This window comes from Candidatus Aminicenantes bacterium (assembly GCA_026393855.1).
In the GTDB taxonomy this organism is placed as follows: Bacteria; Acidobacteriota; Aminicenantia; order Aminicenantales; family UBA4085; genus UBA4085.
In genome coordinates, this window is the sequence record JAPKZJ010000091.1 from 1 (window position 1) to 57,105 (window position 57,105).

Annotated in this window: 54 protein-coding genes (1 of these 54 only partly in view); 24 read left to right on the forward strand and 30 right to left on the reverse strand. The window is 63.4% G+C overall.

Annotation, left to right across the window (positions count from 1 at the left end):
- Positions 1–179 precede the first annotated feature (179 nt).
- Positions 180–1,316: a gamma-glutamyl-gamma-aminobutyrate hydrolase family protein gene (locus NTZ26_11315; GenBank protein MCX6561084.1), complete on the forward strand. Its 1,137-nt coding sequence runs from the start codon at positions 180–182 to the stop codon at positions 1,314–1,316.
- A gap of 90 nt (positions 1,317–1,406) precedes the next feature.
- On the opposite strand, the gene NTZ26_11320 is transcribed toward NTZ26_11315, so the two are convergent.
- From NTZ26_11320 to NTZ26_11410, 19 genes are all read right to left on the reverse strand, one after another.
- A complete protein-coding gene (locus NTZ26_11320) occupies positions 1,407–3,179 on the reverse strand; it encodes a TonB family protein (protein ID MCX6561085.1) in 1,773 nt (590 codons plus the stop codon).
- 180 nt (positions 3,180–3,359) lie between these two features.
- Positions 3,360–4,244, reverse strand: coding sequence for a hypothetical protein (locus tag NTZ26_11325; GenBank protein ID MCX6561086.1), 885 nt, complete (start codon positions 4,242–4,244; stop codon positions 3,360–3,362).
- Positions 4,245–4,270: 26 nt separating this feature from the next.
- Positions 4,271–4,726 (reverse strand): PIN domain-containing protein, encoded by a 456-nt coding sequence (locus tag NTZ26_11330; protein ID MCX6561087.1) that lies wholly within the window; start codon positions 4,724–4,726, stop codon positions 4,271–4,273.
- Positions 4,710–4,994, reverse strand: coding sequence for an AbrB/MazE/SpoVT family DNA-binding domain-containing protein (locus tag NTZ26_11335; protein ID MCX6561088.1), 285 nt, complete (start codon positions 4,992–4,994; stop codon positions 4,710–4,712). The genes NTZ26_11330 and NTZ26_11335 overlap by 17 nt, the downstream gene beginning before the upstream one ends.
- Before the next feature lie 91 nt (positions 4,995–5,085).
- Complete coding sequence (locus NTZ26_11340; protein ID MCX6561089.1) at positions 5,086–5,808, reverse strand: DUF2461 domain-containing protein; 723 nt, start codon at positions 5,806–5,808, stop codon at positions 5,086–5,088.
- Positions 5,809–5,821: 13 nt separating this feature from the next.
- Positions 5,822–6,319 carry an adenylyltransferase/cytidyltransferase family protein gene (locus NTZ26_11345; protein MCX6561090.1) on the reverse strand — a complete coding sequence of 166 codons (498 nt, stop codon included), beginning with the start codon at positions 6,317–6,319 and terminating at the stop codon, positions 5,822–5,824.
- Between the two features lie 140 nt (positions 6,320–6,459).
- Positions 6,460–7,758: an ABC transporter ATP-binding protein gene (locus NTZ26_11350; GenBank protein ID MCX6561091.1), complete on the reverse strand. Its 1,299-nt coding sequence runs from the start codon at positions 7,756–7,758 to the stop codon at positions 6,460–6,462.
- Positions 7,758–8,573, reverse strand: a complete 816-nt coding sequence (locus NTZ26_11355; protein ID MCX6561092.1) for an ABC transporter permease — start codon at positions 8,571–8,573, stop codon at positions 7,758–7,760. The genes NTZ26_11350 and NTZ26_11355 overlap by 1 nt, the downstream gene beginning before the upstream one ends.
- The gene (locus NTZ26_11360) at positions 8,554–9,291 is read right to left on the reverse strand and encodes a methyltransferase (GenBank protein ID MCX6561093.1); all 738 of its coding nucleotides are present in this window, start codon (positions 9,289–9,291) and stop codon (positions 8,554–8,556) included. The genes NTZ26_11355 and NTZ26_11360 overlap by 20 nt, the downstream gene beginning before the upstream one ends.
- 44 nt (positions 9,292–9,335) lie before the next feature.
- On the reverse strand, positions 9,336–9,599 hold the full coding sequence (gene atpC / locus NTZ26_11365; protein MCX6561094.1) for an ATP synthase F1 subunit epsilon: 264 nt from the start codon (positions 9,597–9,599) through the stop codon (positions 9,336–9,338).
- Positions 9,596–11,029 (reverse strand): F0F1 ATP synthase subunit beta, encoded by a 1,434-nt coding sequence (gene atpD / locus NTZ26_11370; protein ID MCX6561095.1) that lies wholly within the window; start codon positions 11,027–11,029, stop codon positions 9,596–9,598. The genes atpC and atpD overlap by 4 nt, the downstream gene beginning before the upstream one ends.
- Positions 11,030–11,048: 19 nt before the next feature.
- Positions 11,049–11,915, reverse strand: a complete 867-nt coding sequence (gene atpG, locus NTZ26_11375) for an ATP synthase F1 subunit gamma (GenBank protein ID MCX6561096.1) — start codon at positions 11,913–11,915, stop codon at positions 11,049–11,051.
- Positions 11,915–13,432 carry a F0F1 ATP synthase subunit alpha gene (gene atpA, locus NTZ26_11380; GenBank protein ID MCX6561097.1) on the reverse strand — a complete coding sequence of 506 codons (1,518 nt, stop codon included), beginning with the start codon at positions 13,430–13,432 and terminating at the stop codon, positions 11,915–11,917. The genes atpG and atpA overlap by 1 nt, the downstream gene beginning before the upstream one ends.
- Before the next feature lie 6 nt (positions 13,433–13,438).
- The gene (gene atpH, locus NTZ26_11385) at positions 13,439–13,981 is read right to left on the reverse strand and encodes an ATP synthase F1 subunit delta (GenBank protein MCX6561098.1); all 543 of its coding nucleotides are present in this window, start codon (positions 13,979–13,981) and stop codon (positions 13,439–13,441) included.
- Positions 13,959–14,441 carry an ATP synthase F0 subunit B gene (locus NTZ26_11390; protein MCX6561099.1) on the reverse strand — a complete coding sequence of 161 codons (483 nt, stop codon included), beginning with the start codon at positions 14,439–14,441 and terminating at the stop codon, positions 13,959–13,961. Before NTZ26_11390 ends, atpH begins: the two co-directional genes overlap by 23 nt.
- Entirely contained in the window at positions 14,438–14,854 is a 417-nt protein-coding gene (locus NTZ26_11395) for an ATP synthase F0 subunit B (protein ID MCX6561100.1), read from the reverse strand. Before NTZ26_11395 ends, NTZ26_11390 begins: the two co-directional genes overlap by 4 nt.
- A gap of 188 nt (positions 14,855–15,042) precedes the next feature.
- Positions 15,043–16,284, reverse strand: coding sequence for a Mur ligase family protein (locus NTZ26_11400; GenBank protein MCX6561101.1), 1,242 nt, complete (start codon positions 16,282–16,284; stop codon positions 15,043–15,045).
- Positions 16,281–17,075, reverse strand: coding sequence for an acetyl-CoA carboxylase, carboxyltransferase subunit beta (accD, locus tag NTZ26_11405; GenBank protein MCX6561102.1), 795 nt, complete (start codon positions 17,073–17,075; stop codon positions 16,281–16,283). The genes NTZ26_11400 and accD overlap by 4 nt, the downstream gene beginning before the upstream one ends.
- 37 nt (positions 17,076–17,112) lie before the next feature.
- On the reverse strand, positions 17,113–17,580 hold the full coding sequence (locus tag NTZ26_11410; protein MCX6561103.1) for a response regulator: 468 nt from the start codon (positions 17,578–17,580) through the stop codon (positions 17,113–17,115).
- A gap of 69 nt (positions 17,581–17,649) precedes the next feature.
- Here NTZ26_11410 and NTZ26_11415 point away from each other — a divergent pair, with 69 nt between their 5' ends.
- From NTZ26_11415 to NTZ26_11425, 3 genes are read left to right on the forward strand one after another with little or no spacing between them, the layout of a single operon-like run.
- Positions 17,650–18,627 carry a glycosyltransferase family 2 protein gene (locus NTZ26_11415; protein MCX6561104.1) on the forward strand — a complete coding sequence of 326 codons (978 nt, stop codon included), beginning with the start codon at positions 17,650–17,652 and terminating at the stop codon, positions 18,625–18,627.
- 12 nt (positions 18,628–18,639) lie between these two features.
- Positions 18,640–19,809, forward strand: a complete 1,170-nt coding sequence (locus tag NTZ26_11420; protein ID MCX6561105.1) for a glycosyltransferase family 4 protein — start codon at positions 18,640–18,642, stop codon at positions 19,807–19,809.
- Between the two features lie 11 nt (positions 19,810–19,820).
- Positions 19,821–20,789 (forward strand): NAD-dependent epimerase/dehydratase family protein, encoded by a 969-nt coding sequence (locus NTZ26_11425; protein ID MCX6561106.1) that lies wholly within the window; start codon positions 19,821–19,823, stop codon positions 20,787–20,789.
- A 110-nt stretch (positions 20,790–20,899) separates the two neighbouring features.
- Here the strand turns inward: NTZ26_11425 and NTZ26_11430 are convergent, their stop codons facing one another.
- Together NTZ26_11430 and NTZ26_11435 are read right to left on the reverse strand one after the other, a co-directional pair.
- The gene (locus NTZ26_11430) at positions 20,900–21,751 is read right to left on the reverse strand and encodes a 7-cyano-7-deazaguanine synthase (protein MCX6561107.1); all 852 of its coding nucleotides are present in this window, start codon (positions 21,749–21,751) and stop codon (positions 20,900–20,902) included.
- A 99-nt stretch (positions 21,752–21,850) separates the two neighbouring features.
- Positions 21,851–22,015, reverse strand: coding sequence for a hypothetical protein (locus NTZ26_11435; protein MCX6561108.1), 165 nt, complete (start codon positions 22,013–22,015; stop codon positions 21,851–21,853).
- Positions 22,016–22,157: 142 nt separating this feature from the next.
- Between NTZ26_11435 and NTZ26_11440 the strand changes: the two genes are divergently transcribed.
- Both NTZ26_11440 and NTZ26_11445 read left to right on the forward strand, forming a co-directional pair.
- Positions 22,158–22,961, forward strand: a complete 804-nt coding sequence (locus NTZ26_11440; GenBank protein MCX6561109.1) for a hypothetical protein — start codon at positions 22,158–22,160, stop codon at positions 22,959–22,961.
- Between the two features lie 67 nt (positions 22,962–23,028).
- On the forward strand, positions 23,029–23,790 hold the full coding sequence (locus NTZ26_11445; protein ID MCX6561110.1) for a methyltransferase domain-containing protein: 762 nt from the start codon (positions 23,029–23,031) through the stop codon (positions 23,788–23,790).
- A 95-nt stretch (positions 23,791–23,885) separates the two neighbouring features.
- Here the strand turns inward: NTZ26_11445 and NTZ26_11450 are convergent, their stop codons facing one another.
- Positions 23,886–24,311: a hypothetical protein gene (locus tag NTZ26_11450; GenBank protein ID MCX6561111.1), complete on the reverse strand. Its 426-nt coding sequence runs from the start codon at positions 24,309–24,311 to the stop codon at positions 23,886–23,888.
- A gap of 373 nt (positions 24,312–24,684) precedes the next feature.
- On the opposite strand from NTZ26_11450, the gene NTZ26_11455 reads away from it, so the two are divergent.
- Positions 24,685–25,458 carry a hypothetical protein gene (locus NTZ26_11455; GenBank protein ID MCX6561112.1) on the forward strand — a complete coding sequence of 258 codons (774 nt, stop codon included), beginning with the start codon at positions 24,685–24,687 and terminating at the stop codon, positions 25,456–25,458.
- A gap of 85 nt (positions 25,459–25,543) precedes the next feature.
- Entirely contained in the window at positions 25,544–26,947 is a 1,404-nt protein-coding gene (locus NTZ26_11460) for a hypothetical protein (protein MCX6561113.1), read from the forward strand.
- 39 nt (positions 26,948–26,986) lie between these two features.
- On the opposite strand, the gene NTZ26_11465 is transcribed toward NTZ26_11460, so the two are convergent.
- Genes NTZ26_11465 through NTZ26_11480 form a run of 4 tightly spaced genes read right to left on the reverse strand, consistent with a single transcriptional unit; the run spans position 26,987 to position 31,656 of the window.
- The gene (locus NTZ26_11465; protein ID MCX6561114.1) at positions 26,987–27,739 is read right to left on the reverse strand and encodes a DapH/DapD/GlmU-related protein; all 753 of its coding nucleotides are present in this window, start codon (positions 27,737–27,739) and stop codon (positions 26,987–26,989) included.
- Positions 27,736–29,811: a glycosyltransferase family 39 protein gene (locus NTZ26_11470; GenBank protein MCX6561115.1), complete on the reverse strand. Its 2,076-nt coding sequence runs from the start codon at positions 29,809–29,811 to the stop codon at positions 27,736–27,738. The genes NTZ26_11465 and NTZ26_11470 overlap by 4 nt, the downstream gene beginning before the upstream one ends.
- A gap of 4 nt (positions 29,812–29,815) precedes the next feature.
- Positions 29,816–30,805, reverse strand: coding sequence for a glycosyltransferase family 2 protein (locus NTZ26_11475; protein ID MCX6561116.1), 990 nt, complete (start codon positions 30,803–30,805; stop codon positions 29,816–29,818).
- Entirely contained in the window at positions 30,802–31,656 is an 855-nt protein-coding gene (locus tag NTZ26_11480; GenBank protein ID MCX6561117.1) for a ChbG/HpnK family deacetylase, read from the reverse strand. Before NTZ26_11480 ends, NTZ26_11475 begins: the two co-directional genes overlap by 4 nt.
- A 51-nt stretch (positions 31,657–31,707) precedes the next feature.
- Between NTZ26_11480 and asnB the strand changes: the two genes are divergently transcribed.
- From asnB to NTZ26_11515, 7 genes are all read left to right on the forward strand, one after another.
- Positions 31,708–33,597 (forward strand): asparagine synthase (glutamine-hydrolyzing), encoded by a 1,890-nt coding sequence (gene asnB, locus NTZ26_11485; protein ID MCX6561118.1) that lies wholly within the window; start codon positions 31,708–31,710, stop codon positions 33,595–33,597.
- A gap of 7 nt (positions 33,598–33,604) precedes the next feature.
- Positions 33,605–34,282 carry a class I SAM-dependent methyltransferase gene (locus NTZ26_11490; protein ID MCX6561119.1) on the forward strand — a complete coding sequence of 226 codons (678 nt, stop codon included), beginning with the start codon at positions 33,605–33,607 and terminating at the stop codon, positions 34,280–34,282.
- 430 nt (positions 34,283–34,712) lie between these two features.
- Positions 34,713–35,822: a glycosyltransferase family 9 protein gene (locus NTZ26_11495; GenBank protein MCX6561120.1), complete on the forward strand. Its 1,110-nt coding sequence runs from the start codon at positions 34,713–34,715 to the stop codon at positions 35,820–35,822.
- Positions 35,819–36,580, forward strand: a complete 762-nt coding sequence (locus NTZ26_11500; GenBank protein MCX6561121.1) for a polyprenol monophosphomannose synthase — start codon at positions 35,819–35,821, stop codon at positions 36,578–36,580. The genes NTZ26_11495 and NTZ26_11500 overlap by 4 nt, the downstream gene beginning before the upstream one ends.
- Positions 36,577–37,407, forward strand: coding sequence for a 16S rRNA (adenine(1518)-N(6)/adenine(1519)-N(6))-dimethyltransferase RsmA (gene rsmA / locus NTZ26_11505; GenBank protein ID MCX6561122.1), 831 nt, complete (start codon positions 36,577–36,579; stop codon positions 37,405–37,407). The genes NTZ26_11500 and rsmA overlap by 4 nt, the downstream gene beginning before the upstream one ends.
- Before the next feature lie 7 nt (positions 37,408–37,414).
- Entirely contained in the window at positions 37,415–38,392 is a 978-nt protein-coding gene (locus NTZ26_11510; GenBank protein ID MCX6561123.1) for a radical SAM protein, read from the forward strand.
- Between the two features lie 52 nt (positions 38,393–38,444).
- Complete coding sequence (locus tag NTZ26_11515) at positions 38,445–38,792, forward strand: hypothetical protein (protein MCX6561124.1); 348 nt, start codon at positions 38,445–38,447, stop codon at positions 38,790–38,792.
- A 313-nt stretch (positions 38,793–39,105) separates the two neighbouring features.
- Here NTZ26_11515 and NTZ26_11520 read toward each other — a convergent pair whose 3' ends face one another.
- Together NTZ26_11520 and NTZ26_11525 are read right to left on the reverse strand one after the other, a co-directional pair.
- The gene (locus NTZ26_11520) at positions 39,106–41,316 is read right to left on the reverse strand and encodes a glycosyl hydrolase (protein ID MCX6561125.1); all 2,211 of its coding nucleotides are present in this window, start codon (positions 41,314–41,316) and stop codon (positions 39,106–39,108) included.
- A 13-nt stretch (positions 41,317–41,329) separates the two neighbouring features.
- On the reverse strand, positions 41,330–42,319 hold the full coding sequence (locus NTZ26_11525) for a hypothetical protein (protein MCX6561126.1): 990 nt from the start codon (positions 42,317–42,319) through the stop codon (positions 41,330–41,332).
- 119 nt (positions 42,320–42,438) lie between these two features.
- On the opposite strand from NTZ26_11525, the gene NTZ26_11530 reads away from it, so the two are divergent.
- Positions 42,439–43,050, forward strand: coding sequence for a hypothetical protein (locus NTZ26_11530; GenBank protein ID MCX6561127.1), 612 nt, complete (start codon positions 42,439–42,441; stop codon positions 43,048–43,050).
- A 6-nt stretch (positions 43,051–43,056) separates the two neighbouring features.
- On the opposite strand, the gene NTZ26_11535 is transcribed toward NTZ26_11530, so the two are convergent.
- Together NTZ26_11535 and NTZ26_11540 are read right to left on the reverse strand one after the other, a co-directional pair.
- On the reverse strand, positions 43,057–44,796 hold the full coding sequence (locus NTZ26_11535) for a PKD domain-containing protein (protein ID MCX6561128.1): 1,740 nt from the start codon (positions 44,794–44,796) through the stop codon (positions 43,057–43,059).
- Positions 44,797–44,819: 23 nt separating this feature from the next.
- Positions 44,820–46,232, reverse strand: a complete 1,413-nt coding sequence (locus tag NTZ26_11540) for a hypothetical protein (protein MCX6561129.1) — start codon at positions 46,230–46,232, stop codon at positions 44,820–44,822.
- Between the two features lie 303 nt (positions 46,233–46,535).
- On the opposite strand from NTZ26_11540, the gene NTZ26_11545 reads away from it, so the two are divergent.
- From NTZ26_11545 to NTZ26_11580, 8 genes are all read left to right on the forward strand, one after another.
- On the forward strand, positions 46,536–47,468 hold the full coding sequence (locus tag NTZ26_11545; protein ID MCX6561130.1) for an SGNH/GDSL hydrolase family protein: 933 nt from the start codon (positions 46,536–46,538) through the stop codon (positions 47,466–47,468).
- A gap of 44 nt (positions 47,469–47,512) precedes the next feature.
- Entirely contained in the window at positions 47,513–48,697 is a 1,185-nt protein-coding gene (locus NTZ26_11550) for an AMIN domain-containing protein (GenBank protein ID MCX6561131.1), read from the forward strand.
- 7 nt (positions 48,698–48,704) lie between these two features.
- The gene (locus NTZ26_11555; GenBank protein ID MCX6561132.1) at positions 48,705–49,313 is read left to right on the forward strand and encodes a hypothetical protein; all 609 of its coding nucleotides are present in this window, start codon (positions 48,705–48,707) and stop codon (positions 49,311–49,313) included.
- 116 nt (positions 49,314–49,429) lie between these two features.
- On the forward strand, positions 49,430–50,194 hold the full coding sequence (locus NTZ26_11560) for a class I SAM-dependent methyltransferase (protein ID MCX6561133.1): 765 nt from the start codon (positions 49,430–49,432) through the stop codon (positions 50,192–50,194).
- A 17-nt stretch (positions 50,195–50,211) separates the two neighbouring features.
- The gene (locus NTZ26_11565; GenBank protein ID MCX6561134.1) at positions 50,212–51,684 is read left to right on the forward strand and encodes a hypothetical protein; all 1,473 of its coding nucleotides are present in this window, start codon (positions 50,212–50,214) and stop codon (positions 51,682–51,684) included.
- A gap of 59 nt (positions 51,685–51,743) precedes the next feature.
- Positions 51,744–53,126, forward strand: coding sequence for a radical SAM protein (locus tag NTZ26_11570; protein ID MCX6561135.1), 1,383 nt, complete (start codon positions 51,744–51,746; stop codon positions 53,124–53,126).
- Positions 53,123–55,135, forward strand: coding sequence for a phospholipid carrier-dependent glycosyltransferase (locus NTZ26_11575; GenBank protein ID MCX6561136.1), 2,013 nt, complete (start codon positions 53,123–53,125; stop codon positions 55,133–55,135). The genes NTZ26_11570 and NTZ26_11575 overlap by 4 nt, the downstream gene beginning before the upstream one ends.
- Positions 55,136–55,167: 32 nt before the next feature.
- A protein-coding gene (locus NTZ26_11580; GenBank protein MCX6561137.1) for a glycosyltransferase family 39 protein crosses the window boundary here: on the forward strand, positions 55,168–57,105 show its 5' portion. The gene runs 117 nt beyond the window's last position; only the first 1,938 of its 2,055 coding nucleotides appear in the window; its start codon is at positions 55,168–55,170; its stop codon lies off the right edge, out of view.

Genomic DNA, 57,105 nt, shown 5'->3' on the forward strand with positions numbered 1-57,105 from the left:
GGGCTCGCGCCCGACCGAAGGCAACATCCGCCAAGCCGTCGACAAGGCGGCCGCGGACGCCGCGCCTTTGTCCGAGAACGGCTACAAGATCGACCTCCTTCGCGCCGCCGTCATCGACGCGGTGATGAAGGCGGCCAAACCGGTTTGATCGCGCAAATGGATCGCCGAGGGAGGACAGCATGAGCCATCAGAAACGAATTATCCTGGGCGGTGTGGTCATGATAGCCGTCATCGCGACGGCGGCGTTCGCCGCCCAAGCGCCGGCCCGCTTCTTCGACACGGCCCAGGCGCCGCAGGGCAAGGTCCGGCTGGCGGTCTTCTATCCTTCGGTCGGCTCGCTTAAAGCCCTGATCGCCGTCAAGGATCAAGGATTTATCCCCTACGCCGATTGGGAGATCGTCGGCGTCCACCACGAGAGGGAACGGACGAACTACGCCGAGGCGGAGAAGTTCGTCAAGGACAACAACCTGGATTGGATCCATTTCCACACCATCCAAGCCGACATCGGGCTGGATTCGCTTTACAAGAAGAACGCCGCCTCGGCCGAGCTGGAAAAGATCTTCGATCTCAGCAGCGGGATCGTCTTCAACGGCGGGCCGGATATCGTCCCTGCCGCCTACGGCGAGGAGATGAGCCTTCACACCGTCGTCACCGATCCCTACCGCCACTATATCGAGCTGACCGCGATCTTCCACCTGCTGGGCGGTTCGCAGGACCCCGCCTTCAAGGCCTATCTCGAGAAGCGGCCCGATTTCCCCATCCTCGGCATCTGCCTGGGCATGCAGAGCTTGAACGTCGGCACGGGCGGAACGCTCATCCAGGACATTTGGTCGGAGTCTTATTTCGCCCGGACGGTGCAGGACGCCATCCGCTTGGGATCGTTCGCCTGGCATACCAACCCTTACCCCAAGCTCGCCCCGCTCGAGAAGAGCCTCATTCCCTACATGCTGCACCCCATCCGGCTAGCCGAGACGGGTAAGCTCGTAGTCGCCCTGGGGATGAAGCCGGACGCCCTGCCCTATGTCATGAGTGCCCACCATCAGTCGGCCGAGAAGATCGGCAAGGGCTTCAAGGTCATCGCCACGTCGGTGGACGGCAAGGTGGTCGAGGCCATCGAGCACGAGAAGTACCCCAATGTCCTGGGCGTCCAGTTCCACCCGGAATTCCCGATGCTTTGGGACGCGACGCCGAAGTACAAGGTCGCGCCCGACGACAAGAATCTATTCGCCTGCCGAACGATCCTGGAGAAGAATCCGCCCAGCTTCGAGTTTCACAAGAAGCTCTGGGGCTGGTTCTTCGCCGCCTTAAAAAAATAGGGGGACAGTATACGTAATCCCCAATTATTTATTGGGGGGTTGGTTCTTCGCAGTTTCAAAGAAACAAGGGATCCGAAAAACACGCTGACGCTAAAACTTGATAATGGCATGCTCCGTGTCGACGGTGAAGAACCTATATTTGTCGTAACGAATCTGGGTATCGACGCGGACCCGCTTGCCGACGCCCCATTGGGGCACCAGGTACTCGATGAGGAGAGAGACGCGGCTCGGGAAAAGCACTCCGTTCTTCTCCTCTTCGTAATCCGCCGTCATCGTCCCCAGGGGACTGAGGCCGATCCGGGACGCTTCTTCGAACACGAATTCGTAGCCTTCGACCGGCAGGCCTTGCGTCTCGCAGCGGAGAATCTGGGAGGTTTCGGAGTCGATCCAAATCTTAGCGGCCGGGATGCGGCTCGCCGCGCCGGACCGGGCGGTCGCCTCGATAACGGCGACCGACCGGCCGCGTATTCTTTCCTGCCCTAGAAGGCGGAAGTCATATGACTCCTGGCGATCAGCGGCCAGCACATCCAGCGGCGCGAACAAAGGCTTCAAAGAGGCGTAGCGCTTTTCGTCGGGCAGGCCGGCTCCCTTGGCGGCTTTTTTGACGTTCGATTCCAAGAGAGCTCGCCGCTCCGTCGTCCGGCCTTCCTTTCGGATCATCTGGAAATCACTGCTGAAACGATAAGTCTTGGTTTTGAATGGATCTCTCGACAGGGAGGCCCTCCGATTGGCGATTGCAATGAATTCCCCGCCGCCGGTCGGCTTCGTAGTGGTCTTAATTTCTTCAGCCACAGTTTTTTCGGGCAGGTGAAGGGCACAATCAATGGAGCGGATGGATTCCTGACAAACAAAATCCAGCGCCGCCTCCGACAATCGCCGGCAGTAGGACGCCCCCAGGAGAAGGATCTTTTTCAATTCGGGAGAATAGGGCTCGAGCGCGCCGGCCTGCGGCCGGGCGGCCGTCACGGGCCACCGGGCCGGATCGAAATCGACCGTCCAATCGAATGATGCGGCCGAGGCCTTAAAGCCTTTGAGGACCGGCTCGAACGTCCATTGCCGGATGGCCTGTATGGCGGCGTCGTCAAGGAAAGGATGGACGGAAGTCTTCACGGCGACGTTGCGGACTTTGCCTTTTTCATCGATGCTGACTCGATAACGGCCCTGCCCGGCGATCCCTTGGCGGATGAGATCGTCAGGATAGATCGGGAGAGCCTGAAGGATCGGCTGAGGGCGCGACGCCGGCATGAGGAGCAAGACAATTGTCTTGCTATTAAAAGGAAGGAAAAGAAGTCCCGGTTCCTCGACGGCCAGCGCGACCTCTTTCTCCAAAAGCTTCTCCATACGACTTTTGAAGAAGTCCGGATGCACGGCCGCCCGCAGACTTCTCACGGCGGCCGATTCTTCTTTGCTCCCCGCAATCGGCCATGGCGAGATTTCCTTGGCGTAAAGGGCCAACTTAAAGCTCAAGGCTCCGTCGAAGCGCCAAGCGGGAGTAATCTCGAACCGAAGGGCGGCCGGCGGTTGAATGACGAAATCACTCAGCGCCAGAGCTTGACCGTCCCAGAAGAAGATCAGGGAAAACAGGCTCTCGGCCGATTCAATCTCGCGGATTCCGGGTATGGCCCGAATCGCGGCGGATCGTAAATCGCTTTCCGACCCGTTGACGGCGGATTTAAGGGGTGCCAGCCGGGGATCGGAAACCGCGGCCAAGAACTCAACCGGGCTCGTCCGCGATTTTCCAGACGGTTCCGTGATCAGAAAGGCGCGGACTTGAAGCAGGGATTCTTGCGCAGGTAACAGGGCGACGGCGGTGATGCTGAGGCACAATCCCAAAATGATCAATCGCCGAAAATCGTGTCGCATATCCCCTCCCCACATAGGCAAAACCCTATCAAAGGCCCTGCCCGGATTCAAGATAACACAGTTTTTCCAGCAAGAAACATGCCTTTGTGTCCCCCTAGGAATATCAATGAGAGCCCTTCGCCACCGTCCGGAAAAGCGGACGATTGTCTTAACCCCGAGACGGTTGACCAGCGGGCATTCTTATTTGACTTGAAGTGCCGCCCGCAGGGCCGCCTCGATCTTGACGGCATGGGCGGAGCCGGCGGTGACGAAAACGCGGCGGCCCGATTTCACAAGGTGAATAATGGCTTGGACAAGGTGCGCGTCGCGGGCGATCCCGGCCCGGCGGGCGATGGCCCCGAGGTAGCCGGGCAGGCCGTCCTCGTCGGATTCGTCGCGCCAGTCGAGCAGGCCGGCGAAATCCCGCCGCCAAACCGCGTCTATCGCCCCCATATCCGGCAGCGTCCCCTCCAGCCCGGGCCATCGGGTGCGCTTGCGGAGGTATTCTTCGACGAAGCGCTCGGGATCGGCCGGTTTGCCGAAGCGCAGGTTTCCAAAGTAGGGCCGGAGCACATAAAATAGCGCGACTTGCTCCGGAGGGAATTCCCCAAGGACAAAGGCCAGCTCGGCCTCGAGGGGCTGTTCCCAGGTGTAGATTTCGACCCGGTGGCGCCGGGCCAGACCGTAAACGGCGCCGCTCTCGCCGAATTGCTTGACCGGATCGACGAAGGCGGCGGGGAGAAACCCCATCCGGCCCTCCACGAGCGCAACCGCGGGTTGGAATCGCGCCCAGCTTTCGCTGATAAGCCCGATCTGTGGATTTCGCGGATCGCGGGTATGTTCCGCGCCGAACACAAGGACAGCGCCCGCGCCGCTCGAAATCTCATAGATATAGGGCCGGCAATGCGTTTCGATGACCTGGCTATATTCGGCATCGGTCATGACGGGCACGGACAAATCGATCGGCTCGAAGCCCGAATATTCCGGCGGATTCTTCCAGCCCGTCAGCCAGACGAGCGCGGCCAGGCCGAGGAGCGCCGCGATGATACCTAACCCGAGCCGGATAACGAATCTTCGCGTCTTCAAATCGCCCTCGCTGACAGAAGTCAGTCCTATCCTTGCCCGGCCAGAAAGCGCGGTAGATAAGAATCCAAGAAAGCGGCCGGCAACAGGATCGGGAACGGAAGTCGGGGATCTTTGAGGCCGAGAAGATCGCGTTTGTCTCCGGTGACGAGGACGTCGGCCTTCCCGTCAACGGCCGAGGCGATGACCGGCGCGTCCTTGGCCGCCACGGAGGGGATCCATTGTTCGACAGCCTGTTGGCTTGGAAGAGGGATGATTTCGAATCCCAGCCGCTCGATTAAAGCCCGAACGAGAGGCTGCGCCTGCGGAAGCCGCTTTCCCAGGTTGCGCTCGATTTCGAGAAGGTTGTATTCGCCGATCAGAGGATGTAGGGGCGGCAGCCGGGCGGCCAGCACATCGAGGATCCGGCTCGGCGCGCCCCGATCGGAGAAGAAGGCCGAGAGGACGACGTTGGAATCAAGAAAAACCCTAAGGCTTGCGGCCATAGGTCTCCTCGTAGATTTCCCCCCGGGCTTCGTCGAGGCCGTCGGCAAGCTCGTTCAGGGATAATCCCGAAGCGGTCAGAATGCGGCGCAATTCGCCGCGGGCCTCGTCCACACCCAGCCGGCGGGGTGTCACTAAGATGGAATCGCCCAGCGGGATGATCGTGACTTCCCGGCCTTGGGCCAAAGGTCCGGCTTCCCTGACGCCCTTGGGAATGGTCAATTGGCCGCGATCCTTGATTTCCCCTGAATAGGAACGATATTGTTTCATACGTCTTCCTCAATCTGATTTCAGATTATCAGATTTCCGATTTTTTTGCAATCCAAAGCACCGGCGCGCCCGAGCGGCGGGAAGAGGATTCCTAGATTTTTCGCGCGGCGAGGGCGACGAGCCAGCGGTGGAACGGGATAAGCGGCGTGAACGCCTCGACGCAGTAATCCACGAAGCGGGCCGAATAGAACTCGTCCGGAATCTTGGTTTCGCGTCCGATCCACAGGCCGTTGTGCTTCAAGAGCGCGGCGTTGGGGTGCGCGGCGTCGTAGCCGGCGGGAATGCGCTTGTAATGCTCGCCGCCGATCTCCCAGCCAGGCCTGGAGCGGGCCGCGTCCAAAATCTTCGTCAGATCACGGCCCGACTTGGGCGCCGTGACGGCCCGCCGGAACCGCTCCAGCAGAGTTTTGGGAATAATGTACATGCCCGCGCCCAGCATCAGATCCGGCGGCTCGAGATGGACGTAGAATCCAGCCGTCTCCAAGCGGGGCAGGTCGCTCTCCCAGAAGTAAAGCCCGAGGTTCGTCTTGTAGGGCGCCGGATCCAGGCTGAAACGAGTGTCCTTGTGGATGCGGAAGATCGATTTGTCGACCCGGGGGATCGCGGCCAGGCCGGGGACGAGGGGCTTCAGCCGGGCGCCCAGGGCCATGATGAACGACTTGGCCGGCGCCAACACGTGCTGATCGTAAATCTCGCGATGGCCCTCGAACCAGTCCCGGTTGTTATGGCGGGCCAAGTCGCGGAAGAACGCCGTCGTCTTGGGCGAGAATCCTTCGAACGGCCCGATCTCTTCGAGCGTCTTCGGTTTGGCCACGGCGCACGCTCCCTTAAGAGAAATTCTTCAGGATGGTCTCGATGATGTTGGTCGAGGAATGGCCCTTGAGATAAGGCACTCGCAGGACCTTGCCGCCGGCCGCTTCGACCTCGGCCCGGCCGACGATTTCGCCCTCGCCCCAATCGCCACCCTTGACCAGAACGTCGGGCAGGAGTGCGGCGATGATCTTGCGCGGGGTCGCTTCGCCGAACCAGGTGACATAATCGACATCCGCGAGCGCCGCCAGAACTTCCATCCGCTCGGCCAGCGGGAAGATCGGCCGGCCCGGGCCCTTGGCCAGGCGCCGGACCGAAGCGTCGCTGTTGAGGGCCACGACCAGGATGTCGCCCTTGGACTTGGCCCAGCGGAACAGGTGGATGTGGCCGCCGTGGATGAGGTCGAAGCAGCCGTTGGTGAAGACGACGGTTTGGCCCTGCCGCCGCAGGCGGGCCCGGATCGGCAAGAGGGCTTGGGGCGATTTGATTTTGCGGCGAGTCGTGCTCTGTGTCATTTGCTTATCCAACCCAAATCGAGATCGCCACGCCCTGCGCATAGCGCAGGGCTCGCGATGACATTCAAAGATCGCTACGCCACCCCTCGCGACGACAAGCGAAGCGCCCGTCGTGTCGAGGGCGTCGAAGCGACGGCCCATTATTTATCGGCCGGCTTGATCTTGATGTGCGACCCGAACTCCCATTTGTGCGGGAAGCGGATGATCCCCTCGTCCTTGTAGAGCGACGAGACCAGGAAGGTATACATGTTGCGGTGGTAGTCGTAGGGGTAGCCGTCGCGCTTGTGGAAGGCCACGTCGTGGTAGTAAGTGCCGTTGACCAGCCCCAGCCGGTCGATCCGGCAATCCACCTTGCCCGCGCCCTCGATGGACTGGGGATCGTGCTCCTCGAGGTCGGTGTTGGTGCCATAGCAGAGCGTGCCCAGGGAGTTGAAGACGCCGATGCCGAAGACAAAATCGTCCTGCGGCGCGCGGGCGGCCACGTCGAGCTCGACCAGCATGCCGTCCTCGGGCGAGAAGACGTGCTTCTCCGTGCCATCAAGGCTGCGCAGCACGACTTTGCGGATTTCGATCTCGCGCTTGCCCCAGCGCCGCTCGCGCCGGCCGTCGTCGGTCGCCGCGGGCGGCTCGGCCGATTCCCCGGCCACGGCTTCGATCGTTTCCGCCTGGCGGGTCTTGAAATCGTTCTCCTGCTTCTCGGCCACATCCTGGAGATAGGCGTCCACGACCTCTTGGGGATCGCCCAGCATCCGCAGGCGGCCGTCCTTCATCCAAGCCACCTGGTCGCAGATCTTGGCCACCATGGCCAGGTCGTGGCTGACGAACAGGATGGTCTTCTGGCGGCGACGGAAGTCGTCGATCCGATCCAGGCACTTGGGGATGAAGGCCGCGTCGCCCACGGCCAGGACCTCGTCGACCAGCAGGACGTCGGGGTTGACGTTGATGGCGATCGAGAACCCCAGCCGCATGAACATGCCCGAGGAATAGGTCTTGACCGGGGCATCGATGAAGTCCTCAAGGCCGGCGAAGCGGACGATCTCGTCGAACTTGGCCGTGATCTCCTTCTTGGTCAGGCCCAGCATGATGCCGTTGATGAAGACGTTCTCGCGGCCCGAGATCTCGGGGTGGAAGCCGGCCCCCAGCTCGATCAGGGCCGAGATCTTGCCCTCGACCTTGACCGTGCCCGAGGACGGCTTGGAGATCCCGGCGATGAGCTTGAGCAGGGTGCTCTTGCCCGAGCCGTTGCGGCCGATGAGCCCCAGGGTCGTGCCCTTCTCGATGGTCAGGTTGACATCCTCGACGGCGGCCACAACCTCGTCCGAGCGAAGCGAGCCGAACAGGTCGCCCTTGACGACGGCGCTCTTGAAGGTTTGGAAGCGGTGCCGGGCGGCGTATTTCTGGTAGCAGCGGGTCGCGTGCTCGAGGACGACGGCGGCCATCAGACCTCCTCCGGGAACGAGTCCCGCAGGCGGTCGAAGACGGAATAGCCGATCCAGAAGACCACGAGCGAGACAAGGAAAGTGATCCCGAGGCGCTTCCAGTGAAGCCTTTGGCCGTAAAAGAGGGCATAGTGGTAGCCCTCGATGATATGGGTCATGGGGTTGAGGCTGAGCAGGGTTCTCAGCGTCGGCGAGCTCTGGATGGTCGGGAGCTGCAGCGAATAAATGACGGGGGTGGAAAAAAACCACAGGGTCAGGAGATTGCTCAGGATGTCGCGGATGTCGCGGAAATGGACGGTCAGAGCCGAAATAAGCAGAGCAAAGCCCAGGCAAAAGATGTATTGGACGATTATGACGAGAGGCAGGAAGAGGAGGAAGAAGGAAAACTTGCCCCCGAACAGGATCATCAGCAGGAACAGGATGGGCAGGCCGAATAGGAAATTGACCAGGTTGGCCGTGACCGTGACCACGGGCAGGACCTCGGCCGGAAAGAGAATCTTCTTGATCAGGTTGCCGTTGGCCATCAACACGCTGGCCGATTCCATGGTCGACGAGAGGAACCAATACCAGGGCAGGAGTCCGCTGAAGAGATATAGGGAGTACAAGAGCGGCGTGTGGAACGCCGCGTCGCGCGCCGGCAGGATTAGCCCGAAAACGACCGAATAAACCAGCATCATGAGGAGCGGGTTGAAGAACGACCAGAAGAAGCCCAGCACCGTGCCCCGGTAGCGGGCCTTGAGCTCGCGCCCGACCAGGCTCTGGATGAGAACCCGGTACTTGAAGAGCTCCTTCAGGTTATGGACGAGCCGGACCACGGGTTCTTCCTTCGCAGACGGTCAGGGTTTCGGGCGTTTGCTCGCCGTCGGGTCCGTAGAGGACGAGCGGCTCCATGGTCAGAGGCACTTCGGCCGGCCCGAACCGGAATTCGCTTAAAAACAGATTGGCCGGATCCCCCGCGCGGGGATGGACGAAGCGCAGGCGGCGAGGGTGGAGGCCTCGGCCGCGGGCCGCATCCGCCAGGTCGTCGAAGCGGGAGGCGGGGAAGACAAAGCAGGCCCTTCCCAAGGGCTTCAAAAGGTCGGAAACGGCTCTCATAACTTCATATATATCGCACGTTATTTCTTGTTTTGCAACGGTTTTCTCGGCTTGGGGGCTGGGGAATCCGGTTCCCTTGCGGACATAAGGCGGGTTGGAAAAGACGAGGTCGAAAACCCGGCCGGGGCGGTATTCGCGAAGGTCCGCTTGAGCGACCTCTACCCGGCCGGCCAGGCCGTTCAGGGCGATATTGCGGACGGCCAGGTCGAAGAGCGAAGCCTGCAGCTCCAGGGCGACGATCCGCCGAAAGGGCTTCAGCGAGAGGAGAACGGCGATGACCCCGTTGCCCGTCCCCAGCTCGCAGATCTCGTCCTCGAGCCGGGTCTCGATGAAATCGGCTAAAAGGGGGGCGTCCAGGGCGAAACGATAGCCTTTGCGGGGCTGGAAGAGGCGGACTTTGCCCCGGTAGAACTCGTCCAGGGTTTCGTCGGGATTCATGCGATTATCATACCCGAATTCCGAATTCGGCAAGGGTCTGGGAATTAATCGGCCAGGCGGGTAAAAACGAGGACCCGGTCCGGATGGATCTCGGCGTAGCCGCCGTCGACCTCGTAGCTCTCGTCCCGGCCGTCGCGCCGGAACTCGACCGGCCCCCGGCCCAGGGCGGTCATCAGCGGCCGGTGGCCCGGCAGGATCCCGATCTGCCCGTCGATCGACGGCAGTGAGGCGCACTCCACCTCGGCGTCGACGAGGGAGCGCCGCGGCGTGACGACCCGCAGGCGGAATCGAGAGCGGACTTCGCTCACTGGGCCCTCAGCTCCTCGGCCCGCTTGACGACGTCCTCGATGCCGCCGGCCATGTAGAAAGCCTGCTCGGGCAGGCCGTCATGCTTGCCCTCGACGATCTCCCGGAAGCCGCGGACGGTTTCGTCGACCGTGACATAGCGGCCCGGCCGGCCGGTGAACTCCTCGGCCACATGGAAGGGTTGGGACAAGAAGCGCTGGATCTTGCGGGACCGGGCCACGATGAGCTTGTCCTCGTCCGAAAGCTCCTCGATGCCCAGGATGGCGATGATATCCTGCAGGTCCTTGTAGCGTTGCAGGATCTCTTTGACCCGCTTGGCGATGCGGTAGTGCTCTTCGCCGACGATGGCCGGGTCGAGGATGCGGCTGTAGGACGCCAGCGAGTCGACGGCCGGATAGATGCCCTGATCGGTCAGGGCCCGCGACAACTGGGTCGAGGCATCCAAGTGGGAGAACGTCGTGGCCGGGGCGGGATCGGTGAAGTCGTCGGCCGGGACGTATATGGCCTGGACCGAGGTGATCGAGCCTTTTTTGGTCGAGGTGATCCGCTCCTCCAGCTCGCCCAGCTCCGTGGCCAGGTTGGGCTGGTAGCCGACGGCCGAGGGCATCCGGCCAAGCAGGGCCGAGACTTCGGAGCCGGCTTGGGTGAAGCGGAAGATGTTGTCGATGAACAGCAGCAGGTCCTGGTTCATCTCGTCCCGGAAGAACTCGGCCACCGACAGGGCGCTCAGGCCGATCCGCAGGCGGGCGCCCGGCGGCTCGGTCATCTGGCCGTAGACCAGGGCCGTCTTGGTGATGACCTTGGAGTCGGTCATCTCCCGCCACAGGTCGTTGCCCTCGCGGGTCCGCTCGCCGACGCCGGCGAAGACGGAGTAGCCGCCATGCTTCATGGCCACGTTGTGGATGAGCTCCTGGATGATGACGGTCTTGCCGACGCCGGCGCCGCCGAACAGTCCGATCTTGCCGCCCTTGAGGAAGGGCTGGATGAGGTCGATGACCTTGATCCCGGTCTCGAACATCTCAAGCCGCGTATTCTGCTCTTCGAGAAGCGGCGGCTGCCGGTGGATGGGATAGCGCTTTTCGGTCAGGATCGGGCCCTTGTGGTCGACCGGCTCGCCGACCACGTTCATGACCCGGCCCAGCACCTCGATCCCCACGGGCACGGTGATCGGGCCGCCCGTGTCGAAGGCTTTCATGCCCCGCGACAGGCCGTCCGTGGGGTGCATGGAGACGCAGCGGACGGTGTCTTCGCCCAGATGCTGCTCGACCTCGACGATGATGTCGACGGGGAGGGGCGTATCGAAGCCTTCGCTGGTGATGCGGATGGCCGTGTAGATCTCGGGCAGCTCGAGGCCCCGGAAGGTCACGTCGACGACGGGCCCGATGACCTGGATGACCCGTCCGACGCGCTCGGTGTTCGTTGTCGTACTCATGATGCGCTCCCTCCAGGGGCTATTTCTTCAGGGCTTCCACGGCCGTCATGATCTCCAGCAGCTCCTTGGTGATGCCGGCCTGGCGGATCTTGTTCAGGACCAGGACGTAGCGGTGGGCCAGCTCCCCGGCATTGCGGGTGGCGCCGTCCATGGCGATCATCCGGGCGGCCTGCTCGGCGGCCTGCGACTCGAAAAAAGCGTGCGCGACCTGGTCCTCGATGACCCGCGGCAGGAGAGAATCGACGACCGCGGCCGGGCCCGGCTCCCAGGCCGAGGGCTCGACGGCGTGGGCGAAGGCGGCCGGTTCGGGCGAATGGACCGGCAGGATGCGGGTGATGACGATGCGCGGCGCCAGGATGGACTTGAACTCGTTGTAGGCGAGGTAAACGGCGTCGGTCTCCTGATGGAGGAACTTCTTCATCAGCCGACGGGCCGTATCGCGCAGGTCCTCTTCGGTCAGCTTGTCGGTCTTTTCGGGAAAGGCCCAATCGACCGGGAACGGCTGACGGCGGAAGAAGCCGACCGCCTTGCGGCCGATGAGGACGAGCCGGACTTCGGCCCGGCCGACCTTTTCGGCTGCGAACTCCTGGGCTTTGGCCAGCAGGGTGGAGTTGAAGGCCCCGCACAGCCCCTTGTCCGAGGTCACAACCAGCAGGTGCAGCCGCTTCTCGGCCCGCACGGCCAGAAACGGGTGGGCCTGCGGGCCGGCCCACAGGGCCGCCTCCCAGAGCAGGGCGGGCCCGGCATGCCAATGGGGGCGTCCCTCCTGGATGGTGCGCTGGGCTTTCTTGAACCGGGCCGTCGAGACGGTCTTCATCGCCTTGGTGACCTGCTGCATGTTTTTCACGCTTTTGATCCGGCGACGAAGCTCGATCAGGGTCGGCATCAGGCGGCTCCCTCGCGGAAGCGCTGATTGAACTCGGTCAGGGCGGCGGCGATCTCGGCGTCCAGGGCGTTGTCGATCGACTTACGTTCGGCGATCTTGGCCGGGATGGCGGGGTGCTCGCGGTCGAAGAAATCGTACATCCGGCGCTCGTACTCGGCAATCCGGGTCACCGGGAACTCGTCCAGGAAGCCGCGGTTGCCGGCGTAGATGATCAGGACCTGCTTTTCGACCGGGAGGGGCAGAAACTGGCCTTGCTTGAGGAGCTCGGTCAGCCGGACGCCGCGGTCGAGCTGGGCCTGGCTGATCTTGTCCAGCTCCGTGCCGAACTGGGCGAAGGTCAGCAGCTCGCGGTACTGTTGGAGGTCGCCCCGCAGCTTCCCGGCGATCTGCTTCATGGCCTTGATCTGGGCGTGGCCGCCGACGCGGGAGACCGAGATGCCGACGTTGATGGCCGGGCGGACGCCGGAGTTGAACAGCTCGGGCTCCAAGTAGATTTGGCCGTCCGTGATCGAGATGACGTTGGTCGGGATGTAGCCTGAGACGTCGCCGGCCTGGGTCTCGATGATGGGCAGGGCGGTCAGCGAGCCGCCGCCGAGCTCGTCGCTCATCTTGGCCGCGCGCTCCAGGAGCCGCGAATGGAGGTAGAAGACGTCGCCCGGGTAGGCCTCGCGGCCGGGCGGGCGGCGGAGCAGGAGCGAGATCTCGCGATAGGCCGCGGCGTGCTTGCTCAAGTCGTCGTAGATGCACAGGGCGTGGCCGCCGTTGTCCCGGAAGTACTCGCCCAGGGCGCAGCCGCTATAGGGGGCCAGGTATTGCAGGGGGGACGGATCGCTGGCCGAGGCGGCGACGACGATCGAGTAGGCCATAGCCCCGTAGTCCTCGAGGGTTTTGACGAAATGGGCGACGGTCGAGTTCTTCTGGCCGATGGCGACATAGATGCAGATGACCCCGGTCGTCTTCTGGCTCAGGATGGCGTCCATGATGACGGCCGACTTGCCGGTCTGGCGATCGCCGATGATCAGCTCGCGCTGACCGCGGCCGATCGGGATCATGGCGTCGATGGCCTTGATCCCGGTCTGCAGGGGCTCGCGCACGGGCAGGCGGTCGACCACACCGGGGGCCTGCCGCTCGACCGGCAGGAAGACGTCGGTCTTGATCGGGCCCTTGCCGTCCAGCGGATGGCCCAACGGGTCGACGACCCGGCCGATCAGGGCCGGCCCGGCCGGCACCGAGATGATGCGATGGGTCCGCTTGACGACGTCGCCTTCCTTGATGACGTGGCTTTCGCTGAGCAGGACGGCGCCGACGCTGTCCTCCTCCAGGTTCAAGGCGATGCCGGAGATGCCGTGGGGGAATTCCAGGAGCTCGTTGTACATGACCCGGTCGAGCCCGTAGATCTTGGCGATGCCGTCCCCGACCGAGATGACCGTGCCGACTTCGCGGATGTCGACGTCGGTCTGGAACCCTTCGATCTCGCGCTGGATGATCTTGCTGATCTCGTCGGCTTTGATGGCCATGTCGCACTACCTTTCGCTGATCTTGTCCTTGAGCCGGTCCAACTGCCCCTTGAGCGAGACGTCGTAAACGAGGTTGCCCTTGCGCACGGTCAGTCCGCCGACGAGCGAGGCCTCGAGCCCATACTCGCAGTGAACCGGCCGCCCCTCCAGCCGCTCGAGCTCAGCCTCCAAGCCGGACTGTTGGGCCGGGGTCAGGGGCACCACCGAGCAGACTTCGAAAGTCGGGACCCCATGGGCCGTCCGCCAGGCGGCGGGCAGATCCTCCAGAACGCGCGGCAGAATTTCCATCCGGCCGTGCCGCAGGAGCAGGTCCAGGAAGCGGGCCGTCTTGGCGCCGGCGTCCATCTGGTCGAGCAGGGCCTTGACCAGAACGGCCTTGCGCGAAGCGTTGAGGAACGGGCGGACCAGGGCGAACCGCAAGTCCTCGCGGCTTACCACCAGGTCCGCGAAGCGGGTCAATTGGCCGCGCACCGCGTCGTACTCGGCCGGCGTGGGCAGTGACGCCGCCAGTCCCTCCACGTATCGCTTAACGAGGGTCGGATTCTTCATGCAGGTCTTTCAGCTTGGCGATGGACTTGTCGATCAGGGCGGCCTGGTCGGCCTCAGTCAGGCGGGCCTTGATGCGGGCCTCGGCCAGCGAGGCGGCCAGCTCGGCCGTGTAGGCTTTGAGATCGCGGACGCCGGCCTTGAGCAGAGCTTCGACTTCGAGCCGGGCCAGCACCCGCAGGCGGTCGGCTTCCTTGCCGGCCATTTCGCGGATGCGGTCCTTCTCGCGTCGGCCCTCTTCCTCGGCCTCGTTCCGCAGGCGGATGAGCTCGGCCTCCAGGGCGGCGACCTTGGCCCGGGCCTCGGCCAGCCTGGCCTCGGCAGCGAGGCGTCCGGCCTGGGCCTCGTCCAGGGTCTTGGCGATGGTCTCGGTCCTCTGGGTCAACATGGCCATGAGGGGCTTGCGGAGAAAGAAGAAGAGGCCGCCGAAGAGAATGGCGAAATTGATGATCTTGCCGATCACTGGAGCAGCCTCGCCTCGATCGATTCGGACAAGGACTGGGCCTCGGCGGTCAGCTTGGATTTAAGGCCGTCAATTTCGGCCGCCATCTCGTCCTTGGCCTTGTCCACTTCGGCCTTGGCGGCCATTCCAACCTCGGACAGGAGACGGGTCTTTTCCCGCAGGGCTTCGACCTCTAGGTCGTCGCGGATCTTGTCCGCCGCGATCCGAGCCGCCTTAAGGGATTTATCGATGCCGAGCATGTCCTTGGCGCCCTCCTCGGCGGCGCGGCGGGAAGCCTCCCGGTCGCCGCCCAGGCGGGCTTCGCGCTCGGCCCGAATCTTCTGCAAGGGCCTGAAGAAAAAGCGAGTCAGAAAAGCCACCAGAATCCAGACGACGACGAAGGTGACGAGGAGCGTTCCGTCGATCTCGAGCATGGGGCGGGTTTTCCGGTCGAAATCAGAAATCGGATGATAGCATATCGCCCGCGGAAAATGCAAAAAGGACATTCTCCCATCTCCGGGCTCGCGTCACGGTATCCAGCCCGGCGGCGCGGGTTTTTCACGCCTTTTTTGCGTTACTCTTCTCGGCGCCTGCGGAACTCCGCACATTCGATCTTTCCGTTCTACAAGATCGCCCACTCTGTCTCGTTTTCGATGATAGTCACGTGCTCAAACATCCCTCGGCACATGCAGCCGAAGGCGCTAACATATCCCCGCCTTCGAAGGCGGGGTAGCGAGCCGGCGACCAGGACGGTTCCGGTGGGGCCGGCGAGGCGTCGGGCCAGGGCCAGGGCCAGGCCGAGGTCGGGCTCGATGACGATCTTGCGTTTGAACTCCGGCAAGGCTCGCAGGATCGCTTCGGGCTTTTCGGCCCGGGTGAAGGGGATCGTCGTCAGAATGACCCGCCGGGCCAGCGAGAAGAGATGCCGGGCGGACCGGCGGACGGCTTTGTCCTTCATCATGGCGAAGACGAGGACGAGCGGACCGCGGATTTCATCTCGGACGTAACGGGAGAGCGCTTTCGCCCCATCTTCATTGTGGGCGCCGTCAAGGATAACGGTCGGCTTGCGGCCGACAACTTCCAGACGGCCTTCCCAACGGACCGATTCGATCCCCTCGATCACGGCTTTCCGGGACGGCCCGCGGCCGAGCCGGTCCAGCTCGCGAAGTACTGCAATCGCCGTTGCGGCGTTGAGGCCTTGATGCTCGCCCCGCAGGCCGGGGACGAATTCGTAGGCCTCTCCCTCGACGGTATATCGGAATCGAATCCCGGCAGGGTCCTTGGCGGCCAGGAGCTCCCGGCCCCGGCCGAAGACCGGGCGGAAAGGCGCTTCAAGCTCGGCCGCCCGGGCCTTGATGACTTTGAGAGCGGCGCCCTGGTCGGGACCGCAGACGACGGGTATGCCTGACTTGATGATGCCGGCTTTCTCGAAGGCGATGGCGCCCAGAGTATCGCCCAAATGTTCCCGATGGTCGAGCGAGATCGATGTGATGACCGAGACGAGCGGAGTGACGACGTTGGTGGCGTCGAAACGGCCGCCCAGGCCAACTTCCAGAACAGCGATATCCACTTTGCGGGCCGCAAAATAGAGGCAGGCCAGGGTGGTCAGGACCTCGAAATAGGTCGGGTGGGCATCCAGCCGGCCGGCGGCCATGAGGTCCTCGATCGCGGCTCGGATCAAGCCGAGCAGGCGTCCGAATTCCGGTCGGCCGATCATCCGCCCACCCAGGGTGCGCAGCAGGACCCGGATATTATCGAGGCCCAGCTTGACCCCGAATCGCTCCAGGGCGCGAAGATAATCGCGGCTTTGGGACGGCGTCAGAGGGCGGCCGGGCGGACGCGGCGAGGCGGGGCCGTGGCTCACTGCGGCCGGTTGAGCAGAAGCCGCAGGGCCTTGATCATGAACGGCCGCAGGGCCTTGCGCGGGACGATGTCGTCCAGGAAGCCGTGCTTGAGGACGAACTCCGAGCGCTGGAACCCCTTGGGCAGCTTTTCCTTGATCGTCTGTTCGATAACGACGGGGCCGGCGAAGCCGACGAAGGCGTTGGGCTCGGAAATGTTGATGTCGCCCAGCATGGCCCAGGAGGCCGTCGTCCCGCCGGAAGTGGGGTCGGCCAGGATGGAGATGTAGGGCAGGCGCGCTTCGTCCAGCCGGCTTAGGGCCGCGCTTGTCTTGGCCATCTGCATCAGAGACAAGAGGCCTTCCTGCATCCGCATACCGCCCGAAACCGAGACGATGACGAGCGGCAGGCGCTCCGCGAGGGCCCGTTCGGCCGCCCGGGTGATCTTCTCGCCCAGGACCGAGCCGACGCTCCCGCCCATGAACGAGAAATCCAGGGCGCAGATGACCGTCCGGATGCCGCCGAGGTTGCCGACGGCGGTGACGGCCGCCTCCGGCAGGTCGGTCTTGCGCTGGTTGTCTTCGAGGCGCTTGGCATAAGGAAGCTTATCGACAAAGTGCAGGGGGTCCTGGGAGCAGATGTCGTGATCGACGATGTCGAAGGTCCCGTCGTCGAACAGCATGGCCAGCCTTTCGGCGGCGGAGAGCCGGAAATGGAAAGAGCAGGCCGGGCAGACGGACAGATTCTCCAGGATATCCTCCTTGAAGAGGATCCTCTGGCAGTTATTGCAACGGGTCCACAGGTTGGTGCTCATGGGTGACCTCGAGTCTAGCAATAAGGGGGCCGGGGTGTCAAACGGCCCTCTCCTTGCGGCGCTCGACCAGCCGTTTGCGCAGAAAAACGGCGATTTCGTCGGGAGTCGGCAGGTCCAGGCCGACATCAACCTTTTCCCTCAACAGATCCTGGGCCAATTGCAGGAGGCGGGCTTCATCGACCGGCTTTTCCAAGTATTCGGCCGCGCCGAAGGCGGTCAGGGCCTCGTGGCGGTATTGCGGTCCCCGGTAGAGGCCGGTGACGATGATCACGGGAACGGCACCCCGGGAGTCCTGGACGATCCTTTTGGTTAGATCGAAGCCGTGGAGACGGGGCAGGATGGCTTCCAGGACGACCAGATCGGGCCGTTCCAGCTGGTATTTCTCCCAGGCGGACAGGCCGTCCATGGCGGTCGTCACCGCGAAGCCGAGGGGTTCAAACAGGGCAACCAGGCCTTCGACCGAGCGCTGGTCGTAATCGACGATGAGGATCTTCTTGTCGGCCACGGCACCCGGATTCTCACACAACCCCGCCGGAAATTCAAATCCCCCAGTAATTATGATATATTGGCGCGGATGAACGCCGCCGATCCGATCCGCCTGTCCGTCATCGTCCCGGCCTACAACGAGGCGCGCAACGTTCCCCGGATGGTCGAGGAGCTGACTGCAGCCTGCCTCAAGCTGGCCGTCCCCTACGAGATCATCTTCATCGACGACGGCAGTACTGACGGGACCTTCGCGGCGCTCCGCGAGGCCCACCTCAGAGACGCCCGGATCAGAGTCATCCGGTTCCGTAAGAACTTCGGCCAGACCGCCGCCATGTCGGCCGGGTTCGACTATGCCCGCGGCGAGATCATCGTCACCATCGACGCCGATCTGGAAAACGACCCCAGCGACATCGCCGCTCTGGTGGCCAAGGTCGAGGAAGGCTACGATTTGGTCAGCGGCTGGCGCAAGGAGCGCTGGAAGAGCCGGTTTCTCACCCGCCGCCTGCCCTCCCTGATCGCCAATTGGCTCATTTCCCGGATCACCAAGGTCCGGCTGCGCGACTACGGCTGCACCCTCAAGGCCTACCGCCGCGAGGTGGTCAAGAACATCCGGCTCTACGGCGAGATGCACCGCTTTATTCCGGCCATCGCCGCCACGATCGGGGTCCGGATCGCCGAGGTCCCGGTCAACTTCCGGCCGCGCATCCACGGCACGTCCAAATACGGGTTCTCGCGCTCGATCCGGGTCTTCCTGGACCTGCTGACCGTCAAGTTCCTGCTCAGCTATTCGACCCGGCCGCTGCAGATCTTCGGCTTGCTCGGCCTCGTCTCGGGCGGCGTCGGCGGCATCCTCGGCCTGATCCTGTCCTACCAGCGCCTGATCCTGAGGCAGAGCATCTCCAACCGCCCGTTGCTGCTGCTGGCCATCCTGCTGATCGTCATCGGCTTCCAGTTCATCACCATGGGCTTGCTGGGCGAGATCATGGTCCGGACTTACCACGAGGCCGTGGAGAAGCGCATCTACGTCGCCCGCGACATCCTCGGCGCGGGCGAGGACGAAGCCTAGGACGCGGGGCCGATGAACGTCCTGATGCTGGCCCCCGAGCCCTTCTTCCAGCCGCGGGGCACCCCCATCAGCGTATATTTCCGGCTGCGGGCCCTGACCGACCTCGGCCACCGCGTCGACCTCGTCACCTACCCGCTGGGCAAGGACGTCGCTTTCCCCGGCCTACGCATCCGGCGGGTGCCCAATTGGCTCGGCCTGCGGGCCATCAAGATCGGCCCTTCCTGGCCCAAGATCCCGCTCGACGCGATGATGGCAGCGACGGCGGCGGGGGCCTTGGCCCGACGACGATACGATGTCGTGTTCAGCCACGAGGAAGCGGCCTTCTTCGGCATCGCCCTGGCCGGACTCTTCGGCGTCCCGCACATCTACGACATGCACTCCAGCCTGCCCCAGCAGCTCGACAACTTCGAGTTTTCCAAGTCCCCCCTGCTGAAACGGATCTTCACCGGGCTCGAGGACGCGGTCCTCAAGCGCTCGCGCTCGGTCATCGTCATCTGCAAGGACCTGCACGACTACGTCCAGAGCAAGGGCTTCGGAGGGAAGACCGTCTTCCTCCAGAATTTCATGGATTTCAACGATTTCGACGACACTCCCGTACCCGCGGGAGAGATCGATAGAATAAAGCGCGAGACGGCCCCGGGCGGGGAGAAGATCATCTTCTACGCCGGCAACTTCGAGCCCTACCAGGGCATCCCGCTTCTCGTCGAGGCCATGGCCCGGGTCCGCAGCAAGGCCGTGCTCCTCATCCTGGGCGGGTCGCCGGACGAGCACGAGGCGATGGGCCGCAAGGCCGAAGGGCTGGGCGCGCGCGACCGGATCCGGTTCGTGGCCAAGGTGCCGCCGCAGGAAGTGCCCCGCTACCTGGCCGCGGCCGACGTCCTGGTCTCGCCGCGCGTCTCGGGCACGAATACGCCGCTCAAGATTTATGCCTTCCTCAAATCCGGCAAGCCGTTCGTCGCCACCAAGCTCTACACCCATACCCAGGTCCTGACGGACGAGATCGCCGTGCTAGCGCCGGCCGACCCCGATGGTTTCGCCGCGGGCCTCGATTTCGCCCTGGCCTCGGACGAAGCCAAAGCCCGGGCGGCGGAAGCCAAGCGGCGGGCGGACACCGAGTGGGTCTACCCGCGGTATCTCGAAAAGATCACCCTGGCCCTGGCCAAAGCCACGGGCCGCGGATAAGGGGAGGCGCCATGCGCGCGTTGGTCACGGGGGCGACCGGGTTCGTCGGATCCAGACTCGTGGACCGGCTGCTGGCCGAAGGCTGGACGGTCCGAGCCTTCGATTTGGCGCCCGCTCCGGAAGCCAAGCCTGGATTTGAATACCTGCGGGGTGACGTGCGCGACGAAGGACTGGCGGCGCAGGCCGTCGAGGGTGTGGACATCGTCTTCCACCTGGCGGCGGCCCTGGGCGCGTCGCGGCTGGGGGAGGAAGAATTCATCGCCGTGAACGCCGGCGGCACCCGGGTCATGCTCGAGGCCGCGCGCCAGGCGGGGGTCAAGCGGGCCGTTCATTTCAGTTCGGCCGGCGTCCTGGGCCATGTGGCCGGCAACGAACCCGCCGACGAAACGCATCCCCTCGACCCGCGCGACGCCTACGACCGGAGCAAGCTGGCCGGCGAGCGGGCCGCGCTGGAAATCGGCGGTGCGGGCTTGGATGTAGTCGTGGTCAGGCCCGGGTGGGCTTACGGCCCGGGCGACCGGCGGTCGTTCAAGCTCATCCGGGCGATCGCGCGCGGCCGACTCCTCATGGTCGGGCGGGGCGGCGCCAAACAGACGCCCGTCTTCGTGGATGATCTGGTCCGGGGGACGATGCTGGCCGCAGCCAAGGGGAGGCGCAGCGAGATTTATAACCTGGCCGGGGCGGAAGTCCTGACCGTCAAGGCGATGACCGAAGAAATCGCCGCCGCCTGTGGGCGGAAGCTGCCCCGGGCCAAGGTCCCACTGGGGCCGACCAAAGCCGCGGCCTGGGTTCTGGGCAAGGCCTTCGGGGCGGTCGGCCGCGAGGCGCCGCTCAATCCGTCGCGGCTGGCGTTTTTTTTACACCCCAAGCCATTGCGGATCGATAAGGCGAGGACCGAGCTGGGCTTCAAGCCGGAGATTGGCTTTAAGGACGGAATGGCCCGGACGATCGCCTGGTGCCGCGCCTACGGCTGGCTATAGGGTAGGGGTCAGGTCTTAAGATTTAAGATATCTAATATTTCTGGCGAAAATCGTCAAAATCAACAAATAATTGTTCTGAGAAAACTTATATCTTAAGACCTGACCCCTATTTAAACAAAAATGGGGGTGAATTTTCCGCGGGGATCGGCCAAGCGGGCCTTGACGATGGCTTCGATGTCCAGGCCCTTGGCGGCGAAATACTTCGCCACCACTTCGCGGACGACGTTATCCTGCTTGCCCCGGACGTAATCGACGGTCATTTCTTCGTTCTGCTCGATCGGCTTGCCGAGGAGGTTGCGCTTCCAGTGCATCAGCCAGCCCGAGAAGCACATCGGCTGGCTGCGCTTGACGACTTCCTTGGTCATCATGCCGGAAATCTTCTTGCTGTGGTCCTGGCTCAGATAGTCAATGGCGAAGCCCATCTCGCTGAGCTTCTGGCGGCGGGTCTCGCGGCCGCCGAAGTCGTAGGTCGGGGTCAGGAAGTGGACGCCGTAGCTCTGGGCAAAGCGCTTGCCGGCGTTGACGATGCTGGGATAGTTCTCGGCCGTCCCGGTCAGGTTGGTGTCGGAGGGGATCTGCTCGCGGTTGGAGCCGTCGGCGTAGCCGACCAGGCTGTTCTCCAGGGCAAAGATCATGGCCGCGATGCCCATGCTCAGCCGGCAGCCTACGCACCAGCGGATCTCGCTGTTGTACTTCTTTCGCTCCTTGAAGAAGAAGCGGACGGAGATGGCTTTATGCAAATCCTTGATGTCGACGATCTGGTGGGTGATGCGGTCGGCCCCGAACTTCGCCTTCAGCAGCTCGACGTTGGGCTGATTGTTCTTAACCCCAAACTCGAGGTAGCCTTTGTCGAAGGTGACCAGGTGGACCTTGTCGTATTCCTGGGCCAGCAGAACCGAGGCCAGCAGGGAATCGATGCCGCCCGAGAACATGACGGCGACTTCATTCTTGATCGGATCCATGGGAAAACTCCTTGTCGAACGCGCCCCATTCTACACGCGGGAGGGGAAAAATCCAACCCGGGCGGGGAACCGGCCGAAGGCCGGCGGGAACGGGGGCGGTCAGCCCTGCTTCAGGACGGGTGCGACGTAGTCCTTGTGGGTCAGGCGGGCCTTGGCCTTGCGGATGCAGCAGCCGCCCTGGTGGAAAAAGATCCAGACCAGGAGGCCGATGCCGGCGGCAAGGACGCCGATGACGATGAGAAGGACCTTGAGAAACGTAGGCATGACGACCGCTCCTTGATTAATACTATAGAAACACTCGGAACAGTAGTGTATCATAGCCATCGGCGGCGGACTTGTCAAGCCCCGATCCGCCCCCCGACCCGGACTTGAACGGAAGCTCCGGCTCGGCTAGGATACCTCTCCAGTGATAGACGCCAAGCTTCGCCCCTCCCTCCCTTCGCTCTTCCGTCGCCTGGCCGCCGCCCTTCTGGCCCTCGCCGCCCTGCCCTTCGTCTTCGGCCAGGCCCGGCCCGACCTGCCGACCCTGCTCAACGGCGTCGAAGCCCGCCTGAAGGCCGGCTTCCACTATCAAGGCTGGACGGCCGACTCGACCACCGTCATCACCACGCTCGACAAAGCCGGCCGGCCAGAAAAGATCACCCGGATCGCCAAAACCGTCCGGGTCGTCGCAGGCGTCCGGACGGAGACGATCCTCAAGGCGGTCGAGACCGAGGACGGGCAAGACTCCGACATCACCGACGACTACGCCAAGGAGCAGCGGGCCCGCGAGGCGAAAGAACGGAAGCGCCGCGAAGACGAAGCCCGCAAGGGCGGCCCCCAGGGACGCCGCTCCGGCTCGTTCGACCTGGACGAGATCATGCCTTTCGCCGCCGCCAAGCGGCCCGGCTACGATTTCGTCCTGCGTCCCGGCATCGACGGCCAGCCCTTCCTCGTCCTGGAGGCCCGGGCCAAGGTCCCCGCGGACAAAAGCTGGAACGGCGTCTATACCATCGACCCCGCCACGTTCGACATCCGGCGGGCCGAAGTCCGGCCTTCCAAGAACCCCCGCTTCGTCAAGGAGCTCTGGGCCGAGGCCGACATCCTGGCCCTGCCCGGCGGCCAATTGTTCATCAAGCGGACCAAATTCAAAGTCGACGGCGGCATCTTCATCAAGCACATCCGGATGATCGTCGAGGACGATTACGCCGGCGTCCGGCTCCTGGATTGACCCCCGGCGGATTGACTTCCCCGCTTCGAGCCGCTAAACTGAGCCCCTCTTTTCCAAGGAAACATCCATGAACAAGGAAAAAGTCGGCCGTTTCTACGACGTCGTCTGGACGGAATACGTCCCCGAATACGAGGCCTCCGAGCGGCACTGGGCCCTCTTTTACGCGCCGGAGGAAGTCCAGGGCCAGACCGTCCTGGACGCCGGCTGCGGCACCGGCATCTTCAGCACTATCTTCGCCAGGAACGGCGCCGCCATGGTCATCGGCATCGACATCAGCCCCGGCAGCCTGGGCACGGCCGAAAGCCTCAAGGAGAGGTTCGGGCTGACCAACGCCCGGTTCGAGCAGCAGGACATGCTGCACCTGCCCTACCCGGACGCTTCGTTCGACATCGTCTGGGCCTGGGGCACCGTCCACCACACCACGAACCCCCCGGCCGCCATCACCGAGCTCATGCGCACGCTCAAGCCGGGCGGCTCGCTCTTTCTGGCCATTTACAAAAAGACCAAAGTCACTTGGATCCACGAGATCATCCGCAAGACGCTCATCCGCACCCCCCGCTGGTCCTGGAACGGACTGGCCAAGGTCATGGCCTTCTTCGGGACGCCCATCGTCTTCTTCTTCAAAAAGAGGGAGAAATCGCGCCAGGGCGAGAAGCTCTCGGAGCTCCTCCTGGACTGGTACTTCGTCCCCATCCGGTTCCACTACACGCCGGAGGAGATCAAGGCGTTTCTCGAGGAGCGCGGCTATGCCATTGAGAAGTTTCTGGCCCACTCGGGCCGCTTCGACTCCTCGTCCAACTTCATCTACAAGGCCCGCAAGCCGGCCTGAAGCGGAACGCCGCGGGAGATCCCGGCGTCAACGCACTCAGCGGAGTCACAGGCGCGCGGGAAGCCGAAAGTCAGGCCGGGCGCGGAGGCGGACGCTCAGCGGGAATCGATGATCAGAATCTCGGCCTTGGAGAGGCGTTTGGTCCGGCGTTTCTGGCTGATAATGTTCACCAACTCATGAAGGACGGCGTTATCCCGATCGCTCTCGACCGCCGCCGGATCATGCAGCAGGTCGCCCAAGGCGACTTCCAGCGCTTCGATAGGGGTCCCGGAGGGGACCATCAGGAGATGCCTAGCCTTGGCGATTTCAATCATCTTCAGCCAGGGGATCTTTTTTAGGACGGTGTTCGGGCCGACGACGATCAGAGACTTGCCGGGAGCCATTTCGATAAGCTCGACCGGCTGGAAGCGCCCGCGACCCGTTCCCGCGACCGCTTCGGTGGCTTTAACGACGGCCCGGGTCCGGTCCGGATCGATGCCCGCCAATTGGGTCAGGATGCGGTCCGGCAGCGTCATGGTCACGGGATGCCGAGGCTCCTGGAATTTCGGCGGCCGGCCGCTGGGTCTGGTTTTCGTGGGAGGCTCCCTTCGAACGCAATCTATCAGAAGGCGCGACCTTTTTCAACGTCATAATGGCGGGCCGGCGCTCGCCGCGGGAACGGCCTCGCGCCCCGCCGGCTTCCCGGCGGGAGGGGAGGCGCCCCCTTTCCCCTCTGCTTGCCTTTCGATTTGTAATGCGATATTATATCGCTCCTGTGTATTTTAACGTTATAATTAACGCGATGGAGATTCCCGCCGGCCCCGGGGACGGGTCGAAGGCGGAGAAGGCCCGGCGGTCGGCAGGGCCGGCCGCTTCGACGGTCTTTTGTCCCCGAAGCACCAAGGAGAGTGGTTCATGAACAAACGGGTTCTGGGGTTCGGTCTGGCCATGGCGCTTTGCGGCCTCGTCGTCATGGCCCGGGCTCAGGAGACGGCTTCGGCGGATCCGGTCCGGACGGGTTTTTTCCTTCAAATCCAAGGCGGAGGGGCTTTCTTTCTGAAAAGCCCGCTGTCCGCGTCCAAGGATTTTTCCCTCTTCGGCGAGACGGGCACATCCACGGAGACCTATAAGTATGGGACCGCTCCGGCGATCGACGCCGCGATCGGATCGTACTTCCGATGGGGAGGATTGACCATTAAAGCCGGCTTGGGATTCCAAAGATCTTTCCGCCGCGACTCGGGGAGCTATACCCTCACGCTCCCCCACCCGCTCGAGGCCGGCAACCCGCGGACCGTCGCTTTTAGCTCGGACGACCTTCCGGATACATCAACGAGCTTTTACGTCTTTGGCTTGTTCTCCCTGATCCATTCCAAAGGCGTGGATCTTTGGCTCGGACCGATCATCGGATTGGGCCTGGAGAAGTTCGCCACATTGGACGATTTCACCATCCAGGAAAAGCCGCCGTACTCGAGCGCCGATGTCTCGATCACGGATGTAACGATGATCAAGACGTCCGTCTCCTCTCTTTGGTACGGAGTCGCCGCTGACGCGGAATTCGCTCTGAGCCGGCCTTTCGCCCTGGTCGCCTCGGCAAAGATCATCTATGACGACCCCAAGATCGCGGCCCTCGGCCGACGGGCCAACCTGCTGCGGATCGAGGGAGCCGCCGGATTCCGGATCGTTTTTTAATCGGCCCGCTCGCCGTGAGGATACAGGATTCGGCAATAAGGAAACGTTCGAGCAAAATGTCGCGATTATCGGGAAGGAGTCTCCGATGAAGAAAACCGCTGGGTTCGTTTTGGCCATTGTTCTTCTGGTTGCCGCCTCCTTCGGGCAGTCCCTGGGCAACGGCGCCCAGGTGGCGGAATCGGACGGGAAATTGCGCTGGTCGCAATGCGCCTTCGGTCCGGACGGCGTCCTCCACGTCATCTACGGGGACGATACGGACACGGGTGATTCCATCTGGTACGTGAATTTCAACGGCTCGACGTCCAGCACGCCGCTGGCCTTGACCCCTTCTGGCATGCGCGGTACGCGGCCGGGCATCGGCGTCAACCGCAAAGGCTCCGTCATCGCGGCCTGGGGGACGGGCGCCGACAAAGGCATCTACATGCGGATTTACAATCCCCAAACGAAGACTTGGGGCGCAACGGAGGCGGTCGAGATCGGCTACGGATTCGAGGAGCCCGCGCCCGTCCTCGACGACATCGGAAACATCTACGTCTTCTGGTCCGACGCCAACGGCTACGCCTACACGCGGCTGAAAATCAACGGCGTCTGGGAAAACCATGTCCGGATGACCGCGGGCTACGGCAAACAGGGCGGCATCACCGTCGGTACGGACGGCTGGATCTGGACCGTCTGGCGCGAGAAGATCGGCTCGAACTACAAGAATTTCTGGTCCAAGCGGACCAAAACAACCGCCTGGACGGGAGCCACGATCCTGACCTCGGGCGGCGGCAGCTCGTCCCACCCAATCATCACCGTCGGACCCAACAACGTCCCCGTCGTCGTCTGGGGCGACATCGACCAAGCTCTGGAGAACGGTTGCGAGGTCAAGCTGATGCGGCCCGGCATCGACACGACCCGCGAGCTCCTGATCCCCTTCGCCATGCAACACTACCCGCGGGTCGCGGTCGACGCCAACAACAAGATCCACGTCGCCCTTCAATTGGGGGGCGGCGACTACGGCGACGGCTTTCGCTACACCAATAACGTCACGGGCAGCTGGTCGCCGGTCCAGACGATCCTCGGCTCCCTGCCCAAGCTCCCCGGCATCTCGGCGGATCCTTTCGGCAACGTAGCCGTCTGCCAAACCAGCTATGTCACGGCCACGAACAAGACCAAGGTCCACATCTACAGCCTGACGGCCCTCTCACTCCACTATTTCTATCCTCCCACTTCCCCTGCCTCGACGATCCAGACCAAGGGTGTTCGGAAAGTCCCGGAAGTGTCCTACAGCCTGTCCTGGGCCGCCAACCCCCTGAACAACGACCAGTATCTGCAGGGATACGTCATCTATGTCAAGGAAGGGACAGGCGCCTATCAGCCGCTCCTAACGGTCAACAAAGCGACGTTCACCGCGCTGTTCAAATACACCGATTTGAGCAAGAAGCGGCGTTTCGCCATAACGACTCTTGCCGTCGGCGGGGGTGAATCGGATCTCGTGGAATTCTGATCGGTTCGGGCCGGCCCGGGCGGCCGGCCCGGATTATCGTTAGAGCGAGCGGCGGTCCGCGATCCGAAGCCGGCGGTCCGCGACGACGTAGGCATATTCGGGCAGCGACGCCGCTACCACCGCGCCCGCGCCGACCACGGTCCCCGTCCCGATCGCCACACCGTCGAGCACGGTGACGCCGGCACCCAGCCAGACATCATTCCCGATCCGGATCCCGCCCTTGGCTTCGGACGGCTGCTCCATGATCGGCCGCGAGGTGTCCTTGATCGGGTGATTCCCTCCGGCCACCAGGTAGCATCCTCCGGCCAGGAAGCAGAAGCGGCCGATCTCGATGACGGATTCGGACAGCAGGCTACAGTTGGCCGAGACATTGCACGACTCGCCCAGGACGATCGAGCCTTCCTTGCAGCTCAAAATGGTGGAACGGCCGATCAGCGCCCCCGCCCCGATCCGAATGCCCCGATTGCCCTCGCCTTTGGCGTCGAGCACGGCCCCGTCGTCGATCACGGCGTTGTCCCCGATCACGATCTTGTGGGGATGCCGCAGGGTGACGCCGCGGCCGAAGACCACCCCGCGACCGACTCCGCCCAGGATCAGGGGCAGGAACATCTTGCGCAGAAAAAGCCCCAAAGCCCCGGGGACGGGCAGGACGAAAAGATTGACGAATTCATAGGCCAGGAGCGGCAGAAGCCCTTTCCGGCCGACAAACATCGATCGATATTTGGCTCCGGCCGACCGGCCGGACGCATGAAGCTCTTTCTGAGTGCTGCCGGGGAAAGACTGGCCGCTCATGGCAACTCCTTGGACGGGACGATATCAATCCAATCCAGGTCGGCAGTCGTGGCGCCGGGAGCCAGCACGCGCAAGCGAAGCGCTCCCGGAGTCCTGACACCAAACGAGGCTTCCACTTCGGCGAATGCCTCCAGGCCGGAGGCGAGACGGATCGTTCGCAGGGTTTCGCCTGTTCGAGAGTCCATGACGGCCAGGATCAAGGCTTCCCGCCCGCCGGCCTCTCGGCCCGTCCGGCCCCGCAGGCGCAGCCGGTACCGGCCGGGCGGGTATTCGCCGGGCAGGTCGACGGAGAATTCGTCCCGGCGGCCTTGCGGCCAAGACATCCAGGCCCGCCGCGAAGCGTCCCCGCCATAAGCCACCCGTCCCCGCCGCGCCGGCAACGACTCGCCCTCGAGCGTCCTCGTTCCGGAGGTAAGGCCGCCCACCGGATCGTTCCAGAGATAGACCTCGGAGACGCCGTCCCAGCCGCGGAAGACGCGCCGGTCCGCCTGGCCCGCCAAGAAGTCCGCGATCTCGCGATTGATATGATCGCGCCGGACGAGGGAGGTCGAGCCGACCAGCCAAACCCGGCGGGCGGGATTCGCCTCGATCACCTTCTTCAGGTCGGCCAAGTTGTTGATCCAGCGGGCCCCGACATAGAAATCCCGCCAGCCGTCCGGCGTCTTTTCCCAGGCGTCCCATGTTCCCGGCCCGCCCGACCACAGCCAGTAATCGACCCGGCCGACATAGACCTTCTGGAACACGACATGAATGGCCACGACGATATCGTCATCGCGCAGGAAGTGCTTTACGTATAGACCTGTATTAGCGTTGTCCTCATGCTCGAAGCGGCCGGAGCGGGTAATGATGTCGGTCTCGATGGGATCGTTATAGCGGCGCTCGACGATGGCCAGAACCCGCTTGAGGCCGGCGCCCTCGGTCAGGACGGCCGCCGCGATCAGGAACAGAATCAAGCCGGCCGCTTCCCGGGCTTTCGGGCGCAAAGACGCGAACGGCGCCACGATCAGGTCCGGCAGGGCCCGAGCGGCCTCGCGCAGGGCGACCAGAAAGAGCAGGACGAAGACCGGATGCAGTGGGGCCAGGTAGCGCGGCTGGACATGGGTCCGGAAGAAGGCCAGGAAAAGGAGCGGGAAAAGGAGGCCAAGCGTGAGGTACAGCCAGGGGGAACGGCCCCGATCATCCTCCGCCGCCCCCCGCCCCAGGCGGATGCCCAGGTAGAGAAAGATCCCGCCCAGCACGACCAGGCTCATCAGCGGGAAAGAGATGAAAAATTCTTTAAAATATTTGAGGTTGAAGCTCCCGAAAAAATAATTGAACATCCCCCTCAGGCTGGTGTCGGTCTTCTCATAGACATAGCCGACTTTCCAGAAGAAGAATTCGCCTACCTGCATGCCCAGGTAGAACAGGGTCACCAGGCCGAAGCTCGTCAGCAGGTCTTTTTTCAGGAACCGCTTGAGCCCCTTCATCACCAGCAGGGCGAAGAAACAGAAATAGACGCTCATCCCGAGCTGGTGGACCTGGGGCGTGAGGACGAACAGGACGACCACCCAGGGCCTGAACTTGGGCCGGTCCTCGATGAACGCCTGGTAGAAGACATAGATCGAGGCCAGGACCATGAGCTGCAACGGCGCGAAGTACAGGGCCAGCCGGGCGTCCTCGACCTCCCAGGCCGAGAAGGCCAGGATGACTGCGGCCGCAAGCCCCACCGATCGGGAGAAGAATCGCTGGCCGACGAACCAGGCCAGGATAATCAGGCCGGCCGTAGAAAGCACCGAGACGATCCGCAGCGTCGTTGCCGTCAGGCCAAAGATCTTGCCGAGCCCGGCCAAGACATAGGCGTAGAGGATTGCCTTCCAATAGATATGCCCCGATGGGTAGAGCGGGTAACCGTGCTTGAGGATGCCGTCTGCCGCCAGAATGTGGAAGCCCTCGTCCATCCAGTACGACAAGTAGCCGAGGTTGCGGAGCATCAGGGCGATCCAAGCCGCCGTGAAGGCCGCAATGAAGGCCCAGGCCAGGAGATCGGCCGTGCGGCGGGGCGAAGACGGGAGAGACGAGGGGCCGCCGGTCACGGGCCTACCTGGCGCCGGCGTCGTCCGGCCGCCGCGCGTCGATCCGCTCCAGCGAATAGATCTTTTGGTTGTGGGTGACGTAATAAATGCGCGAAATGACCTCGGCCAGCAGGCCGGTCATGATGAACAGCCCGCCCACGATCATCAGGAAGACGGCGAAGAGGAGATTGCCCAGATTGTCCCGCATCACCCAGTGCAGGGCGTAATGGCCGAAAGTCAGGAGAGCGGCGATGCCGAAGCCGATCCCGCCCAGGACCAGGCCGATCATCCCGAAGATCTGCAGGGGTCGATCGATGAAGCTGACGATGAACTTGACGGTCATCAGGTCGAAGAAGACCCGCCGGACGCGCGACAGGCCGTAATTGGACTTGCCCCGCAGGCGGACGATGTTGGAGATCGGCAGCTCGGTGATCTTGAAGCCCTCCCGGCTGATGAGGGCCGGGATGAAGCGATGCAGCTCGCCGTACAGCCGGATGCTGGACAGGACCTCGCGCTTATAAGCCTTGTAGGTCGTCCCGAAGTCGTGGATCTGGACCTTGACCAGCTTCTTCATCATCCGGTTGGCCACCCAGGAGGGGAGCTTGCGGAGCAGGGCGTTGTCCTTGCGGTCCTTGCGCCAGCCGCTGACGATGTCGTAGCCCTCGGCGATCTTGGCCAGGAACTGGGGAATCTCGGCCGGGTCATGCTGCAGGTCGCCGTCCATGGAGATGATGATCTCGCCCCGGGCGTGGTCAAATCCCGCCTGCAGGGCCGGCGTCTGACCAAAGTTGCGCCGCAGCTTGAGGACGACGACTTTGTCGTCCCGCTTGGACATGTCCTTGAGCAGGGAGTAGGTTCGATCCGTGCTGCCGTCATCGATGAAAATAAGCTCGTAAGGATCACCGACCCGATCCATGACCTCCTTCAGCCGGGCGTACATCTCCTCGACGTTCTCCGCCTCGTTGAAGAAGGGGACGATGATCGAGATCTTCGGGTTGGTCGCGTCGTTGGTCATTTGCGCAGTCCGTGATAGGTCGTCAATTCCGGCCCGCCGGGGCGAAAGAGGGCCCGGACCGAAGGGTCGGTCACAGCCTTCAGCTCGCCTTCCCGGAACCGGTTGATATAATACGGGCCGGTCAGGGCTTCCAGGGCAAAAAGCTCCGGCCGGACGTAACCCGGATGGATCATGATCTCGGCGGAGCCCCGGCCCGGACGCTCGATCAGGCGGCGCAAATCCGCCGCCGTCATCCGGCCGCTATTACATATACCATAAAACCGGTCGGTGATCACGAGCCCGGCCGAACGGACGGCGGCCCGGGCCCGCGCGCTCCAGAGGGTCAGCAGGACGGCCTTGGCGCTCTGGACCGGGTGCCGCGACAGGCGGAACTCGCGGATGAATCGAATCCCGCCGATCCCATACTCGCCGGCCAGGCGGGCCGCGATCCGGAAGACAGGCGGGTAGGCGTGCATGTGCTTTTCGCTGTCGACATGGCTCGGCCGCAGGCCCGCGGCCAGGGCTTTTTCGATCTGGGCCCGCAATTCGATCTCGACCTCGGCCGGGCGGGCCCGGCCGGCCGCCATTTTGCGCATCAAGCGGCTGGGACTGCCCAGAAAACGGCCGTCGGGGCCCAGGATCGTCGGGATCCGGGAGGCGGGCGACAGGGGCAGCCCGCGGACTAGATTCAGATGGACGCCGACGCCCAAGCGGGGGTTCTCCTTGGCCAGGACGACGGCTTGATCGAACCCGGGCATATTGGCCATGATCGTGGCGCTGGACAGGGCGCCGTTCCTGTGGGCCTCGATGATGCCCTCGTTGACGCAGGCGCACAGACCGAAATCGTCGGCGTTGATGATGATGCGGGCCATGGAAATTCTTTGCCCCGCAATTATAGTATAATCCTTCGGGATTTATTCAACATGTGTGGAATCTGCGGCATCTATGGACAAGCCGGCCTGCCGGAGGACGCCCGGGCTCTGACCCGGGCCATGTGCGACGTCATCGTCCACCGGGGGCCGGATGAGGACGGCTATTACGCCGACGGGCCCATCTCCCTGGGTATGCGGCGCCTCAGCATCATCGACCTCACCACCGGCCGCCAGCCCATCCACAATGAAGATAAGACGGTCTGGGTCGTCTACAACGGCGAAATCTTCAATTTTCCCGAGCTCAAGCCCGCGCTCATGGCCCGGGGGCACAAGTTCTACACCAACGCCGACACCGAGGTCATCGTTCATCTCTACGAGGAGCTGGGCGAGGAATTCGCAACTAAGCTCAACGGCATGTTCGCCATCGCCCTCTGGGACACCAAAGCCCGCAAGCTGGTCCTGGCCCGGGACCGGCTGGGCATCAAGCCTCTGCACTACGCCTGGCAGGACGGCCGGTTCTACTTCGGCTCCGAGATCAAATCCCTCCTCAAAGCAGGCGTCTCGCGCGAGATCGACCTCGAATCCCTGTCGCGCTATTTCACCTACGAATATGTCCCGACGCCCGAATCGATCTTCGCCAAGATCAAGAAAATCCCCCCCGCCCACCTGATGGTCGTCCGCGACGGCCAGAGCGAAGTCCGCCGCTATTGGGACGTCCACTATGCCGAGACCGCGCCGGCCCGGCGAAGCGAAGAATCCTGGGCCGAGGAGATCGCAGTACGCCTCCGCGAATCGGTGCACATGCGCCTGTTGAGCGACGTGCCGCTGGGCGTCTTTTTAAGCGGCGGCATCGACTCGAGCGCCGTCACGGCCCTGATGAGCGAGACGGCGGGCGGGCGGGTCAAGACCTTCTCCATCGGCTTCAAGGAAAAGACCTTCGACGAGCTCGACTACGCCAAGATCGTGGCCGACAAGTTCGGGACCGAGCACACCGAGTTTGTGGTCGAATCCCGCCAGGCAGCCGATCTGGTGCCGACGCTCATGGAGTATCTGGACGAACCGCTGGCCGACGCCTCGATCATCCCGACCTACGTCATCTCCAAGCTGGCCCGCAAGCACGTGACCGTGGCCCTGGCCGGCGACGGCGGGGACGAGCTGTTCGGCGGCTACGACACATATAAAGCCTTCAAAGTCGCCCGGCTGTACCGTAAGATCCCCGGCTTTCTTCGCCGTGGTCTGATCGGCCCGGCCGTCCGGCGGCTACCGGCGTCCGAGAAGCGATTGAGCTTCGAGTTCAAGGCCAAGAAGTTCACGGCCGGGGCCGAGTACCCGCCCGAGATCGCCAATACCTTGTGGTGGGGCGCCTACACGCCGGAGCTCAAGGCCCGGCTGCTTGCGCCCGGCCTGCGAGAGCATGTCTCGGCCGACCCGTTCGGCCCGATCCGCGAACAGGCCGCCCAAACCCGGGCCGCCGACCCTCTGGACCGCCTCGCCTACCTCGACCTCAAGCTCTATCTCCAGGACGACCTGCTGGTCAAAGTCGACCGCATGAGCATGGCCAACTCGCTCGAGATCCGCACCCCCTTCCTCGACTACACGTTTGTCGAGTTCGCAGCCACGATCCCCAGCCGGCTCAAGCTCAAGGGCTTCGAGTCCAAGCACATCCTCAAGAAGGCTCTGGCTTCGCGCTTGCCGGCGGAGATCCTGAACAAGAAGAAGATCGGGTTCGACATCCCGCTCGGGCCGTGGCTGCGCAACGAGCTGAAGCCGTTCGTCATGGACACGTTGTCGCCCGCCCGGCTGAAGCGGCACGGCTTCCTCGACGAGGGCTTCGTCCGCACCATCCTGGACGAGCACATGGCCGGCGCCCACAACCACCGTCAGCTTCTTTGGCCGCTGGTTATTTTCCAATTCTGGCACGACAAATACATCGCGGGCTGAGAAGCAGATGGTCGACAAGAAGCGGGTTTTCGAGGTCTTCAAGGGCCGGGGCTTCTGGACGACTCTTTACACCCGGATCAAGTTCAAGATCTGCCCGCTCTTGCCGGTCGAGCCGCATCTGCCCGCGGCCGGGCGATTCCTGGACCTGGGCTGCGGGAACGGCCTGTTCGCGGCCATTCTTAAGCTGGGCTCGCCGGAGCGGCGGGTGGCCGGCTTCGACCTGGACGAGGGCAAGGTCGCCCTGGCCAGGAAAACGTTCGAGGGCTGGGACGGGATGGACTTCTGGACGGGCGACGTGGTCGCCTCGGACTATCCGGCGGCGGACGCGATCACGATCATCGACGTCCTCTATCTCATCCCGTTCGAAGCCCAGGAGGCGATCCTGCGCAAGTGCCATGCGGCGCTGCCGCCGGGCGGTGTGCTGGCCCTCAAGGAAATGGACGACCGGCCGCGCTGGAAAGCGCGCTGGAACGCATTCCAGGAGACGCTGGCCGTCAAGATCATCGGCTTCACCCTGGGCGGCAAGTTCTATTTCGCCGGGCAGGGCGAGTACACCCCCCTGCTCGAGCGGATCGGCTTCGAAGTCGAAGTGGTGCCGCTCCACAAGGGCTATTGGTACCCGCATATCCTCTACTTGGCCAGAAAGAAAGGATCTTCTCCCATCTCCGGGCCTGCGTCACAGTGATCGGCCCGGCGGCGCGGGTTTTTCACGCCTTTTTTGCGCTACTCGCCTCGGCCCATGCAGCCGAAGGCGCCAACCTGATCCCTCCTTGAAGGAGGGGCCGGGGTGGTGATATCAATTAAATTAAAAGTGTTAAGCGCCTTCGGAATCTAAGGATTTCCCTCGGCGCCCGTTGGGTGCCCTCGAAGAGGCTCGCAAAAAAGTCTAAACCCGCGCGGTTTCGCCAGTTGCCGACCATATGCTGTTTTAATCCCCTCGAAGCAAACAGACTGCCTTAATCCGATCACAGCATATGGCTCCGTTCCCCCGAACGGTGTCACCGTGCCGCCTGACCATCCCCGGAGATGGGTGAGGATCCGGAAGAAATCGTCGGAGCCAATCCGGGAGAGCTCATCCGTTGAAATAGCCCCCTAAATGTGGCATAAGTAACGCGATGAAAATCTCCACCCTGGTCCGGCCGGACTGCGTCCACTTCAAGGGCGAGAAGCCCTGCAAGTTCAAGCGCGTCTGCGACGGCTGCCCCGAGTTCCAGGCCTTCGGCCCCAAGGTTCTGGTCATCAAATGCCGGGCCCAGGGCGACGTGCTGCGCACGACCCCGGTCCTGACCAGCATCCGGCGGGCCTTCCCCCACGCCTTCATCACTTGGGTGGTGGATGAGGAGACGGTCGACCTGCTCAAGCCGATTCCGCTCATCGACCGCGTCCTGCCGCTCAATGTCGAGACGGCCCTGGTCCTGCAGGCCCAGAAATTCGACGCCGTCTACTCGCTGGACAAAGACCCCGGCCTGACCGCGCTGGCCGCCCTCGTCGCCGCGCCCCGCAAATTCGGTTACACCATCAACGCCCACGGCAACCTCGAGGGCTTCTCTCCGGCCGCGTCCTACTCCCTGCGGCTAGGCGTCGACGACGAGCTCAAGTTTCGCGTCAACCAGAAAACCTACCAGCAGATGATTTTCGAGGCGGCCGAGCTGGAGTACAAGGGCGACGACTATGTCTTTGTTTTGCCGGAGGCGGCCAAGGCCAAGGCCGCGGCCTTTTTCAAATCCAAGCGGGTGCCCGCGGGGCGGCCGAATATAGGGCTCAATACCGGGGCGGGCGCCAAGTTCACGACCAAGCAGTGGCCCGAAGCCCATTTTCTGGCTCTCATCAAGATCCTCAAGCGCGAGCTCAAGGCCAACATCTTTCTTCTCGGCGGCAAACGCGAGCAGGCCCTTAACAAGCGCCTGGCGGCGGGCTCTGCCGTCCCCGTCTTCGACACGGGCTCGGACAACTCGCTCCTCGACTTCGCCGGCTTCCTGGATCGCATGGACGCCGTGGTCTGCTCGGACACCCTGGCCATGCATATCGCCCTGGCCCTCAAGAAGAAAGCCGTCATTCTGTTCGGACCCACCTGCCCGCAGGAGATCGAGACCTACAGCCGCGGCGTCAAGCTTTTCGCCGGGGCCGCCTGCGCGCCCTGCTACAAGCAGGCCTGCCCCGACCCGGTGTGCATGGAATCGATCCGGCCCGAAGAAGTTCTGCAAGCCCTGCGGCGACTCCTATGAGCGAGACACCCGCGCCCCGGCGGCCGCTTGTTGCGGCCATGATCCCGACCTACAACGAGGCCGAGAACATTGCCGATCTCGCGCGCGCCATCCGGGATCTGCCGCTTCCCGATTATGATGTCCATGTCGTGGTGGCCGACGACAATTCACCCGACGGAACGGGCCGCATCGTCGAACAGATGGGCAAGAGCGATCCGCATGTCCACGCTTTGATCCGGACGAAACGGCGCGGCCGCGGCTCCGGCGGCATCGACGGCTTCAAGGCCGCACTGGCCCTGGGCGCCGACTTCGTGATCGAGATGGACGGCGACTTTTCCCACCAGCCGAAATATATCCCGGACCTTTTGGGCGCCCTCAAAACCCATGATATGGCCCTGGGATCCCGCTACGTCGAAGGAGGCCGGGACGCCAACCGCGGCCCGCTCCGGCGCCTGATCACGCTGTGCGTCCGGACTTTCATCCGCCGCCTCTACAAGGTCAAGATCCGCGACGTTTCGTCCGGTTACCGCGCCTACCGACGCGAAGTCCTCGAAGCCATGGACCTCAACGACCTCATCTCGGTCGGCCAGTCCATCGTCATGGAGATCCTGCGCAAGGTCGATCTGCTGGGCTTCTCGGTCGTCGAGGTTCCGATTGACTTCATCGACCGAACCCGCGGTCAGACCAAGCTCGACTTTTTGGCCCTGCTTGAAACCCTGCTCATGGCCGTCAAATTCAAAAGACGCTATACCGCGAAGACCGTCCAATCCGTCCGATGAAAAAATCGCGGCGGCACGCCCTCGGCCAGCACTTTCTGGCCAGCCGGGGCATCCTGGACCGCATCGCCGCGGCTGCCGCCCCGATCCCCGGCGAGACGATCCTCGAGATCGGCTCCGGCAAAGGGGCGCTGACGCTGTCCCTTCTGGCCTCCGGGGCCCGCATCGTCGCCGTAGAGAAAGACCCGGTTCTGGCACAGGGGTTGAAAGCCGACGCCCACGAGGGTTTGACGGTCATCGAGGGCGACATCCTCGACGTCGATTGGGCGGAGCTGATGAAGGCCCAAGGCGCGGGTGACGGACCCTATCTCGTCACCGGGAACCTCCCTTATTCGATCTCGTCGCCGATCCTTTTCCGGCTGCTCGATCAACGGTTGTTCTTCCGAAAAGCCGTCTTCCTGGTCCAGAAAGAGGTCGCCGAGCGCTTCATCGCCGGGCCAGGCGGCAAGGACTACGCGCCGCTCGGAATCCTGCTCCAGATCTATTTCGCGGTGAAGATCCTGTTCAAGGTCGCGCCCGGGTCGTTCGTCCCGCCACCCAGGGTCGATTCGGCCGTCGTCTCGCTGGAGCGGCGCGAGGCGCCGCTGGTCGAGGTGGGGGACTTCGACCGCTTCCGCCGCTTCGTCAACGCCTGCTTCGCCCAGCGCCGCAAGACGCTGTCCAACAACCTGGCCGCGGCCGGGTATCCACACGACGGCGTTTTCGCCGCCCTCGATTCTCTCGGCCTCGACCACCGCGTCCGGGCCGAGCAGATCCCGGTGGCTTCGCTGCTGGAGATATCCCGGCTCCTCGCCTCCCCTTACACGGGGCGGCCGAATCCGCTACAATAGCGCCCTCATGACCCGACTGGAATACTACAAGCGGCTGGGCAAGATCGCCCGCGCCTACAAGGGCCGCCGGACGCGCCTCGACTATATGCCCATCCGTCTGTGGATCGAGCCGACCAGCGTTTGCAACCTGCGCTGCGTCATGTGCCCCAACAAGAACCTGACCAAGGACCAGAAGGGGTTCATGGACTTCGAGCTGTTCAAGAAGATCATCGATGAGGCCAAGGATTTCGTCTCCGACGTCCATTTGCTCCACCGGGGCGAGTCGCTCCTGCACCCCGACTTCTTCAAGATGGTCCGCTACGCCCACGACGCCGGCATCGTCACCCGCTTCCACACCAACGGCACCCTGCTCGACGAGGACAAAGCCCGCAAGCTGATCGAGGCCGGGCTGGACCAGTTTGCCTTCTCCTTCGACGGGATGGACAAGGAAACCTACGAGTCCATCCGGGTCAACGCCGATTTCGACAAGACCGTGGCCAACATCGTCCGCTTTCTGGAGATCAAGAAGGAGATGGGGGCCAAGAAGCCCGTCACCCTGATCGAGCTCATTCGCTTTCCCGAGGTCTTCAAGAAGTACGACCAAGCGGCCCAAAAGGCTTTCCTGGCCCGCTTCAAGGGCCTGCCGCTGGACCACCTCCATATCAAAGAATTGCACAACTGGGCCGGCGACGTCGGCCAGGCTCCGCCCAAAACCTCTTACTCGCCCTGCACCTTCCTCTGGCACGCCCTGATCATCTTCTGGGACGGGTCGGTCCTGCCCTGCACCCAGGACTTCTTCGGCTATTACACCCTGGGCAACGTCAAGGACGCGTCCATCCGCGAGATCTGGAACAACAACATGATGGTCCGCCTGCGGGAGAAGGTGCTGTCCCGGGACGTCTCCGACCTGGAGACCTGCTCCAAGTGCGACCGGCTATGGCGCCGCCAGTTCCTGGGCATTCCGCGCGAGTATCTCGGCCGAGCCCTGCGCAAAAACATGAGCTAGAGGGGACGCGCCCCTAGCTCCGACGCACCGCGATCGCGATAGGAGTCAATCGATGGACTTGAAGACTTATATGGCCAGGCAGATCCAGGAAGCCCTTAAGCACAAGTGGTGCCGGGGAGTCGAAATCAAGGGCGATCCGGGCGAAGCCGCCGTCTCCGAATGGATCACGAAATACGCCGCCGAATACCGCAGGGAATACGAGGATAGTTTCCTGACGATCGTCCGGAAGGTCAGGAAACACTTGAGGGACAAGGGCTTGATCTCGACCGTGTGTAAGAGTTGCCCCGGCCTGGAAGAGATGCTCGACGACATGACCCTGGCCATCATCAAGGAATTCACGGACCAGTGGACCGAAGAGATGGCCAAGCCCGAGCACAATTCTCACTTGGCTGAAATCTGAAGGCTTATTTCCCGATTCCGGGGAGGCAAAGGCGGTTCGGGGTGTCGGCCGACGGCGAAATCGCGAGGGCGACGCCTTTTTCCATAGCTCGCTGAGGGAAGCCAACGGCCGCCGAGGGCTGTTTGAGCACGCGACCATCCGACGGAACCGAAACGGAGTGGGCGGTCTCTATATCCGGGTGATCCAGAATGCGCAGTTCCGAGGCGCCGAAGAGAGCTGTGGGAAAAGGCGCGAAGAGCCCGAAGCCGCCGGGACGGCACTCCGGACCGTCCTCCCCGGAATTGGGCGAAGATAAAAGAATAAAGAACCGAGATTATCGGGGCCGGGCCACGATGAAGACAGAGTGAACGGGGGGCAGAGCCAGCGAAAATTCCGTCACGTCGCGGCCGCGGTCGACAGCCCGGCGCGACTTCAGTCGTTCGACGCGGCCCGTATGCGGGTCCCATATCTCCATCGTCGCGAAGCGGCCCCGCAGACGGACCGTGGTCTCGGCTTTCTCGTCGCTCGAGTTGGCAAAGAAATAGACGTCCCGTCCTTCGATCACTTTATGAAGATAAGATAAATTCCCGCCCTTCGCTTCCGCCGGCGCCTGCCAAGCGACGTCGGGAGCGGCGGCGCCCTCGTCAAGCGCCGCCAGAAGCGCCGCTGCCGAAGGAACGGGGACAAAAAACGCCCGGCCGGGACTCGAACCGCCGCTTTTCGTCCCGCCGCCGAGCATGGCTTCGAGCAGGGCTTTGACCTCATCATCCTTGCCGGGCTCGGCCGATCGGTCCGGGAGCCTCGTAGTGAAGATGACCCGGCCGCCCCGGTCAAAGAAGGCCTTGATTGCCCGTAGGTTGTCGGCCCGAATCGCGACGCCCCCCGGAACGATGACGGTCGTGAAGGCCTGCGACCAGTCCGGATGGACGAGCCGTAAGACGCCGTCCTCAACCCGGCATTGGGCGGCCAGGACCTCGGGATGGAGATAGGTGAAATCCCGCCGCAGGCGGAGCGAGAGCCGCTCGCCGACCTCCATGTAATCCGCCTCGGGCGGAATGACTCCGCCTTCGTAGGGCTTGCCAGTCCCGAAATGGTACCCGGCCTGCAGCCCGGCGATGGGATACAGGACGGCGATGTCGACCGCAGGGACGCCCTGCTGGAGAATCCTTTGCAGGCGGCCCATATATTTATTATAGGCCGGGAGCTCGGCCGCGTAGGGCGGCGTGCGGGGTGAAAGCTCGGGCGGGAAGGTGATGTCGGCCGAGTTCGTCCAAACGGCATGCGGAACCATGACGTTGATCCCCTTGGCGAACTGGTCCATGGCCTCCCGGTAGAGCGTCGCGACCGGCATGTCTTTCATGGCTCCGTAGGTCTCGGTCATAACTTTGCGGCGATCGTAGTTTGCGGCCGCAGAGCTCACGACCTTGTAGGCTTTGGAGGCGCGGCCGTAGGTGAAGATTTCGTCCACCCCGGGGATGGGCTGGTCGCGGAAGCACTTGATCAGATCGCCGCACAGCCCGACCGGGTTGACGATCTCCTCCTGGTCGACGTGACCGGTCAGGGCGATGCCGTGCGCCCGACACCAGTCGGCCAGGGTCTTGACGAACCCCGAAGCGAAGAGCTCGGCCCGGAACCCGAACAGGGCGTTGCGCGCCGCGGTAGTGTCGGGGCCGATATCGAGCCACAGAGCCGGATAGAGCAGAGTCGGGTCGCCGCCGCGGGCGGCCCGGAAGCGCTCGTTGAACTTCGGCGTCCAAGCCCGTCCTCCTTCGACCCAATGGAAGGTCGGCTCGTCGTAGAAGGCGCTGTCGATGGTCGTCCCGAAATGTCGGCCCAGGCGCTCGAAGTACTTTTCGTAGGTCAGCGAGATAAAGTCGCGGACCGCCGCGGGGTCCAGGTAATCGACCAGGCCGCGGGCCCCGTCGGGGACGCAGGCGAAGAACATCACCGTCCAACGGCCCGCGGGAGCGTCCCAGGACAAACGGCCGTCCTTGATCCGCGAGGCCAGATCAAGGCGCTCCAGGGTCGTCTCGTTCATGGCCACGGCGGCCATCAGCTCGCCCTTGGGGACGGCGGCCGAGAACCGGCGCGGCCCGGTGACCGGCAGGGCCGTCCTGTCCAGCCGTTTGGACAGCGAGCCGGGGAATTTCGCCGCCAACAGGCCGCCGGCACTACCGCTGGGAAACCAGAACTCGTCGTACAGGCACATAGTCATGCCCAACGAGGCGGCCTTTTCCACGGCCTCCTCATAGCGATCAAGGTATTCCGGCCCCATGAAGGCGAGCTTCATCTTGGGCGTCGGAAGGATGCCGAAGCCGCCATAGCCCGCGGTCCGGGACTGGCCCATCAGCGCCTCCGTACCGGATCGGCTCGGCGGGGCGTTCCAGAACCACAGTGGCCGCGGCTTCCAACGGGCCGGGGGATCGGCGAAGTCCTGCTTCATCCCGGACCAGGTCGGATCCGGACGACACGAAGGGAAAAAGAGGACGGCGGCCAGCGCGGCCGGGAGGATACGGCGAAGGAAGATAGGGGCTGGGTGCGGCATGAAGAATTCCTTTTCAGCGCCAATCGGGGAAGACGTCGCGAGCCCCGCTCCCGAAGAGGGGGATGACCCGCTTAGTCGTCACGCGGACGATCGCCAGCGACCAGATCCCCTGGGTCGGATAATGTTCGGTGCCCGAGCTGAAGACGATGGACCGGCCGTCGGGGGACCAGGAGGCGAAATAATCATAGGTATCCGGCCGGTCGGTCAGCCGTTCCCGGCCGCTGCCGTCGGAATTCATGATCCAGATGTCGCCCTTGCCGTCGGCCTCGGAAGAGGCATAAGCGATCTTGGCACCGTCGGGCGAGAAATGCGGCCGGCAGGCATGGCCGCCCTCGGTCAGCGGCCGGACGGCCCTCGTGGCCAGATCGACGACATAGATATCCCAGCCACGCAGCCGCTTGCCGGTGAATCCAAGCACGGGGGCGGCAGGAGAAAACTCGGGCAGGGCGCTCGAACCTTCGAACTCCGGCAGGAGCGTTTCGGCCGTCCCGCCGTCCAGGCCGACCGATTTCAGAATGTAAGAGCGCCCGACCGCCCTCCGCCGCTCCTCGGTGAAGGCCAGCCGCCGGCCGTCCGGGAACCAGGCTTGTTCAATGGCGTCCGCCTCGGAATGGGTGACCTGACGAACATCGGAGCCGTCGGAGGCCATGGTATGGATCTGATAGCGCCCGGTCCGGTTCGAGCTGAAGGCGATCCGCTTGCCGTCGGGGGACCACTTCGGGAACTCGTCCGAAGCCGGGTCGTCGGTCAGGCGCCGCAGCCCGGTTCCGGTCAAAAGATAGATGTCGTTGTCCCCATCCAGGTCGGACTGGAAAACGATGCCGCCGCCGAACTCGAAGGACGGGCGCAGGGAGGACAAATCGATCCTTGCGGCGGGGGGCGCGGCTGGTGCGCTCGGGTTGGACTTGCCGCAGGCCGTCGCCAGAAACGCCGCCGCGGCGATGAGGCCGACGAAGCCGGCGGCCGGCGAAACGCCTCGCCAGCGCTTGTCCGAAAGTTTCATGCTCGTATTGTAGGATAAGAACGGCCCGGCGGCCAGCCGCACCGACGATGCCGGCCCGAAAACTACCGGAGTTGAGGCCCGGCGCGTCCTATGCTATAAACCGGACAGAGCTAAAAACGATGAAGATCCTCTTTCCGGCCAGAACCGCTGCGGCTGCCTTGGCGCTCATCTTCCTCCTGCCGGCTTTTTCCGCGGCCCAGGACGAGCTCCGTCCGGCGGCCGCCCCCAATGCCTGGCTCGGGATTCTCGGCGGCCGGTTCGCTCCCTCCGACTCCGTCTTCAAGGAAGTCTACGGGACAGAAGGCTTGGCGCTAGGCCTCAGCGCGGGCCGCATGCTTTACCGGTCCGAGGGATTCAGCCTGGCGGTCGATCTCGATGTCCGGCGCTTCGCCAAGCCCGGCGGATCGACCATCTCCGGCACCGCCTCCCGCCTGACCCTGATCCCGATCGCCGCCGGGCTCGAAGCGGCCGTTCGTCGCGGCACCGTCGGCCTCTGGCTGGGAGGGGGCGCGGATTGGATCTTTTACAGCGAGGATAGCGAGTGGATCTTGAGCCGGGGGTCGGCCTTCGGCTTCCATGTCGCGGGAGGGCTCTTCCTCGAGCCCGCCTCCGGCCCCATCCTTAAGGCCTACATCCGCTGGTCCAAAGCTTCCAAAGCGATGGAAGGGTTCACCGTGGACCTGGGCGGGACGGAGATCGGGGCTGCGCTTCTTTTCCGGTTCGATCTCTAGACGGGCTTAGCGCCGATCCAGCCGCTTGACGCCGGTAGCTTTATCCTTGGCGTCCGTCTCTTCGGCCGTATTATTGGTGTCCGAGCTCAAGGGGCTTTCGTGGCCCGACGCGTCCAGAGCCGACACCGCGTAAACATATGTCGCTCCGGCCGCCATCTTGGTATCGCGATAGGCGAAAACCGTCCCATCGACGTCGGCCACCTTCAAGTAGATCGAGTCGTCGTCGTCGGTCCGTTTGCGATAAACCCGGTACTTGGTGATGGCGGCCACGGCGTCGTTGGCCGGATTGGCCGCCCAAGTCACTTCGGTGACGCTCCGAGTCTGGAACATGCTCTTGTCGAGGTGGACCGTCCAATCCACGTTCAGCGGGGCATACAGCCCGAGCACGGCGAGCGTCTGGATCTTGGAGCCGGGCTTGCCGAGGTTGTCGACGACGGTCAGCTTGACGGAATAATTGCCGCGCGTTTCGAAGGTGTGGTTGACGGTGCGGCCGCTGCCCGTGTCGCCGTCGCCAAAGATCCAGTCATAGCGGGCGATGGTGCCGTCGGGGTCCCGCGAGGCGGAGCCGTCGAAGGTCACCGTCAGGGGGGCGATCCCGGTCGAGGGGGAGAAAGCGAAATCGGCGATCGGGGCCACATTCGTGGGCGTGCCGCCGCCACCCGAGGCGCCCAAGGAATAAATGATCTCCCCGCCGGCGTCCCAGACGATGTTGGCCTTGCCGGCGGAATCCACGGCAACATCGACAAAAGTGCAGCCGTTGGAACCGGAAATGGCGCTCTGGCCGCCCCACTTGCCGCCAGAGTAAACATTCTGGTAGACGGCCTGGCCGGCGCCATAGGAGCCGACCTGCCAAACGGCGTAGAGGGAGCCGGACTTCTCGGCCAGAGAAGGATAGTGGAGCATGGTCTCGTCGGAGATGTTCTGGGGCGAGCCGAATCCGGAGCCGGTCCAGGCGCAATGCTGGACAATCCGGTTAGGGTCGGTGACGGGAGTGAAGACCACATGCGGCGTCGTACCGTTGGCGTATTCGGCCACGGGATGCTGTTGGGAAATCGAGCCGGGCGCCAGACGGACGCTGGAGTTCCAGCCCGATCCGTAGCCCGAGCTGCGAAGTCGATAGGCGGCTTGGTAGATCTCGCCGCTCTTTTCCACCCAGCAGACAAGAGCCTGGCTCGTGCCGACGGCGATATCGGGGAACTTCGCCCGTCGGCCGCTTTCGCTGACCGACTGGGCGCCTTCCCAGCTGCCATTGATCCTAGCCCGAGTGATGATCGTCCCGTCGTCGGACCACCAGACGCAGAAAAGATCCCCACCGCCCGTGACCGCGATCCGCGATCCGTCCAGGCCGCTTCCCGAACCGATCTGGCTGACGCTGCCCCAACCGCCTGAAGTTCGGACTCGAAGCATGACCGCGTTCTGGGCCGACCAGATGACATAGACGTTGCCGGAATCGTCGATATCGACGGAGCAGGCCATCAGGGTGCCGCTCCAGACCCGGCCCGACTCGCTTAAGTTGACGGGGGCGCTCCAAAGGCCGGTGCTCTTGACCAGGCGGCTGAAGAAAAGATCTCCGTTGCCGGAGCCGTAGACTTCGATCCAGGCGACGTTGACGTTGCCCTCGGGATCGATGGCGACGCGGGGATACCAGGACTGCCAGCCGGGGGAGTTGGAGATGTTGACTTGGCCGAAGGCGGCGGCCGCCAAAACAAAAAGGAGTCCGGCGGCCAGCGCCGGGCTCCTCAGCATACGTTTCAAATAAGCTCCTGGCGTCAGAACTCGATCAGGTCGCTTTCGCCGCCGGCAGGGTTGACCGTCGTAATGGCGAAGCGGCGCTTCTTGGTCAAGTCGCTGAAGGTGAAAGTGGCGTTCAGGGTCGCCTTGTTCACGTTAAGCAGCAGCTGATAGGCGCCGCCGTTTTCCTGCATATAGACGTTATAGCCCGTGATCCAGGCGTCCGTATTCGCCGGATTGGCGGTCCAGGTCAGGTTGTAAGTAATGCCGGGCGAGCGGCGGACGTTCTTGAGGCTGATGGCCGCGGCCACGCTCTGCGGAGGGTAGATAAAGCGGGGAATGATGGCCTGTGTCGTCCAAATATAGATATCGGAGCCCTTGCCGTCGGTCAGCATGTCCGACAGGCAAATCCCCACGTTGCCGTAAGGGTCGGAGGAAAGCCCGACGACTTTATCCATCGAAGTGAGACATTGCTGGGGCGAAGACCAAGACCCGGTGACGTTGTTGGCATAGACCGCGCCGCTGCCGAAATCGCCGCCGCCGATCTGGGCGGCGACGTGGATCTTCAGGTTGGGATCGACGACGGCCCGGGGGTAGTGCTGCATGGCGAACGGGATGGCGATCTCGCGAACCGCGCCGCTGACCAGCTTGATCAGCCGAATCTCGGCGCCCGTTTCGTTGTTGATGTCGATGTCGCCCCAAACACCGATGGCGACGCTGTCCGGGCCGACGGTGATGGAGGGGTGGGAAGAGCTGCCGCCGGATGACGTCACGAGGTCCGCGCCCGACCAGGTACCGCCGTGGGGCCGCGAGGCGTAATAGTTTTTGTAGACGCCTCCGCCCCCCTTTTCCCGCCACAGGGCCCAAGCCTTGTTGTTCGGACCGACGGCCACACCGCCCTGCTTGGCGTAGCCGCTGCTCAAACGGACGGCGGAGCCCCAAACCCCGTTGGTCCGGGTGGAGCAATAAGTCCGTCCTTGATCGTCATTGGAGAAGAAGCAATGCACGGTCCCGTCCGATTCGATCGCCAGTTGGGGTTCGCCCCAGCCATAGCCGGGCGCGATCGAGTCAATGGCGCCCCACGCCTTGGTCTTGGGATCATAGATCCGGACGAAAATGCTGTCCCCGGCATCCACGCCCCAGGCGACCGCAACGACCCCGTGAGAGCTGACGGCGATCCCGGGCCGCTCGCCCCGGATGTCCAAGGAACCAGTCACATTAAAGGGAGTGCTGGCCGTCGTCCCATCATAGTTGACATACCAGATCGGATGGCCCCGGTCGGAGTCCTCTTCGAAGCAGACATGAAGGACTCCCTCAGGGCCGAAGGCACATTGGGACCAGCGGACACCGCCCGTGACGTGGGCGATCTTCTTGTTATTGCCCAAAGTCTGAGCAAAAGGGAAACCCGCCAGGAGGATCACGGCGGCGGCGAGGGCGATGCATCTCTTCATTAGCAACTCCTTTAAAGGATTCGGCGACATGATGCCCTAATAGAATAGCCCTTGTCAACCCAAATGGACGTCCCTGGGCGCAAAGTATGATACATCGGCCCCAGTCGATTGAAAAAAATAAAATATCAAGCTATAGTGGGAGCGCCAACCATGAGGAAAGAAAGCTTGCCGAAGCCAAAAAATGCCGCTAAAGCCTATCGGAATGTAGCCTTTAGGGGCCTAGCCGTCCTCGGGCTCGCGGCTAGCCTTTTCGCCGCTCACGGGGCGCAGAAAATTCAAGCCCCAAGGCTCGGCCGTGGGGCCATGGCGGCCCAAGGCCCTATATTTAACCCTGCTCTTAATGAATCCCGATATATCGGCTTCGGGGACAGCATCACATACGGGACAATCAACCACGACTATCACCCCGAGCTGGGCTACATTCCCCGCTTAGAAGCGCTCTTGGACACAGCATATGGGCCGTCTGAAGTGGTCAATGAAGGAGTGGGCGGCGAGGAAACGAGCCAGGGCAATTTGAGGATCGACACCGTCATCGCCATTCGTCAAGCGAGATATATCTTAATAATGGAGGGGACTAACGACGTTACCTTCCTTCGGCCGGTTTCGACCATCATCGGCAATCTTCGAACCATGATCGGGAAATGCCTGAGCTACGGCCTGCTGCCGGTCCTGGCTACTATCATCCCCCGGCGCGACGACAAATGGTACATTGCCTCGCACCGCGAGATCCATCTCGCGCTCAATCCGGCCATCCGCCTTCTAGCGGTCGAGATGAAAGTCCCCCTGGCCGACATGGATCAAATCTTCAACAACTACCTACCGGGCGGGCCGGAAGCCCTTTTGTCCGAAGATCTCAAGCATCCCAGCGAGAAGGGCTATCAGGTCATGGCCGAGGCCTGGGCCGCGGCGATCAAGGCTCTGCCTTTCCCTCCCGAACTGGTCCGGGCCCGCGCGGATTCGGATAAAATTCTGTTTTACCGAAAGCCCGGAAATATGATAACGTGGCGCCCGAATGCCAAGTCCGAAGCCGCCGGCACCGAGGGCAGTTACCGGGTTTACCGGCGCAAATCGGGCGAGGGCGCGGGCGCCTTTCGCCTGTTGGCCGAGATCGAAGCGGCCGAATCTTACTTCGACGTCTCGGCGACGGCCGGCACGATCTATGAGTATGTCGTTTCCGCGGTCCGGATGGACGGAGTCGAAGGTCCGTGTTCCGCCGTCGCGACGTTGGAACATTAGGATGAGTCCTGTATAATGAATCGATTTTACCAACGGAGGATCAGATGAAAAAGTCGTTCATAACGGCAGCCGCCTTGGCGCTGGCTGCGTTGATCGTTCTCTGCCCGGCTCTTCAGGCCCAGACCGCCGGCACGCTGAAAAGCATTTCCACCCAGAAGGAAGGCAATCAGCTTCAGGTTCTGGTCATGGTCGACGGGGCGTTCACCCGCGAAGTGTCCTTCCTGACCTCGCCCAAACGCCTGGTCGTCGATCTGACGGGTGTGGCAACGATCGCCGCCGCCCCCTATATGCAGGTCGGGGACGCCGGGATCCTGGATATCCGCACCGGCCAGTTCAAGCCCGACACCGCCCGTCTCGTTTTCGACATGGGCCAGGCCACCCCCGCCTACACGGTCACCGAAATCCCGGGCGGGTTGAAGCTGTCGTTCTGGCTGGAAGCGGCCGACCAAGCCCAAGTCCAGGAGACGGTCAAGGAGCCCGTGCGCGAGCCCGTCCGCGAGACGGTTCGCCAGGCCGAGGAGCAGACCTCCACCGAGCCCTATGCGGGGCGGAACGGCTTCTTCATCCGGGTCGGCGCCGGCATGGCCTTCTTCCTCAACCCGACCCACATCGTCGAGACGGATTTCCCGCTCTATGGCGAAACGGCCAGCTCGATCGAGACCTACACATGGAAGTCCGGGATCGCAGCGGACTTTTCCATCGGCAAATACTTCCATATCGGCAGCCTGCCGATCAAGGCGGGCTTGGCGTTCTCCTATTGGCAATTCCTGCCCGAAGTCAACGTGGCCTTGTCGCTTCCTCACCCCTTCCTGACCGGATCCAATCGGAGCGTGACGTTCAGCGAGAGCACCGCCATGGCTTCGGCCTTCATGCGCTACTCCGCCTACTTCATGTTCTCCTTCCTGGATACGGGCAAGATCTCGGTCTGGTTCGGCCCCATCGCCGGAGTGACCAAAGGCAAGCTGATCACGCTCGACGATTACACCATCGAGGAGAATGCCCCCTACGCCTCGGCCGACATCCGGATCAGCGACAAGACGGTCTATGAGCACGTCATCAGCCAGTTCCACGCCGGCGCCTGGCTGGGGATCGAGTACCGGCTGGACACCAAGCTCTCCCTCGGCTTTGACGCCAAGTTCCTCATCTTCAGCCCCAAATCGATCCGGTTTGCCGACAGCTTCAACCTGATGAGCCTGCAGCCGACCCTGTCGCTGCAGTACAGCTTCTAAGAGGCGCATGACCAAGCGCTCGCTGGCGGCGACGGCGACCCTGGCCCTGCTGGGATTGCTGTGGCTGTCGTCGCCGGCGATCGCCGCGGCCCAGGATGAAGGCGGCGGCGCCTCTTCCAAGCGCCAGGGCTCTTTCGAGATCATCTACGGCCGCTTCTCCGTCAAAGACCCGCTGTTCACCGAGGTCTACTCCGCAGGGGGGAGCATCCAGGGGCTGGGCATCACAGCGGCCCTCTTCCTGAACATCGACTTCTACCTCGAAGCCAAGGCCTTCTATAAGAAAGGCCAATTGACCTTCACCAAAGAATCGACCAGCTTCCTCCTGCTGCCCTTTTCGGTCGGGTTCCGCTGGCGGGCCCCCCTGGGGCTGATCGAGCCCTTCGTCGGCGCGGGGCTCGACTACGACGTCTACTACGAGAAGAACGCCATCGGCACGGCCCTCGATTACGCCAAGGGGACCCATGTCCTGGCCGGGGTCAGCCTGCGGCCGGGCAGAAACTCGCCGATCGCGCTGACCGGCCGGCTCCGCTATGCCATGGTCAAGGCCGAGCACGCCGGCGTGACCATCGACCTGGGCGGCCTGGAGGCGGGGGCCTCGCTGTCCCTCATCTTCTGAGCCCACCCTCTCCGACCGTCTTTTCCTATCAATTTGATATAGTCTGTTGATTTCAGCCCCGATCGGGCTTATATTGAACAGTCGATCGGCGCTATAGCCCCCGAGAGGATAATCCCATGACACCGAGCTCCCGTTTCCGATTCCGTCGCCCCACCCTCGCGGTCGGGCTTCTGGCCGCGGCCGTGGCCCTGGGGGGCGCCGCCTGCACCAAGGACAAGAAAGGGTCCGAGATCCGGCAGCTGACCAACACCAACTATACGGCGGCCCAGTTCGACGACATCGCCCAGCGGGTCTTCGGTCCGATCTATCCTTACCTGGCCCAACAGGTCAAGCAGGACTATGGCATCACCGCAGGAACGGCCGTCGACGCCGGCTGCGGCCCGGGCTACTGGGCCCTGGCCCTGGCCAAGGCGACGGACCTCAAGATCAAAGCCATGGACGTCGACCCCGCCGCGCTGGCCATCGTCCGCCGCAACATCGCCGCGGCCGGCCTCCAGGGGCGGGTCGAGGCCGTCGAGGGGGATGTCCACAAGATGCCCTTCCCCGACGAATCCGTCGATCTGGTCGTCAGCCGCGGATCCTATCCCTTTTGGAAGGACAAGGTCCGGGCTTTCCGGGAGATCAAGCGCATCCTCAAGCCCGGCGGCGTCGCCTTCATAGGCGGCGGCTTGGGCAGCCTCATCCCGGTCGAGGAGCGCAACCGGATCAAGGCCGTCATGGAGGCCGAAAAGATCGGCCCGCCCAAGGATCTCGAAGTGAGCTTTGAAGAGATGGGCCGCATTCTACGGGAGGCCGGCATCCCGATCTTCAAGATCGCCACCGACGAGGGCTGCCTGTGCGGCTTATGGGTCGAATTCCGCAAACCGGCCGCCCGGCCCTGACCAGCGAGGTAATTTCGATGAAACTGAAGCTTAAGATACTGCCTCTCCTGGCAGCCGCGATCGCGATCGCCTTTCTCATCCTGCCGGACGCCTATTCCTGCCACGGCGTCCTAGCCTACCGGTTCATGCCCAAGGCCCAAGCTCGCCTGGAGGTCGCCCGCATCGAGCGCGAGCTGGCCAAGAACAAGCTGGCCCTATCCAATTTCGCCTTTCCCCAGCTCGACAGCTGGATCCGCTATTACAAGAATCCCATCTTCCAGCCCGGCCCCCCGGGGTCGTGGGAAGAAAAAAGCGTGGACTGCTTCACTGTCGGCTATTTCCAAGGCCAGTACTGGATGTGGTACGTCGGGACGCCCAACAACCTCAATTGCCAGATGGGCTTGGCCACCTCGCCGGACGGGATCAACTGGACCCGGCATCCGAACAACCCGGTCCTGAAGATCGGCAACGCCGGCGAATGGGACGACGGCATCCTGATCTGCCAGCATGTCATGTTCGACAAGGCGGAGCAGATCTTCAAAATGTGGTATGTCGGCGGCAGCGATGCCGGCGCCTTCGGGATCGGCTATGCCACTTCACCGGACGGCGCCCATTGGACGAAATACGCCGGCAATCCGGTCATGATCCCGACTCAGCCCTGGGAGCTCGGCACCGTCCTGGAAGGCCAGACCCTCCTCCGGATGAACGGCGAATACAAGATGTGGTACGGCGCCATCTCCATCGGCTCCGACATCTCCAACATCGGCTATGCCTCGTCCCCGGACGGCATCCATTGGACCAAAAGCCCCTTGAACCCTCTCATCACCCCCTCGGGCGGCACGCCGCTTGAATGGGACGGCTACAGTGTGGACACTCCCGACGTCCTCTATGACGGCCACATCTTCCACATGTATTACCGGGGCTGGCGGAAAAAAAGCGGCATTTCCTATATCGGAATAGCCACTTCCCCGGACGGCATCGCCTGGACGCGCGATCCCGACAACCCCAACTTCATCACGGGGAATATCCCCGGCGCCTGGGATTCGTTCCAGATCTACCGGGGTCGGATCTTTTGGGCCCAGGGCGGCGAAGACCGGCCGACGGCGGCCGTGGACCGGTTGTGGTTCACCGGCCGGGACTACACCCTGAAGTCGCAAGTCGGACTGGCCTTCAGCCCGCGCCGCGACGTCGTCGCGCCCAAGCCTCCCGGCGGCCGCATCCCGATGAAAGTCAATCAGGACAACCTAAGCCTGGAAGCGGCGCCGAACCCCGCGGGCGGGACCGCCTTCCGGTTCTTCACGCCCTGGCTGGGCTCGTTGAGCCTGAAGGTTTACAACGCCGAAGGCCGAGCGGTCCGAACGCTCGTGAACGAGCCGCGGCTGCCCGGCTTTTACGAAGGCGTTTGGGACGGCAAGGACGCCCGAGGCCGGGCCCTTAAGCCCGGTCTCTACTATGTCGAGCTGTCCAGCCCGGGCTGCGTTCTGACCAAGGAAGTCGTTCTTGTCAGGTGAGGCCCGAAGAGCCTATACTTGACCGGCGCGGCCCGAGCGGCCGCCCGAAACGGCGACCGATGACCAAACCGAGCGTCCTACTGTTGAATCCCCCCGGGGACAAGCTCTACATTCGGGACTACTACTGCAGCTTTTCCTCCAAGGCCAGCTACTACTGGCCGCCCCAGGACCTTCTGGCCCTGAGCGGCATCCTCAGCCGCGATTTCGAAGTCCATGTCCTGGACGCCATCATCCCCAAGCGGACGCCCGAAGACGTACTGGCCGCCGTCGCCTCTCTAGCCCCGGCCGCCGTCGTCTTCACGACCGGAACGGCGACCCTCAAGAGCGACCTGGCTTTGATGGAAAAAATCCGGGCCGCCCGGCCGGAAGCCAAGATCACGGCCAGCGCCGGGATCATGAAGTTCATCGGCCGCGAACTGTTGGAGACAAACCCAGTCCTCGACGCCGTCCTGCTCGATTTCAGCGACAGCGGCCTCCCGGCTTACTTGGCCGGCACCACCTCGCCCCCGTTTACGGGCCTCCTCGTTCGAACGCCGGCCGGAATCGTCGAAGGCCCCCTGTCCAAAGCCCGCGAGTTCGCCTACCCCGTCCCCCGTCACGAGCTCTTCGACTTCCGCAAATACCGCCTGCCGATCGCCCGACGCTTTCCGTTCACCGTCGTTGTCACTTCGCTCGGCTGCCCCTACCACTGCGGGTTCTGCACGGCCGGCGCTTTCGGCTACAAGGTCCGGGCCGTGGACAACGTCCTTGAGGAGCTCAAGGCCCTGGCCGGGCTGGGGGTCAAGGAGATCCTCTTCCAGGACCCGACCTTCACCATCAACACGCGCCGGGTCGTCGAGATCTGCCGCGGCATCCTCGAAGCCGGCCTCGACCTGACCTGGAGCTGCAATGCGGACCTCCACGCCCTGGACGAGGACAAGATGGCCTGGATGAAGAAAGCCGGCTGCCACACCGTCTCGGTCGGCATCGAGAGCGGCGACGACGGGATGCTGACGAAATATTCCAAGATGATCACGGTCGAGGAAGTCCGGGCCAAGGTGGCCCGGCTGAACGCCCACAAGATCAAGGTCCTGGGCTATTTCATTCTCGGCCTGCCGGGCGAAACCCGAGCCTCGGCCGAGCGGACGATCGCCCTGGCCCGCAGCCTCAAGCTCGACATCGCCTCGTTCGCCATCGCCACCCCCGACTTGGGCACGCGCCTGCGCGAGGAGGCCGTGGCTAAAGGCTGGATCCCGGCCGGCCGGACCGACTGGGACAGCACCGAGTTCCCCATCCTGGAGACGGGCACCCTGACTCGGGAGGAGATTTGGGACCTGCGGCGGCGGGCCGTCCGCGCCTTCTTCCTTCGCCCCGGATACATCCTGGGGAAGCTCCTCGGCGTCCGCTCGCCGCGCGACGCCGCATCCCTGGTCTCGAACGCCCTGGCCCTGCTCCGCAAATGAGCTTGGATACGCCCCGCCGTCGCCGTCTGGCCTGGATTCTCCTTCTCGTTCTAGCGGCTGCGACCCGGTTCTGGGGCCTGGGCTGGGGGCTTCCCCACACCTATCACGTGGACGAGAACGCCTTCGGCGACAAGGCCATCCGGTTCTTCTACGGCGACCTCGATCCGCATTTCTTCCACGTCGGAACCCTGCACATGTACGCCCTGGCCGGGATGTGGAAGGTCTACCAGGTTGTGGGAGGATTCGAATCCACGGACGCCTTCGTCTCCCACTATCAGAAGAACCCGACGACGTTCTACCTGATCGGGCGGTCCTTGTCGGCCCTGCTGGGGGTTGGATCGGTGCTGCTCGTCTTCCTTCTCGGTTTGCGAATGGCCGGCCTCGGGGCGGGCTTCGCGGCCGGGCTCTTCCTGACGTTTTCGCCGGAACACGTCAAGATCTCCCACGCCATGCTGCCGGACGGCCCGACGCTCTTCTTTCTCTTGCTGACCTTTTTTTTGATCTGGCGGATCTATGAGAAAGGACGGGCCCTGGATTACGCCCTGGCCGGCCTGACGGCCGGGATCGCCATGGCCATGAAATACGCCGGCCACATGATGGTCATTCCCCTACTCTTCGCCCACACCGCCCGGATTCTCGAGCTGGGATTGCCGAAGAAGAAGATCTTCCTCCACCCGCCGCTCTTCCTGTTCGGAGCAACGTTTCTGCTGACCTTCGCGGCGGGATGCCCCTACGCCGTCCTCGATTTCCCCCGCTTTTGGGCCGACTTCAAATGGCAGTCCGGCCATTTGATGAGCGAGGGCCATTTCGGCTCGTCCATGCGGCAGCCGGCGTGGCTCTTTTATCTCCAGTACGGCTTCCGCGACAACCTCGGCCGCTGGGTCCAGTATCTGGCCTTCGGCGGCGTCATCCTGGCCTTGGCCCGCCGCAAGGCCCGCGAGTGGATTCTGCTGTCCTATCCGCTGGTCCTGTTCGTGTTGATCGGGATGTGGAAGACGCGGGCCACCCGCTATTTCCTCCCCCTGGCCCCTTTCTTCATCCTCCTGGCCGCGCCTTTCGTCGAAGCGGCCGCCGCCTGGCTGGCGCCGCGGCTGCGGGCTTTGGTCCGCCGCACCGGCCCCGCCCCCCGCACGGCGGCGGTCTTGACGCTGCTCTTCGCGCTCGTCGCCGTGGCGCCTTCGGCCGTCCGGGTCGTTCGCTACGACGCCTCGGTCGCCGGGCCGGATACGCGGACCCAGGCCCTGGAATGGATCCGCTGGAACATCCCGCCCGGCGAGACGATCGCCCACGAGGCCTACGACCCGCCCCTGCCGGGGAAGGTCTATGCCCTGTTCTATCGCAACTCGCTGAGCGACGTCGATCTCAACGTCCTGGCCCGCGGCGGTGTCCAATACGTGGTCGTCAGCGACATTAATTACGCCCGATTCACCCGCTATCCCAAAGAGTTCCCGGAGCGGGCCGCATTCTATTTCGATCTGGAGAAGGAAGCCACCCTGATCAAGTCCTTCGTCCCCACCTACGACGAGGACCTGCTCGACCTGCACAACCCGACCATCAAGATCTACCGGCTCGGCCGAACTCCGGACTTCCGATTCCCCGGCCATTTCGAGCGCTTGGCCGCCGCGGCGACCCTGAAAAAATCCGCCGGCGGCGGCTGGACCCTGGAGGCCTCGATCGAAGGGCGCCTCGGGCCTTATGTCGGCGAGAGGGTCGGCGAACCCTACGCCCGGCTTCTCGATTCGGCCGGCCGCGAAATCGCCCGACTGGTCCTGCGGGAGGGTCCGGTGCCGAGCGGCGATTTCCAAGCCTCCGCCTCCCGAAAAGTGGCCGACCCGCCCGAGGGGACGCGGATCGCCCTGGGCTATCTTTATGACCTGGCGCCGAATCCCCTGCGCGTCCCGCCCGAACAGCCGTTCTTCAAGGAGGCCGTTCTGCCCAAACGGTTGGATGCGGCGGCGCGCCGCGAGGGCCGGTTGGAGGCTTCGTTCCGGTACGGCCCGGAGCATTGACCCGGGACCGGAGCATCCCTTATAGTCATGCCATGGCGAAAGCTTCGGTTTCCAGCCGGACGGCGGCCCTCCTTCTGCTTCTCGTTTTAGCGGCGGGGACACGGTTCTGGGGGCTCGGCTGGGGCCTTCCGAACACCTATCACGTCGACGAAAACTTCTTCGCCGAAAAAGCCGTCCGCTTCCTCTCGGGCGACCTGAACCCGCACTTCTCGGGCATCCCCACCCTGCACATGTACATGCTGGCAGGGATGTGGAAAGTCTATACGATCGCCGCCGGTCACAAAACCTTCGCCGAATCCAACGAGGACCTGGTCCAGAACCCCACGCCCTATTACCTCATAGGGAGGGCTCTATCGGCCGTCCTGGGCATCGGCACCGTGCTCCTCATTTTCCTTCTCGGCCTGCGGATCTACAATCTAAGCGTCGGCTTCGCGGCCGGCCTGTTCATGGCCTTCTCGCCCGAGCACGTCAAGATCTGCCACGCCATGCTGCCCGACGGGCCGATGCTATTCCTGCTCGTCCTGACCTTCTATTTTATCTGGAGGATCTACGAAACGGGACGGCCCCGCTTCTACATCCTGGCCGGCCTCGCGGCCGGCGCCGCCATGGCCATGAAATTCGGCGGCCACATGCTTCTTCCGACGCTGTTTCTGGCCCATCTTCTGCGCGTCCTGGACAAAGGCGAACCGAAGAAGCGCATTCTGCTTCACCTCCCGCTCTATCTGGCCGGCCTGGCCTTCGCCGCGGCTTTCTTCCTCGGTTTTCCTTACGGTTTTCTGGATTGGAAGCTGACGCTCTTCTGGTACAAATGGCAAACGACGACCCTGCTGACGCAAGGTCATTTCGGATCCTCGGTCCAGCAGTCGGCCTGGCTTTTCTACCTCCAGTACGGATTCCGGGACAACCTCGGCGCCTGGGTCCAGTTCCTCGCGTTTGCCGGCATCGTCGCGGCCCTGATCCGGCGCAAGGCCCGGGAGTGGATTCTGCTCTTCTATCCCGTTCTGCTTTTCCTGTTGATCGGCGTCTGGAAGGCGCGGGCGACCCGCTATCTCCTGCCTGCCGCGCCCTTCTTTCTCCTGCTGGCCGGCCTGGCGGCTTGGTCCTTGGCCGGAACGGCGTCCCGCTTGGCGGCTAAAGCGGTCCACGGACGGCCGGCTTCGGGCCGGACGATCGCCGGACTGACGGCGGCCTTCGCTTTGATCGCGGTCGGACCTTCGGCCGTCCGGGTTGTTCGCTATGACGCCTCGATCGCCGGGCCGGACACGCGGACCGAAGCCCGCGACTGGATCCATTGGAACATTCCGGCCGGGGAAAAGATCGCCCTCGAAATGTACGATCCTCCCATCTCCCGGGAAAAATACGACACCTTCTACCTTCATTCTCTGAGCGACATCAGCTTCGCATCCCTGTTCAACAAAGGCGTGCGCTACGCCGTGATCAGCGACATCAACTACGCCCGGTTCACCCGCTTCCCCGACGAGTTCCCCAGCCGGGCCTCCTTCTATTTCGATTTGGCCAGGGACGCCACGCTGATCAAGTCCTTCGTCCCGGCCTACGACGAGGACCTGCTGGACCTCCACAACCCGACCATCAAGATCTACCGTCTGACAAAGGCTCCCGATTTCCGCTTCCCCGGCCACTTCGAGCGCTTAGCCGCTGAAGCCGTCTTGGAGAAGTCCGCCGGAGGCGCCTGGACCTTGAGGGCCTCGATGACGGGGCACCTCGGCCCCTACGTCGGCGAGCGCGTCGCCGAGCCCTATGTCCTGTTGCGCGGCCGGGACGGCCGCGAGATCGTCCGGTTGGTCCTGCACGCGGGCCCGGTGCCGGACGGCGAGTTCCGGGCCGAGGCCTCCCGAGAAGTCCCCGATCCGCCCGAAGGCGCGCGGATGATACTGGGCTATCTCTACGACCTGGCGCCCGACCCGCTCCGCGTCCCGCCCGAACAGCCGTTTTTCAAGGACACGGTCCTG

Coding starts and splice junctions, on each gene's coding strand:
- NTZ26_11315 (MCX6561084.1), top strand. CDS start 180: ATGAGCCATCAGAAACGAATTATCCTGGGCGGTGTGGTCATGATAGCC.
- NTZ26_11320 (MCX6561085.1), bottom strand. CDS start 3,179: ATGCGACACGATTTTCGGCGATTGATCATTTTGGGATTGTGCCTCAGC.
- NTZ26_11330 (MCX6561087.1), bottom strand. CDS start 4,726: ATGGCCGCAAGCCTTAGGGTTTTTCTTGATTCCAACGTCGTCCTCTCG.
- NTZ26_11335 (MCX6561088.1), bottom strand. CDS start 4,994: ATGAAACAATATCGTTCCTATTCAGGGGAAATCAAGGATCGCGGCCAA.
- NTZ26_11345 (MCX6561090.1), bottom strand. CDS start 6,319: ATGACACAGAGCACGACTCGCCGCAAAATCAAATCGCCCCAAGCCCTC.
- NTZ26_11350 (MCX6561091.1), bottom strand. CDS start 7,758: ATGGCCGCCGTCGTCCTCGAGCACGCGACCCGCTGCTACCAGAAATAC.
- NTZ26_11360 (MCX6561093.1), bottom strand. CDS start 9,291: ATGAATCCCGACGAAACCCTGGACGAGTTCTACCGGGGCAAAGTCCGC.
- atpD (MCX6561095.1), bottom strand. CDS start 11,029: ATGAGTACGACAACGAACACCGAGCGCGTCGGACGGGTCATCCAGGTC.
- atpG (MCX6561096.1), bottom strand. CDS start 11,915: ATGCCGACCCTGATCGAGCTTCGTCGCCGGATCAAAAGCGTGAAAAAC.
- atpA (MCX6561097.1), bottom strand. CDS start 13,432: ATGGCCATCAAAGCCGACGAGATCAGCAAGATCATCCAGCGCGAGATC.
- atpH (MCX6561098.1), bottom strand. CDS start 13,981: ATGAAGAATCCGACCCTCGTTAAGCGATACGTGGAGGGACTGGCGGCG.
- NTZ26_11395 (MCX6561100.1), bottom strand. CDS start 14,854: ATGCTCGAGATCGACGGAACGCTCCTCGTCACCTTCGTCGTCGTCTGG.
- accD (MCX6561102.1), bottom strand. CDS start 17,075: ATGAGCACCAACCTGTGGACCCGTTGCAATAACTGCCAGAGGATCCTC.
- NTZ26_11415 (MCX6561104.1), top strand. CDS start 17,650: ATGAACGCCGCCGATCCGATCCGCCTGTCCGTCATCGTCCCGGCCTAC.
- NTZ26_11420 (MCX6561105.1), top strand. CDS start 18,640: ATGAACGTCCTGATGCTGGCCCCCGAGCCCTTCTTCCAGCCGCGGGGC.
- NTZ26_11425 (MCX6561106.1), top strand. CDS start 19,821: ATGCGCGCGTTGGTCACGGGGGCGACCGGGTTCGTCGGATCCAGACTC.
- NTZ26_11430 (MCX6561107.1), bottom strand. CDS start 21,751: ATGGATCCGATCAAGAATGAAGTCGCCGTCATGTTCTCGGGCGGCATC.
- NTZ26_11435 (MCX6561108.1), bottom strand. CDS start 22,015: ATGCCTACGTTTCTCAAGGTCCTTCTCATCGTCATCGGCGTCCTTGCC.
- NTZ26_11445 (MCX6561110.1), top strand. CDS start 23,029: ATGAACAAGGAAAAAGTCGGCCGTTTCTACGACGTCGTCTGGACGGAA.
- NTZ26_11455 (MCX6561112.1), top strand. CDS start 24,685: ATGAACAAACGGGTTCTGGGGTTCGGTCTGGCCATGGCGCTTTGCGGC.
- NTZ26_11460 (MCX6561113.1), top strand. CDS start 25,544: ATGAAGAAAACCGCTGGGTTCGTTTTGGCCATTGTTCTTCTGGTTGCC.
- NTZ26_11465 (MCX6561114.1), bottom strand. CDS start 27,739: ATGAGCGGCCAGTCTTTCCCCGGCAGCACTCAGAAAGAGCTTCATGCG.
- NTZ26_11475 (MCX6561116.1), bottom strand. CDS start 30,805: ATGACCAACGACGCGACCAACCCGAAGATCTCGATCATCGTCCCCTTC.
- NTZ26_11480 (MCX6561117.1), bottom strand. CDS start 31,656: ATGGCCCGCATCATCATCAACGCCGACGATTTCGGTCTGTGCGCCTGC.
- asnB (MCX6561118.1), top strand. CDS start 31,708: ATGTGTGGAATCTGCGGCATCTATGGACAAGCCGGCCTGCCGGAGGAC.
- NTZ26_11490 (MCX6561119.1), top strand. CDS start 33,605: ATGGTCGACAAGAAGCGGGTTTTCGAGGTCTTCAAGGGCCGGGGCTTC.
- NTZ26_11495 (MCX6561120.1), top strand. CDS start 34,713: ATGAAAATCTCCACCCTGGTCCGGCCGGACTGCGTCCACTTCAAGGGC.
- NTZ26_11500 (MCX6561121.1), top strand. CDS start 35,819: ATGAGCGAGACACCCGCGCCCCGGCGGCCGCTTGTTGCGGCCATGATC.
- rsmA (MCX6561122.1), top strand. CDS start 36,577: ATGAAAAAATCGCGGCGGCACGCCCTCGGCCAGCACTTTCTGGCCAGC.
- NTZ26_11510 (MCX6561123.1), top strand. CDS start 37,415: ATGACCCGACTGGAATACTACAAGCGGCTGGGCAAGATCGCCCGCGCC.
- NTZ26_11515 (MCX6561124.1), top strand. CDS start 38,445: ATGGACTTGAAGACTTATATGGCCAGGCAGATCCAGGAAGCCCTTAAG.
- NTZ26_11520 (MCX6561125.1), bottom strand. CDS start 41,316: ATGCCGCACCCAGCCCCTATCTTCCTTCGCCGTATCCTCCCGGCCGCG.
- NTZ26_11525 (MCX6561126.1), bottom strand. CDS start 42,319: ATGAAACTTTCGGACAAGCGCTGGCGAGGCGTTTCGCCGGCCGCCGGC.
- NTZ26_11530 (MCX6561127.1), top strand. CDS start 42,439: ATGAAGATCCTCTTTCCGGCCAGAACCGCTGCGGCTGCCTTGGCGCTC.
- NTZ26_11535 (MCX6561128.1), bottom strand. CDS start 44,796: ATGCTGAGGAGCCCGGCGCTGGCCGCCGGACTCCTTTTTGTTTTGGCG.
- NTZ26_11540 (MCX6561129.1), bottom strand. CDS start 46,232: ATGAAGAGATGCATCGCCCTCGCCGCCGCCGTGATCCTCCTGGCGGGT.
- NTZ26_11545 (MCX6561130.1), top strand. CDS start 46,536: ATGGCGGCCCAAGGCCCTATATTTAACCCTGCTCTTAATGAATCCCGA.
- NTZ26_11550 (MCX6561131.1), top strand. CDS start 47,513: ATGAAAAAGTCGTTCATAACGGCAGCCGCCTTGGCGCTGGCTGCGTTG.
- NTZ26_11555 (MCX6561132.1), top strand. CDS start 48,705: ATGACCAAGCGCTCGCTGGCGGCGACGGCGACCCTGGCCCTGCTGGGA.
- NTZ26_11560 (MCX6561133.1), top strand. CDS start 49,430: ATGACACCGAGCTCCCGTTTCCGATTCCGTCGCCCCACCCTCGCGGTC.
- NTZ26_11565 (MCX6561134.1), top strand. CDS start 50,212: ATGAAACTGAAGCTTAAGATACTGCCTCTCCTGGCAGCCGCGATCGCG.
- NTZ26_11570 (MCX6561135.1), top strand. CDS start 51,744: ATGACCAAACCGAGCGTCCTACTGTTGAATCCCCCCGGGGACAAGCTC.
- NTZ26_11575 (MCX6561136.1), top strand. CDS start 53,123: ATGAGCTTGGATACGCCCCGCCGTCGCCGTCTGGCCTGGATTCTCCTT.